General features: G+C 36.7%; 51 protein-coding genes, 1 tRNA gene and 1 pseudogene (1 of these 53 running past the window's edge). 42 read left to right on the top strand and 11 right to left on the bottom strand.

What is annotated here, in order from left to right:
- From BMW64_RS19675 to gldG, 11 genes are all read left to right on the top strand, one after another.
- Window positions 1-2,102 carry the 3' portion of a beta-mannosidase gene (locus tag BMW64_RS19675; protein ID WP_090002294.1) on the top strand. The gene continues 388 nt to the left of window position 1, outside the view, so 2,102 of the gene's 2,490 nt are visible here — the last part of the coding sequence; its start codon lies off the left edge, out of view; its stop codon occupies window positions 2,100-2,102.
- 22 nt (window positions 2,103-2,124) lie between these two features.
- Window positions 2,125-3,033, top strand: coding sequence for an AEC family transporter (locus BMW64_RS19670; RefSeq protein WP_090002292.1), 909 nt, complete (start codon window positions 2,125-2,127; stop codon window positions 3,031-3,033).
- Between the two features lie 446 nt (window positions 3,034-3,479).
- Window positions 3,480-5,927 (top strand): replication restart helicase PriA, encoded by a 2,448-nt coding sequence (priA, locus tag BMW64_RS19665; protein ID WP_090002290.1) that lies wholly within the window; start codon window positions 3,480-3,482, stop codon window positions 5,925-5,927.
- 159 nt (window positions 5,928-6,086) lie between these two features.
- Complete coding sequence (gene dacB, locus BMW64_RS19660) at window positions 6,087-7,559, top strand: D-alanyl-D-alanine carboxypeptidase/D-alanyl-D-alanine endopeptidase (protein WP_090002288.1); 1,473 nt, start codon at window positions 6,087-6,089, stop codon at window positions 7,557-7,559.
- 85 nt (window positions 7,560-7,644) lie between these two features.
- On the top strand, window positions 7,645-9,564 hold the full coding sequence (locus tag BMW64_RS19655) for a M1 family metallopeptidase (protein ID WP_090002286.1): 1,920 nt from the start codon (window positions 7,645-7,647) through the stop codon (window positions 9,562-9,564).
- A gap of 87 nt (window positions 9,565-9,651) precedes the next feature.
- Window positions 9,652-10,848, top strand: a complete 1,197-nt coding sequence (kbl, locus tag BMW64_RS19650) for a glycine C-acetyltransferase (protein ID WP_090002284.1) — start codon at window positions 9,652-9,654, stop codon at window positions 10,846-10,848.
- Between the two features lie 66 nt (window positions 10,849-10,914).
- On the top strand, window positions 10,915-11,349 hold the full coding sequence (locus BMW64_RS19645; RefSeq protein WP_090002282.1) for a toxin-antitoxin system YwqK family antitoxin: 435 nt from the start codon (window positions 10,915-10,917) through the stop codon (window positions 11,347-11,349).
- A 74-nt stretch (window positions 11,350-11,423) separates the two neighbouring features.
- Window positions 11,424-12,134, top strand: coding sequence for a hypothetical protein (locus BMW64_RS19640; protein WP_143052742.1), 711 nt, complete (start codon window positions 11,424-11,426; stop codon window positions 12,132-12,134).
- A gap of 117 nt (window positions 12,135-12,251) precedes the next feature.
- On the top strand, window positions 12,252-12,800 hold the full coding sequence (locus tag BMW64_RS19635) for a CopD family protein (protein WP_090002278.1): 549 nt from the start codon (window positions 12,252-12,254) through the stop codon (window positions 12,798-12,800).
- 84 nt (window positions 12,801-12,884) lie between these two features.
- Complete coding sequence (locus tag BMW64_RS19630; RefSeq protein ID WP_090002276.1) at window positions 12,885-13,613, top strand: ABC transporter permease; 729 nt, start codon at window positions 12,885-12,887, stop codon at window positions 13,611-13,613.
- 4 nt (window positions 13,614-13,617) lie between these two features.
- Window positions 13,618-15,288 (top strand): gliding motility-associated ABC transporter substrate-binding protein GldG, encoded by a 1,671-nt coding sequence (gldG, locus tag BMW64_RS19625; protein ID WP_090002274.1) that lies wholly within the window; start codon window positions 13,618-13,620, stop codon window positions 15,286-15,288.
- A gap of 46 nt (window positions 15,289-15,334) precedes the next feature.
- Here the strand turns inward: gldG and BMW64_RS19620 are convergent, their stop codons facing one another.
- From BMW64_RS19620 to BMW64_RS19610, 3 genes are all read right to left on the bottom strand, one after another.
- Window positions 15,335-15,652, bottom strand: coding sequence for a type II toxin-antitoxin system RelE/ParE family toxin (locus BMW64_RS19620; RefSeq protein ID WP_090002272.1), 318 nt, complete (start codon window positions 15,650-15,652; stop codon window positions 15,335-15,337).
- Window positions 15,643-15,879 (bottom strand): hypothetical protein, encoded by a 237-nt coding sequence (locus tag BMW64_RS19615; RefSeq protein WP_090002270.1) that lies wholly within the window; start codon window positions 15,877-15,879, stop codon window positions 15,643-15,645. The genes BMW64_RS19620 and BMW64_RS19615 overlap by 10 nt, the downstream gene beginning before the upstream one ends.
- 66 nt (window positions 15,880-15,945) lie before the next feature.
- Complete coding sequence (locus BMW64_RS19610; protein WP_090002268.1) at window positions 15,946-16,860, bottom strand: helix-turn-helix domain-containing protein; 915 nt, start codon at window positions 16,858-16,860, stop codon at window positions 15,946-15,948.
- Between the two features lie 224 nt (window positions 16,861-17,084).
- Between BMW64_RS19610 and BMW64_RS19605 the strand changes: the two genes are divergently transcribed.
- From BMW64_RS19605 to gcvP, 19 genes are all read left to right on the top strand, one after another.
- Window positions 17,085-17,675, top strand: a complete 591-nt coding sequence (locus tag BMW64_RS19605) for a Crp/Fnr family transcriptional regulator (RefSeq protein ID WP_090002266.1) — start codon at window positions 17,085-17,087, stop codon at window positions 17,673-17,675.
- A 77-nt stretch (window positions 17,676-17,752) separates the two neighbouring features.
- Window positions 17,753-18,157: a VOC family protein gene (locus BMW64_RS19600; protein WP_090002265.1), complete on the top strand. Its 405-nt coding sequence runs from the start codon at window positions 17,753-17,755 to the stop codon at window positions 18,155-18,157.
- A 29-nt stretch (window positions 18,158-18,186) separates the two neighbouring features.
- Window positions 18,187-18,711: a hypothetical protein gene (locus BMW64_RS19595; RefSeq protein ID WP_090002263.1), complete on the top strand. Its 525-nt coding sequence runs from the start codon at window positions 18,187-18,189 to the stop codon at window positions 18,709-18,711.
- Window position 18,712: 1 nt separating this feature from the next.
- On the top strand, window positions 18,713-19,495 hold the full coding sequence (locus tag BMW64_RS19590; RefSeq protein ID WP_090002261.1) for an alpha/beta fold hydrolase: 783 nt from the start codon (window positions 18,713-18,715) through the stop codon (window positions 19,493-19,495).
- A 222-nt stretch (window positions 19,496-19,717) separates the two neighbouring features.
- Window positions 19,718-20,149, top strand: coding sequence for a VOC family protein (locus tag BMW64_RS19585; protein ID WP_090002259.1), 432 nt, complete (start codon window positions 19,718-19,720; stop codon window positions 20,147-20,149).
- Window positions 20,150-20,212: 63 nt separating this feature from the next.
- Window positions 20,213-20,626 carry an SRPBCC family protein gene (locus BMW64_RS19580; protein WP_090002256.1) on the top strand — a complete coding sequence of 138 codons (414 nt, stop codon included), beginning with the start codon at window positions 20,213-20,215 and terminating at the stop codon, window positions 20,624-20,626.
- Between the two features lie 34 nt (window positions 20,627-20,660).
- Window positions 20,661-20,906 (top strand): helix-hairpin-helix domain-containing protein, encoded by a 246-nt coding sequence (locus BMW64_RS19575; RefSeq protein ID WP_228400979.1) that lies wholly within the window; start codon window positions 20,661-20,663, stop codon window positions 20,904-20,906.
- Between the two features lie 311 nt (window positions 20,907-21,217).
- Window positions 21,218-22,084: a VOC family protein gene (locus BMW64_RS19570; RefSeq protein WP_090002252.1), complete on the top strand. Its 867-nt coding sequence runs from the start codon at window positions 21,218-21,220 to the stop codon at window positions 22,082-22,084.
- A gap of 105 nt (window positions 22,085-22,189) precedes the next feature.
- Window positions 22,190-23,023 (top strand): SDR family oxidoreductase, encoded by an 834-nt coding sequence (locus BMW64_RS19565; RefSeq protein WP_090002296.1) that lies wholly within the window; start codon window positions 22,190-22,192, stop codon window positions 23,021-23,023.
- A 37-nt stretch (window positions 23,024-23,060) separates the two neighbouring features.
- Entirely contained in the window at window positions 23,061-23,489 is a 429-nt protein-coding gene (locus BMW64_RS19560; RefSeq protein WP_090002250.1) for an SRPBCC family protein, read from the top strand.
- A gap of 12 nt (window positions 23,490-23,501) precedes the next feature.
- The gene (locus BMW64_RS19555) at window positions 23,502-23,948 is read left to right on the top strand and encodes an SRPBCC family protein (RefSeq protein WP_090002248.1); all 447 of its coding nucleotides are present in this window, start codon (window positions 23,502-23,504) and stop codon (window positions 23,946-23,948) included.
- A gap of 259 nt (window positions 23,949-24,207) precedes the next feature.
- Complete coding sequence (locus tag BMW64_RS19550) at window positions 24,208-24,666, top strand: DoxX family protein (protein ID WP_090002246.1); 459 nt, start codon at window positions 24,208-24,210, stop codon at window positions 24,664-24,666.
- A 112-nt stretch (window positions 24,667-24,778) separates the two neighbouring features.
- Window positions 24,779-26,782, top strand: coding sequence for a S9 family peptidase (locus BMW64_RS19545; RefSeq protein WP_090002244.1), 2,004 nt, complete (start codon window positions 24,779-24,781; stop codon window positions 26,780-26,782).
- A gap of 490 nt (window positions 26,783-27,272) precedes the next feature.
- The gene (locus BMW64_RS19540) at window positions 27,273-27,827 is read left to right on the top strand and encodes an RNA polymerase sigma factor (protein ID WP_228400978.1); all 555 of its coding nucleotides are present in this window, start codon (window positions 27,273-27,275) and stop codon (window positions 27,825-27,827) included.
- Between the two features lie 14 nt (window positions 27,828-27,841).
- Window positions 27,842-28,183: a hypothetical protein gene (locus BMW64_RS19535; protein WP_090002241.1), complete on the top strand. Its 342-nt coding sequence runs from the start codon at window positions 27,842-27,844 to the stop codon at window positions 28,181-28,183.
- Between the two features lie 81 nt (window positions 28,184-28,264).
- Window positions 28,265-28,534, top strand: a complete 270-nt coding sequence (locus BMW64_RS19530; RefSeq protein WP_090002240.1) for a hypothetical protein — start codon at window positions 28,265-28,267, stop codon at window positions 28,532-28,534.
- A 15-nt stretch (window positions 28,535-28,549) separates the two neighbouring features.
- A complete protein-coding gene (locus tag BMW64_RS19525) occupies window positions 28,550-28,789 on the top strand; it encodes a hypothetical protein (protein ID WP_090002238.1) in 240 nt (79 codons plus the stop codon).
- A 515-nt stretch (window positions 28,790-29,304) separates the two neighbouring features.
- Window positions 29,305-29,955: a J domain-containing protein gene (locus BMW64_RS19520; RefSeq protein WP_090002236.1), complete on the top strand. Its 651-nt coding sequence runs from the start codon at window positions 29,305-29,307 to the stop codon at window positions 29,953-29,955.
- Between the two features lie 619 nt (window positions 29,956-30,574).
- Window positions 30,575-33,433 (top strand): aminomethyl-transferring glycine dehydrogenase, encoded by a 2,859-nt coding sequence (gene gcvP, locus BMW64_RS19515; protein ID WP_090002234.1) that lies wholly within the window; start codon window positions 30,575-30,577, stop codon window positions 33,431-33,433.
- A gap of 690 nt (window positions 33,434-34,123) precedes the next feature.
- On the opposite strand, the gene BMW64_RS19510 is transcribed toward gcvP, so the two are convergent.
- The 3 genes from BMW64_RS19510 to BMW64_RS19500 form a co-directional block, all read right to left on the bottom strand.
- Window positions 34,124-34,510: an MmcQ/YjbR family DNA-binding protein gene (locus BMW64_RS19510; protein ID WP_177175334.1), complete on the bottom strand. Its 387-nt coding sequence runs from the start codon at window positions 34,508-34,510 to the stop codon at window positions 34,124-34,126.
- 143 nt (window positions 34,511-34,653) lie between these two features.
- Entirely contained in the window at window positions 34,654-35,367 is a 714-nt protein-coding gene (locus BMW64_RS19505) for an AAA family ATPase (protein WP_090002230.1), read from the bottom strand.
- Between the two features lie 783 nt (window positions 35,368-36,150).
- A complete protein-coding gene (locus tag BMW64_RS19500; protein WP_317048330.1) occupies window positions 36,151-36,957 on the bottom strand; it encodes a DNA-formamidopyrimidine glycosylase family protein in 807 nt (268 codons plus the stop codon).
- Between the two features lie 67 nt (window positions 36,958-37,024).
- Between BMW64_RS19500 and BMW64_RS19495 the strand changes: the two genes are divergently transcribed.
- Both BMW64_RS19495 and BMW64_RS19490 read left to right on the top strand, forming a co-directional pair.
- Window positions 37,025-38,380: a deoxyguanosinetriphosphate triphosphohydrolase gene (locus BMW64_RS19495; RefSeq protein WP_090002225.1), complete on the top strand. Its 1,356-nt coding sequence runs from the start codon at window positions 37,025-37,027 to the stop codon at window positions 38,378-38,380.
- Window positions 38,381-38,478: 98 nt separating this feature from the next.
- Window positions 38,479-39,432 carry an SPFH domain-containing protein gene (locus BMW64_RS19490; RefSeq protein ID WP_090002223.1) on the top strand — a complete coding sequence of 318 codons (954 nt, stop codon included), beginning with the start codon at window positions 38,479-38,481 and terminating at the stop codon, window positions 39,430-39,432.
- A gap of 24 nt (window positions 39,433-39,456) precedes the next feature.
- Here BMW64_RS19490 and BMW64_RS19485 read toward each other — a convergent pair whose 3' ends face one another.
- Window positions 39,457-39,804, bottom strand: a complete 348-nt coding sequence (locus tag BMW64_RS19485) for a DUF4377 domain-containing protein (RefSeq protein WP_090002221.1) — start codon at window positions 39,802-39,804, stop codon at window positions 39,457-39,459.
- Window positions 39,805-39,947: 143 nt separating this feature from the next.
- Here BMW64_RS19485 and BMW64_RS19480 point away from each other — a divergent pair, with 143 nt between their 5' ends.
- Window positions 39,948-41,969: a DUF3857 domain-containing protein gene (locus BMW64_RS19480; RefSeq protein ID WP_090002218.1), complete on the top strand. Its 2,022-nt coding sequence runs from the start codon at window positions 39,948-39,950 to the stop codon at window positions 41,967-41,969.
- A gap of 75 nt (window positions 41,970-42,044) precedes the next feature.
- On the opposite strand, the gene BMW64_RS19475 is transcribed toward BMW64_RS19480, so the two are convergent.
- Together BMW64_RS19475 and BMW64_RS19470 are read right to left on the bottom strand one after the other, a co-directional pair.
- Complete coding sequence (locus BMW64_RS19475; RefSeq protein WP_090002216.1) at window positions 42,045-42,386, bottom strand: Mpo1-like protein; 342 nt, start codon at window positions 42,384-42,386, stop codon at window positions 42,045-42,047.
- Window positions 42,387-42,496: 110 nt separating this feature from the next.
- The gene (locus BMW64_RS19470) at window positions 42,497-44,167 is read right to left on the bottom strand and encodes an APC family permease (protein ID WP_090002214.1); all 1,671 of its coding nucleotides are present in this window, start codon (window positions 44,165-44,167) and stop codon (window positions 42,497-42,499) included.
- 252 nt (window positions 44,168-44,419) lie between these two features.
- On the opposite strand from BMW64_RS19470, the gene BMW64_RS19465 reads away from it, so the two are divergent.
- From BMW64_RS19465 to BMW64_RS19455, 3 genes are all read left to right on the top strand, one after another.
- Window positions 44,420-47,380: a tetratricopeptide repeat protein gene (locus BMW64_RS19465; protein WP_090002212.1), complete on the top strand. Its 2,961-nt coding sequence runs from the start codon at window positions 44,420-44,422 to the stop codon at window positions 47,378-47,380.
- A gap of 107 nt (window positions 47,381-47,487) precedes the next feature.
- Window positions 47,488-49,248 (top strand): porin family protein, encoded by a 1,761-nt coding sequence (locus BMW64_RS19460; RefSeq protein WP_090002211.1) that lies wholly within the window; start codon window positions 47,488-47,490, stop codon window positions 49,246-49,248.
- Window positions 49,249-49,319: 71 nt separating this feature from the next.
- Window positions 49,320-49,393 (top strand) — tRNA-Arg (locus BMW64_RS19455).
- Between the two features lie 544 nt (window positions 49,394-49,937).
- Here the strand turns inward: BMW64_RS19455 and BMW64_RS20995 are convergent.
- Both BMW64_RS20995 and BMW64_RS19445 read right to left on the bottom strand, forming a co-directional pair.
- Window positions 49,938-50,921, bottom strand: a pseudogene (locus BMW64_RS20995) (recombinase family protein); the annotation flags it as partial.
- Window positions 50,922-50,971: 50 nt separating this feature from the next.
- Window positions 50,972-51,190 carry a hypothetical protein gene (locus BMW64_RS19445; protein ID WP_143052741.1) on the bottom strand — a complete coding sequence of 73 codons (219 nt, stop codon included), beginning with the start codon at window positions 51,188-51,190 and terminating at the stop codon, window positions 50,972-50,974.
- Between the two features lie 406 nt (window positions 51,191-51,596).
- On the opposite strand from BMW64_RS19445, the gene BMW64_RS19440 reads away from it, so the two are divergent.
- The 6 genes from BMW64_RS19440 to mobC all read left to right on the top strand — a co-directional run bounded on the left by BMW64_RS19440 (window position 51,597) and on the right by mobC (window position 57,365).
- Window positions 51,597-53,114 carry a hypothetical protein gene (locus BMW64_RS19440; protein ID WP_090002206.1) on the top strand — a complete coding sequence of 506 codons (1,518 nt, stop codon included), beginning with the start codon at window positions 51,597-51,599 and terminating at the stop codon, window positions 53,112-53,114.
- 116 nt (window positions 53,115-53,230) lie between these two features.
- Window positions 53,231-53,860 (top strand): hypothetical protein, encoded by a 630-nt coding sequence (locus tag BMW64_RS19435; protein ID WP_228400977.1) that lies wholly within the window; start codon window positions 53,231-53,233, stop codon window positions 53,858-53,860.
- 128 nt (window positions 53,861-53,988) lie between these two features.
- The gene (locus tag BMW64_RS19430) at window positions 53,989-54,363 is read left to right on the top strand and encodes an ArsR/SmtB family transcription factor (RefSeq protein ID WP_002978466.1); all 375 of its coding nucleotides are present in this window, start codon (window positions 53,989-53,991) and stop codon (window positions 54,361-54,363) included.
- Window positions 54,360-54,959, top strand: a complete 600-nt coding sequence (gene merTP / locus BMW64_RS19425) for a mercuric transport protein MerTP (RefSeq protein WP_090002204.1) — start codon at window positions 54,360-54,362, stop codon at window positions 54,957-54,959. The genes BMW64_RS19430 and merTP overlap by 4 nt, the downstream gene beginning before the upstream one ends.
- A 1-nt stretch (window position 54,960) precedes the next feature.
- A complete protein-coding gene (locus BMW64_RS20990; protein ID WP_069796431.1) occupies window positions 54,961-55,167 on the top strand; it encodes a GDCCVxC domain-containing (seleno)protein in 207 nt (68 codons plus the stop codon).
- Between the two features lie 197 nt (window positions 55,168-55,364).
- Window positions 55,365-57,365, top strand: a complete 2,001-nt coding sequence (mobC, locus tag BMW64_RS19415; protein WP_090002202.1) for a conjugal transfer protein MobC — start codon at window positions 55,365-55,367, stop codon at window positions 57,363-57,365.
- Window positions 57,366-57,671 lie beyond the last annotated feature (306 nt).

Here is a 57,671-nt window from a genome sequence, read left to right as displayed (position 1 = left end):
CAGTTAAGCAATATGTAAAAACAGGTGAAAATCTTCTGCAAATTAAATTCAAATCTTCTATAAATGTAGGAAAAGAATTAGCACAAAAAGTTTCTTTTACCGTACCGGAATCACCAAGAAGTTTTGTGAGAAAAGCGCAATATCAGTTCGGTTGGGACTGGGGACCGCGGTTAGTAACAGCAGGAATCTGGAAAGATGTAAAACTGGAATATTGGAACCAGGCGAAACTTGAAAATATTAAAATTGAACAGAAAAAACTAACGTCAACAAGAGCAGATTTAAATATTTATGCGGAAATTTTTGTTGATGAAGAAGGTAAATATAAAGTTGCAGTCAATGGTAAATCTCAGGAATTTATTTTAAGAAAAGGATTAAATACTTTATCAATTCCTTATCAGATCGACAATCCGAAACTTTGGCAGCCGAATGGATGGGGAAAACAAAATTTATATGATGTTAAAATTTCTTTACAAAAAAATTCAAAAATCATCGATGAAAAGTCAGAACGAATCGGATTGAGAACGGTTGAATTGATTCAGGAAAAAGATGCAAAAGGAAAGTCTTTTTATTTCAAGGTAAATGGAAAACCAATGTACGCCAAAGGAACGAACTGGATTCCCGGGGACAGTTTTTCACCGAGAATGACAAGAGAAAAGTATCAAAAGCTCATTAAAGACTGTAAAGATGCCAACATGAATATGATCCGCGTTTGGGGCGGCGGAATTTATGAAGATGATGAATTCTACAAAGCCTGCGATGTAAATGGAATTCTGGTTTGGCAGGATTTTATGTTTGCAGGAAGCTTTTATCCGGCTGATGAAAATTTTCAGAAAAATGTTGAACTGGAAGTTAAAGATCAGGTGGAAAGACTCCAGAATCATGCGTCATTAGCTTTATGGTGCGGAAATAATGAAGTCGATGAAGCGATTGTCAACTGGGGATATCAAAAGCAATTTAAATATTCAAAAGAAGATTCGTTGCAGGTTTGGAAGGATTATAAGAAAATTTTTCATGAAGTCATTCCGAATGCCATTAAAAAATATGCTGTAAATGATAAAAATATTTACTGGCCAAGTTCACCATCCATCGGCTGGGGACATAAGGAAAGTTTAACCGAGGGAGATTCCCATTACTGGGGCGTTTGGTGGGGCGAACAGCCGTTTGAAATATATAACGAAAAAGTTCCGCGCTTTGCATCTGAATATGGTTTTCAGGGAATGCCAACCTTAGAAACTACAAAGTCGATGTTTTCAGGAAAACCGGATTTGAGTTTACAAAACGGAACTATCAAAGCACACGAAAAACATTCCAGAGGCTGGGAAATCATCGACAATTATATGAAACGGGATTATGTAATCCCGGCAGATTTTGTGAAATACAATTATGTTTCCCAACTCCTTCAGGCACGTGGAATGCAGATTGCGATTGAAGCTCACCGTCGTGCAAAACCTTACAATATGGGAACTCTGTATTGGCAGTTGAATGATTGCTGGCCGGTCGTTTCATGGTCGTCGATTGATTACCTGGGAAATTGGAAAGCGTTGCATTATCAGACAAAAAGAAGCTTTGAAAATCAGATAATTTTGCCGGAAGAGAAAGATGAGGTTTTAAATTTTTATGTCATTAATGACGAGCTGAAAACATTCGAGAACGTATCGTTAGATTTTGATATTCTAAAACTTAATGGTGAGAAAAAAGGTTCAGGAGGAACGGCAGAAATCAAAACCTTGGAATCCAATGGAATATTAAATTTTGATTCTTTTTCACTGGAAGAAATCATAGGAGATGAAGACAGGAATGAACTTTTTTTACATTTAATGTTGAGAGACGAAAAAGATAACATTCTTACGGAAAGCAATTATTTCTTTTCAAAACCGAAAGATTTAAAGCTTCCAAAACCAAATATTCAGATCAGGGAAATCTCTGCTACAGAAATTGAAGTTTCTACGGATGTGTTGGCGAAAGATGTTTATTTAATTGGCGACACCCATTTCAGTGACAATTTTTTCGATTTACTTCCCGGAACTTCAAAGAGAATTAAACTATCAAAACCACTGGAAAAAATTGAGATAATAAGTCTTTGGGATACAATGAATCCGTAAATTTGCACCATAATTTCGAAGTATGATAAATTTTGTTCTGATTGCGGTTTGTATTGTAGCGGGAATGGTTCTAAAAGCAACAAAATCTATCCATCCGGATGCCCATAAAGGAATCAATACCTGGATTCTGTATCTGGCACTTCCCGCGGTATCTTTCAAGTATCTTCCCTACATACACTGGACGGTCGAAATGCTTTTTCCGATCGTAGCGACTTTTATGATATCAGTTTTTGGGTTTTTATTTATCATGTTTTATAGTAAGGCAAAAGGTTATTCCAGAAGGTCAAGGAGTACGATGGAACTGATAAGCAGTTACAGCAATACTTCATTTATCGGTTTTCCGCTGGTTTCTGCTTTTTATGGGGAACGTTTATTGAGCATTGCCGTGATCTGCGATCAGACCATGTTTTTTGCTCTGTCAACATTAGGAATTATTGCAGCTGTAAAAGGCGGAAGCACGTCAGGAAAAGTAAGTGCAAAATTTATCCTGAAAAGACTGATCACTTTTCCTCCGCTCATAGGCTGCATTTCGGCTTTAGTGTTATCTCAGTTTATTGATTTCACTTGGGCAGAACCGGTTTTTGACAAACTTGCGGCTACCGTAAGTCCGTTGGCCTTGTTTTCAGTGGGATTACAATTGAAATTCAATGGGTGGAAAAAGCTGATTCCCCAAATGTCTGTTTCAATGCTGTACAAACTCATTCTGGCACCGGCCATTACGCTTGTTTTTGCACTTTTAATTGGCATAAAAGGAGATATTGCCAGAATCACCATTTTTGAAGCTGCCATGCCTACCGTTCTTACCTCCAGCATTATCGCCGAACAGTTCAGATTAAATACAAAACTCACCAACCTCACGATCGGTTTTAGTATCATTGTGGGACTTTTCACTTCTGCAATCTGGTACGAAATTATTGAATATTTTTTCTGATCGACTCATAAAAACTCTAAAGCTCTGATACTCTTAAACTCGTAAAACACTCCAGCCTGATCAGGAGCTTTTTCCGGCTTTCCACTATATCTTTTGGGTTACGGGCTCCGCTCCGCTCCGCCCGCAACCCAAAAGGATGTCGTTTCAATCCGGGCTAGGATAGTTGTCATTTGTATTTATTTTCGTATCAAGATCAGATATTGGTTTAATTAGTACAGAGAGATTTAATTTTAATCAGATTTAATACTCATTTGCTGAACATAAACTGAAGGTTTACGAACGAAGTTCAGCCTTTGCGAACGAAAAATATCCAGTAAAAAATAACAAAATCTTTGCGTTTCTCTGCGTTAAAAACTTTGCTTAATCACATCATTCATCACAATGACCTGATAAAAAAATTGCAGTTCACAAAAGAAAAAATTAATTTTACATTTTAAATATTTCCCTTGAATTACGCCCAAATTGTTTTACCATTAAATTTAAAAGGATCTTTTACATATAAAGTTCCTGAAGATCTCATTCCTCAGATCGAAGTTGGAATGCGGGTGCTGGTTCCGTTTGGAGGAAAGAAAATTTATACGGGAATTGTTTTCGAGCTTCATGACCTGGCTCCTGAAAATTTTGTGGCAAAAGAAGTCATCAGTATTCTGGATGATAAGCCGATCGTTCCGGAAGGACAGATCAGATTCTGGAACTGGCTTTCAGAATATTATTTGTGCGGGCTTGGAGAGATTTACCGTTTTGCGTTTCCGTCTTCCTTAAAGCTGGAAAGTGAAACTTATCTAAAGCTGAAACCCAATATTACGGTTGATTTTGAAATTCTTGACGTCAATGAAATGTATCTTATCCAGGCGCTGGAAGTGCGACAGCTGATCAATTTAACAGATATTGAAGCTTTCATCCCGAAAAAAGATATCATCAAAACGATAAATTCACTGATTGATCTTCAATACATCGAGATTGATGAAAAAATTGCAGAAAAATATAAGGCAAAAGAAGTAGCCTACGTTAAAATTAATGATGAGGTTTTGAAGAATCAGCATTTAACTGAAATTCTTCTACAACTAAGCAGAGCTAAAAAACAGAAAGAACTCTTCCTTCATATTCTTGAATTACAAACCGAAAATCCAGATGTTCTTATAAAAAAATCAGAACTTTTTGAAGATGGTTATTTTGGAAGTTCTCATTTTAAAGCCTTGGCGGATAAGAATCTTGTTGAAGAATATTATGTTCAAAAAGACCGGCTTGAAAGCTATGAAGGGGAAATTGAAGAAATCGAAGAACTTTCCGAAGCCCAGAAAGCGGCAAAACAGGAGATCGATGAAGCCTTTGAAGAAGGGAGAAATGTACTGCTTCACGGTGTGACTTCTTCAGGTAAGACTCACCTTTATTTAGATAAAATAGAAGAATGCATTAACGAAGGAAAAAATGTATTGTTTTTGCTTCCTGAAATTTCTCTGACAAAGCAGATTACCCAACGATTAGAAAAGAAATACGGACGGAAACTTGGTTTTTATCATCAGAAACTGACTGATTTTGAAAGGGTTGAGGTTTGGAGAAGAATTAGACAAAACGATATCAGTATCCTTGTTGGAACCAGAAACGCTTTATTTTTACCGTTTCAGAATCTGGGACTGATTGTGGTGGATGAAGAACACGATTCAGCGTACAGGCCGCGTGAAGTTTCACCTTATTTTAATGCTAAAGATGCGGCTTTGGTGTTGGGAAATTTCTATGGTGCGAACGTCATTCTAGGCTCTGCAACTCCTTCCGTTGAAAGCTACTACAATGCGAGGAAAGATAAAATGGCTTATGTTTTTCTTGAAGAACGCTTCGGGAATGTCAATCTTCCTGAATATGAACTGATCAATTTTAAGGAAGCCCAGGATTCCAAGAAAGTTTCCGGGAATTTTTCTTTACAGGTAATTGATGAAATTAAGAAAGTTTTAGAAGAGAAAAATCAGGTAATTGTCCTTCACAACCGCCGTGGTTATGCCAATGTAGTGGAATGTGAAACCTGCGGATATGTGAATTATTGCTCCAATTGTGATGTCGTGATGACGTATCATAAAGCTGCTAATGAAATGAAATGCCATTATTGCGGCCAGAGAGCTTCCAAACCGAAAACCTGCCCGAAATGTTATTCGGAAAATCTGAATGAGCGTGGCGTAGGTGTAGAACAGATCCATGAAGAGGTTTCAAAATTATTTCCGGATCATGAAGTCGACCGGATGGATGTCGATTCGATGAGGAAGAAATTTGCGTACGAAAGACTGTATGAAAAAATAGAAGACCGTGAAACGGATATTATTGTCGGAACCCAGATGATTTCCAAGGGCCTGGATTTTAATCATATTGAGCTGGTAGCCATTCCCAAGGCAGATTCTTTATTGTATGTTCAGGATTTCAGGGCGGAGGAGCGTGCTTATCAACTCATTACACAGGTTTCCGGTAGAGCAGGAAGAGTCTCGGGGAAAGGAAAAATTGTTATTCAGACCTTTAATCCTGATCATTCTGTTTTTCAATTAATTAAAATAAATAATCCGGCAAAAATTTATAAATATATTTTAACGGAACGTCAGAAATTTCACTATCCTCCGTTTACAAAGCTTATTATGATTGAGCTGAAGCATAGAAAAGAGGATAAAGCGAACAGAGCTTCGCAGTTTTTGGGTTCTATCCTGAGAAAATATCTTCCTGAAGACTGCGTTTTGGGTCCTGAAAAAGCACAGATCGCAAGGCTTAACAATTTGTATCAGTTTCAGATCATGCTTAAGCTTCCACGTGGAAAAAAGTATGATGAGTATAAAAAACTGGTTTTAACAAGTTTGAAAGAATTTGATGAAATTACTGCATACCAAAGCATTAAAAAAGAAGTTTTTGTTGATTTTTAACATATTTTAACAAATTTTATAGGGTTTTATAAGAGGGCACGGCACCTACTTTTAGCAATATTTTCTACATTTGGTCGTTGATTATATGTTTGGAGTTTCATTTTCAATTTAACCAATTGACTGGCAAGTGATCCAAACTATAGCAAAATGAAAAAATAGATGGTAAATTTCAGAAAGTATATTTCAGGTGTTGCGGTGCTGGCCTCAGGATTTTTTCTTGCCCAGTCTACCGTTTCTACAGTTCTATATTCTCAGGCTTACGACAATCAGAGCAGCAGCTTAAACTTACCTTCTCCCATTACTTCAATGGTAGAAAAAACAGTTTTGTCAGCCAAAGAACTTGTAGACATTAATGTAAACACAATGATGACCGATCCGGTGCTGAAAAATGCAACCTGGGGATTCGTAGTGTACGACCCGAAAACGAAGAAAGTAATCTCTTCGTATAATGAAAATACTCCTTTAGTTCCTGCTTCCACAACAAAATTATTAACCACAGAAACGGCAATGAACATGCTGGGTGAAAATTACCGTTGGAATACGCAGCTGGAATACTCAGGAAGTATTGATGAAAATGGAGTTCTGAACGGAAATCTCTATATCGTAGGAAGTGGCGACCCATCTTTAGGGACCAATAAAGGAGGCGCTTGGGCATACAGAGATATTGTTTCAGATTTTAAAGAAGGTCTTTCTCGTGAAGGAATTAAAAAGGTAAATGGTGATATTATCATCCAGACAGCGCTTTTCAAAGGCAATATTTCGAAGCTTCCGGAAAATGTTGTTTGGCTGGAAAACAATAATTACTATCTTCCTGTTGGTACAACGCGCGAGATCAACCCTGCAAACGAAAAGCTGATCGTTAAAAAATCAACCAATTTCTCTACAGAAAAGAAATTTTTCTACGTTTCTCCTTACAACCATCAGATGGTATATGCTGATAAATACGATGGAGATGCTATTTTAACTACAAAGTTACCCGACGCTCCGGCTTATCTTGCCAATACCTTTAGAACAACTTTGGTGAAAAGCGGAATTGCCGTTACCGGAAAAGTGACCCCTAAAATGACAGATGCTAATCCTGAAAGCAGAAAGTTGATTTCAACCTATAAATCTCCTACTTTAAGCGATATTATTTATTATACCAATCAACACAGTGACAATGGTCTGGCTGAAGCACTTTTAAAAACAGTAGGATTTCAGAGTTTAGGCGATCAGACAACTGAATCTGGGCGAAAAGTCGTAACAGAACACCTTAAGAATGAAGGTTTTGATATGATCGGGCTAAATTATATCGACGGAAGCGGACTTTCAAGAAGTAATAATGTAACGCCGATTGCTCAGGCTAAATTTTTAACATCATTAATGGATGAAAAGTATTATAAGACCTATCTGAATTCTTTACCGGTTGGAGGTCAGTCTGGAACCCTGAAAAGAATGTTCAACGGTCTTGGAAACGGACAGGTTTTTGCTAAAACAGGAACTTTAAACAAGGTTAAAACTTTAGCCGGATACATGAAAACAAATACGGGAAAAACACTGGTTTTCTCTTTAATGGTCAACAATTACGCAGGATCGGTAGATATGGTTAAGAAGAGAATGGAGAAAATTCTTGAACCTGCATTAGATTTATAGAATTATTAAAATTTAATTAAGATAGAAACCTTTTGATCAATGATTGAAAGGTTTTTTTATATCTTTGATACAATTTCTGTAACATATGAAAAAAAATTATTTTTTGTTATTGAGCTTGTTTGCTGCACATCATGCGTATGCTCAAAACAATATTGAAAGAAAAGGTTTGATCGCAAAAGAAATGAAGTCTTTTGCTAATAAAATGGCCGTCGGAAATACCAACCCGAACACGCTTAACTACGATCTGCAATATCAGAGGATGGATGTTTCCATAGATCCTGCTGTTTACAATATTTCCGGATCTGTAACTTCACATTTTAAGCCTACTCAGAGCATGAACAGCATCTATTTCGATTTGGATGATGAGATGACGGTTTCGCAGGTCGTTTATCATGGTAATAATCTTAATTTTCAGCAGCTGAGTACCAAAGAAGTTAAGATTGATTTTGCATCTGCTATTCCTGCTAATGTCTTAGATTCTCTTACCATCAATTATTCAGGGCAGCCTACTTCAGCAAATAATGCATTTTTTAATGGAACCCAAAGCGGAACAGCTGTTTTATCAACGTTGAGCGAACCTTATGGAGCGCAGGACTGGTTTCCGACCAAGCAAAGTTTAAATGATAAAATTGAAAAATTTGATATAAAAGTTACGACACCATCTCAGTATAATGTGGCTTCTAACGGAAAGCTAATGTCTGAAACAATGCTTGGTAACGGACAGAAACGTACATTCTGGAGAACACAATATCCCACGGCTGCATATCTCATTGCTCTTTCAGTAACCAATTTTGTAAAGCTGAACGATACCATGGGAAATCCACCTTTTCCTTTTGTGAATTATGTCTTTCCTTCAACCGCTTCGAATACAACCAGTATGAGTAATATCAACTGGACAAAAACAGTGATGGATACCTTCGAAACTTATTTTGGACCTTATCCTTTCCGGAATGAAAAATACGGTCATATGGAATTTCAGGCCGGTGGTGGAATGGAGCACCAGACGATGTCATCATTGGGTTCCTGGGGTAGGGGACTAATCGCACACGAACTTGCTCATCAGTGGTTTGGTGATAAAGTAACCTGCGGTGCATGGAATGATATCTGGCTCAATGAAGGTTTTGCTACTTTCGGAGAACATGTTGCCAATGAAAAACTTTTAATGACGAATAGTGAGTTCAGAAATTATCTTTTAGGGCAGAAAGATTTCATTACCAGTTCACCAGGCGGAAGTGTATATGTAGATGATGCCAACTTAGAAAATGTCGGGATCATATTTAGTGGAAGACTTTCTTACTCAAAAGGAGCATATGTATTGCGAATGCTGAAGTGGATTTTAGGAGATACCGCTTTTTATCAGGCTATTAAAGAATATCACTCAAGGCCTGCGCTGGCATATAATTATGTGAGAACCCAGGATTTTAATGCTTCTTTATTGACTTCTACAGGACAGGATTTTACAGGGTTTTTCAACGACTGGATTTATGGACAGGGATATCCGACCTATAATATTCGCTGGAAACAGACCGGAAATACATTGACTTTTAAAGCTTCTCAGACTCAAAGCAGTCCAACGGTAAGTTTTTTTGAATTGCCTTTACCGATAAAAGTAAACGGAACTGCAGGTCAGGTTGCTTATTTTGCATTAAATAATACTTCGAACAATCAGTATTTTACCCAAACCGTAAGTTTTCCGGTAGCAAGTGTTGAGTTTAATTACGATTATCAGATCGTTGAAAAAAGTTCTACAGTTACTCAGGATAATACATTGGGAACGACTGATTTTAATAAAGAAGAATTTGCTTTGTACCCGAATCCTGCCAAAAATGAAATCAATATCAAAGGATTAGATAAGCCGACAGATTTCACAATTTATTTTACAGATGGAAAGTTGGTGAGAAAAGGAATTTATCAGCCTGAGAAACCTATTAATATTTCCGAACTTGTTCCCGGAGCATATATTTTTAAAATTAATGATAAAAATGTGAAGTTTTTAAAAAAATAAAAATAGTACGTTTTAAATAAGAAAGCCGTTTCATCATTGCGAAACGGCTTTTTTTATTAAATTAGCGAATCTTAAAAATAATTAGAAATGATCTCTAAAAAGTATCTTGAAAATCTACAGAACGAACTGCAAAATATTGAAAACGACGGCCTTTACAAAAGAGAAAGAATTATTACTTCTCAGCAAAGCGCAGAAATAGAAGCAAATGGAAAAAAGTTGCTGAACTTCTGTGCCAACAATTATCTGGGATTATCTAACAATCCGGAAGTGATGAAAGCTTCTCAGGATATGATAGAATCCCACGGATACGGTATGTCTTCAGTTCGTTTTATTTGCGGAACTCAGGATATTCACAAGCAATTGGAACAGAAAATTGCTGACTTTTTAGGTCTTGAAGATACAATCTTGTATGCTGCCTGTTTCGATGCCAATGGTGGTGTTTTCGAACCGTTATTTACGGAAGAGGACGCCATTATCTCTGATGAACTGAACCATGCTTCAATCATCGACGGAGTACGTCTTTGTAAGGCAGCAAGATACCGCTATAAAAATAACAATATGGAAGATCTGGAAGCGCAGTTAATTGCAGCTTCTGAAAAAAATCACCGTTTCAAAATCATTGTAACGGATGGTGTATTCTCTATGGACGGAATTGTTGCAGACCTGAAAGGTGTTTGCGATCTGGCGGATAAATATGATGCGCTGGTAATGGTTGACGATTCTCACGCAACCGGTTTCATCGGAAAAACGGGCCGGGGAACGCATGAAGCCAATGAAGTGATGGGCAGAGTTGATATTATTACTTCTACGCTTGGAAAGGCGTTGGGTGGTGCTTTAGGAGGATTTACTTCCGGGAAAAAAGAGATCATCGATATGTTGAGACAGCGTTCAAGACCTTATTTATTTTCAAATTCTTTGGCACCTGGAATTGTTGGGGCAGCTTTGAAAGTTTTGGATATGATCTCTGAAGATACTTCTCTTCGAGATAAAGTCATGGAAAATGCAGAATATTTCAGAACGGAAATGAAAGCTAAAGGTTTTGATATTCCTGATGGTGATGCTGCGATTGTTCCGGTAATGCTTTATGATGCGCCTTTAGCTCAGAAAATGGCAGAAAAATTAATGGATGAAGGAATATACGTGATCGGTTTCTTTTATCCGGTTGTACCGAAAGGAAAAGCAAGAATCAGAGTACAGCTTTCTGCAGCGCATACAAGAGAACATTTAGATAAAGCCATTGCAGCATTTGAAAAAGTAGGAAAAGAATTAAATGTAATTTCTTAAAAACAAGCTCTACATTTGTAGAATTTAAAACAGGATTTCTTATCTTTACAGAAATTCTGTTTTTTTATGCAAAAATTATCCTTTTTACTGATCTTTTTAGTGTTGGTTTCCTGCAAAACAAAGATCAATCAGTATGTTAAAGATGAAAAGAAAGTGAGCAAGAGAGACGGCAAATGGAAAGAAGAATATTCCGCTGATGAAGGAATATTGCACGCTACCGGAAAATATAGAATGGGAGAAAAAGTGGGCGTATGGAAAATGAATTTAAATGGTCGAAAATATCAGAAAGATGTTATCCGAAAAGGAATTACGAGAACCAAAAGATATTTTCCGAATGGAAAAATTATGGAAAAAGGCCAGTCTAAAATAGATATTTCTGAAAATGAACGTCATTGGTTTTATTACGGACCGTGGGAATATTATAATGATACGGGAAAACTTCTTTATATAAAGATTTATAATCAGGGACAGAAAACGGACAGTATTTCCAAGGACCATTAAATTTGATTACGAAAAAATATTCTTGCGATATGGTTAAATGATTATTTTAGCAATCTAAAACTGTTAAAATATTCATGAAACTACAAATTTTACTTTGTACCACATTGGTTTTGGCCATACGGATTACTGCCCAGGAACAACCGAAAAACGAACAGCAACAGGATCACCTGCAATCGTCACCATCATACGGACAAAAGCAGGAAAGGGATCACTCAATCATTACCATAAGTGGTTTAGCTCCGCTGCGTGATCAACGGTGGAACATCGGATACCTGCATAAGCTGAACAAAAGATGGTGGATCGGGGCAGAAGTAGCCTACGGACAGAAAGGCATGACTCCCTACAATCTCGGATTTGAAGGAGATTTCAAAGTCTTTGAAGTAAAGCCCGAGCTGTATTATAGCCTGAATCCCAAATCCAGGCTAAAACATTTTATTTCTGCGGAATTTTCTTACCTGAATCATAGTTCACAAAGAGTGAATGACGGATATTATGACACTACCGGACAATATTATAATTATACATCAGCTGATTTTAAGCGAATCAGGAAAGGATTAAGCATCAACTATAGCATCTTATTAGGCCGTCGTTCGTCTTGGTTTGGTTTTATGCCTAAAGTAGGATTGGGAATTGCACACAGAAACATTTCATATCAACATGTTGAAGGAAAAACACTTTCTTATGAGCCGATCGATGTATTACCTTTTCTGCCGGATATGGATAGAGAACAGAGCGGGTTGCGGTTTTTAGTGAATGCAGATGTAAAGTTTATTTTTAAATTTTAGAAGCCCGAAACTTCTTCATTTTTAGTATCCCTTTAATTATCTTATTTCATCGTCATTTTTTTATAATAAACCTTCTTTTTTTGTGAAATAACTTATCTTTGCAAACAAATTTTTCAAATGCTTTACACCATAATAAAAGCGCTTCATATTATCTTCATGGTAAGTTATTTTGCAGGGATTTTTTATCTGGTAAGAATTTTTGTGTACTATAAAGATACCGACGAATTTCCCGAGGATAAAAAGAAAATATTAAGGGAGCAATATACTTTCATGGCAAGAAGACTTTGGAATATCATTACCGTTCCTGCCGGTGTAATCATGACGATTTGCGGATTAATCATGATTTTCCTGAACATGGGATTAATGAAAACTCCTTGGTTTCATTTAAAATTAACTTTCTTGGTAGGATTAGCGATTTACCATTACTGGTGCTGGAAGAAAGTTTTAAAGTTAAAAGAATTAAACGGAAATACACTTGAAACGGCCAATATCAAATTAAGGCAGGCGAACGAAATCGCAACGTTTATCCTGTTCCTCGTGGTATTCACCGTAATTTTGAAATCCCAGGTCATTGAATACTGGTGGCAATTAATTTCCGGATTTTTCGTTCTGGTATTTCTGATTATGATGACCGTGAAATTGGTTAATAAAAAAAAGAAAAAATGAGATAATGGTGAATTGTGAATGATCAGTTGTGAATTTTTCCACACCTAATTCCTAACACCTATTATTTAAACCCTAAATAAAACTATGATTGCAATTTTAAAAAAAGAACTTTGGAGTTACTTCGGAAACTGGAGCGCATGGGTGATCATTGCGGCTTTCAGTCTGATCGCGACGCTGTTTCTGTTTTTTTTCGACAACGATTCCAATATTTTTGAGATCGGGATGGCTTCTTTACAGAGCTATTTCGTTTTGGTGCCCTGGCTGTTGATGTTCATTATTCCGGCGCTTTCTATGAAGACTTTTGCGGAAGAGCAGCAGACGGGAACGTTGAACTGGCTGTTTTCCCAACCTTTGAAAGTTTCGGATCTGGTATTTGGGAAATTCCTTTCGGTATGGATTGTCGGGATATTATGTTTAATTCCGTCATTAATTTATCTCTATACCGTCTATGTTTTAGGAGTGCCTGAAGGAAATATTGATCTGGGAATGACCTTCGGAAGTTACATCGGATTAATTATTTTAATTGCAGCATTTTCAGGGGTGGGAATTTTAGCTTCCTCGCTTTCACAAAACCAGATTATGGCTTATCTGTTGGGCGTTTTCATGTGTTTCATCATGTATTTCGGAATTGAGCAGCTGGCAAGCTATAAACTGTTGGGAGGTGCAGATTTCATCCTGCAGAATATAGGTTTTTATCAGCATTTTTTAGGCTTTACAAGAGGGCTTATCGATTTTAAAGATGTTGCCTATTTTGTTTTGATTATAGGAGTTACATTAGTTTTGTCTAATCATTTTATAAATAAAAAAAAGTAGAATTATGAAGAAGATATCAATTAAGTCTCCGTTAGGAATTTTACTTTTTATCATATTGCCTTTGGTCATCATTCTTGCCATTTCAGGAATCAGATTGGATTTAACCAAAGAAAAAAGATATACCCTTTCTGAAAATACAGTTAAAGTTTTGGAATCTGTCCATAAACCTTTAACCGTAGACGTTTATCTGGAAGGTGATTTCCCTGCAAGCTTCAAGCAGCTTCAGAGCGAAACGAAATTCATGCTCGAGGAATTCAGGAAAATAAATCCAAAGATTGATTTTAAATTCATCGACCCTATCAAAACCAAAATGTCTAAAGATACATTGATGGCGATGGGAATGCAGCCTTCCGTGCTTCCGGATATCAAAGATGGAAAAGTTTCGCAGATTTATCTGTTTCCTTACGCCGTGGTGAAGTACGATAAAAGAGGAGTTTCGATTCCTTTGGTGGTACAGCAGACAGGAATTGATGCCGATCAGCAGTTAACGAAATCAATTGAAAATTTAGAATACAATCTTGTTTCAAACATTAAAAATATTGCGGCAAGCAAAAGAAAGAAAATCGGAATTCTGGTCAATCAGGATGAATTGAATCCAAGAGAATTTGAGGGATTTATGCAGCTGGCAACCGAAAGTTATGATGCCGGACCTATTATTCCTAAAAATCAGACTGAACTTAGCCTGGCTGATGTGCCGATGCTGAAGCAGATGAGTGCTTTGGTGATCGCCAAACCAAGAAAAGCCTTCACTGACGGAGAGAAAGTGATTCTTGACCAATACATCATGAATGGCGGAAAAACATTGTGGATGATCGACGCCGTAAACGCAGAAATGGATACGCTGATGAGGTCGCAGAAAGTAATGCCTTTCCCTGTAGATATCAATATGACTGATTTTTTCTTCAATTATGGAATCAGGATCAATCCGGCTCTGGTAAAGGATGTAAAGAAATTTGCCTTGTTGAGATTAGTTACCGGAGAAGTAAGCGGAAATCCTCAGTACACCAGCCTTCCGTGGCCATATTTTCCATTAGGAATTGCTGAAAACAACAATCCGATTACCAAAAATATCAATCCGGTGAAATTTGAATTCCCAACTTCCATTGATACGTTGGGCGGAAGAAAAAATATTAAAACCAATGTCCTTTTTGAATCGAGTGATAGAACGTTGCTGAAGCAGGTTCCGAATTATGTTGATCTAAAGGAGATTTCCAGTGTCGACAGTCTTGGACAGATGGAAAAGCCAAGCACTCCGAAAATTTATGCCGTGGCTTTGGAAGGGAAATTTAATTCTGCGTATGCCTCAAGAATTGAAAGAAAATCGTACCCGAATTTTAAAACTTCAAGTCCTGAAAATAAAATGATCGTGATCGCCGACGGAGACGTAGGAAGAAACAAAGTGCTGAAAGGTGAGCCGCTTCCTTTAGGGGTAGATATGCTAACCAACGAACAGTTTGGTAACGAACAGTTCCTGAGAAACGCACTCGATTATCTTCTGGACGACAGCAATCTGATGGAGCTTAGAAACCGAAACATCGAAGAAAGACTTCTCGACCGTCAAAGAATTACCGAAGAGAAAAGCAACTGGCAATGGTTCAATTTGCTGCTGCCATTAGCCATTATCGGACTTTTAGGAGGATTGTTCTTCTGGTTGAGGAAGAAGAAGTTTGGATAAAGGATATAGAAAAAGAGAAGTTTTTTAGCTTCTCTTTTTTTGTTGTCTATTGTCTTTCTTCTATTTTAATAGGATTTTGTCTTGCGTCAAAAACATCAGTAATTTCAATTCGGTTTTTTCCTTGATTAAACCAATAAATGATTTTATAATTTTTATAAACCAAATATCTGAAGTTTTCTTTTCTGGTTAAGAGCAACTCTTCTTTTTGTCCTATTTCTTTTTGAAAATCAAGAGTATTTGCTTTATTTACAATTCCAACAATAAGCTTGTTTGCAACTTTCATGTTGGCTTTTAGTTTATAATAGTCAAAAATATTTCTAAGCTGTTTCTTTGCAAAATTTGTCCAGAATATTTTTATTGCCATTGCTTTATTTCTGAAAGTAAGTCATTAGACTCAATAATTCTGTCATTTTTAGAATCTTCTAATGATTGATCAATTCGCTTATTTAGTTCTTCAATTGAAAAAGGTCTGGTATGATCTTCCTTTTCCACTTTAGATAAGATATATTCTTCAATTTCATTAAAAAATCTCTCGTCCTGCAATTGAGCAAGATAAGTGATGAGGTTTAATTTTCTCGTTTGAATATCCATGACTGATATATTTAAATCAAAAGTACAAATTAATTATTAAAGCTTTAAATAAGATGCTTACATATCTCAATTAAACGCCCTCCTAAACTCCCCCGGCGACTGCTTCACCTTCTGCTTAAACAACTTACTGAAAGACTGCGGATGCTCAAAACCAAGCTCATAAGCAATTTCACTCACCGAAAGATTGGTTGTACTCAGACGTTCTTTTGCGAGATCGATCAGCTTATTCTGAATGTGCTGCTGCGTGTTTTGTTGCGTGTGAATGCGAAGTAGACTGCTTAGATAATTGGGTGAAATATTCAGTTGCTCGGCGATGGATTTTACGGAAGGAATCCCTTTTTCCAGCAGGTTTCCGTTATTGAAGTGCTGTGAAAGAACATCCTCAAACTTCTCCAGCAATTCGTGGCTGGATTTTTTGCGGGTGAAGAACTGCCGCTCATAAAAACGCTCAGCGTAAATCAGGAAAAGCTCGAGCTGGGCAACAATCAGTTCCTGAGTGAATTTATCCGTATTATTCTGGTACTCTTTTTCAATATTTTTAAAAAGATCAACGATAATTTTCTCTTCCTTATCCGAGAGAAAAAGCGCTTCATTGATCTGGTAGCTGAAAAATTCGTACGACTTTATTTTCTTGATCAGTGAAGTTCCCCAAAGAAAATCCGGGTGAATGAGCAACAGATACCCCGTCGGTTCCACTTCCACATCAGGTTTCATTTCAAGGCTCAGAAACTGAAGCGGCGAAACAAAGCATAAAACACCGGAATCAAAATCATATTCCTGCTGGCCATAATTGAATTTGGCATTGACATTCCGTTTCAGTCCGACCGAATAGAAATTCTGGATCCACTTGAGCTCTGTGTCATTGACAGGATACTTTACCTTGCTGTAATCAATAAGGCTGATCAAGGGATGTTCCGGGTTGGGAAGGTTACAGAACGCATGAAATTCTGAAAGTGAATTAAATCTAAATGTCTGTTTCATAACGCTAAATTATAAATTATTTTCCATCGTTGTTATATTAAACCAGTTGAAAAAAAGTTCCAATCTTCGGTTAGTATGAGCGGTGTCATCCTGAGCCTGCCAAAAGATCTCATTAAAATACCATTATTAAAAGGAGCTCTATAACTGTTTCAACAAAATATAAAAATTCTCTTCACCAGTTCCCATAAAAATTCTATTTTTAAAACCAATAAAAACATTGTCTGATGATCAGTAAAGCCCTGGAAATTTGCTATGAATTCCCGTTTTTCTTACCTGAAGAGCTTCAGGAAATTTTTAATGCTCATGAGAAGATTACTTTTCATAAAGGTGATTTTATTCTCAAAGAAGAAAAAACGGCCAATGAATATTATATTCTTGAAAAAGGTCTTGCCCGGTCATTTGTCAATGACTTTAACGGAAATGAGGTGACCACCAATTTTTTCGTAGACAATGAAATCATCATTGAAGTGTCATCCCTGTTTCAGCGAATTCCTTCACAGGAAAATATTGTCTGCATTACCGACTGCGAATGCTGGAAGATGGATTTCGACACTTTCCAGGAACTTTTTCACAAGATCCCGAATCTCAGGGAATGGGGAAGGGCATGGATGTCTCAGCAGCTTTTTATCGGAAAACAGCGTTCAGTAGAAATGTTTACCCTTTCTGCTACCAAACGTTATCTTAATCTTTTGGAGCAGAAACCTTACGTCATTCAATTTGCACCCCTGAAGCAGATCGCCTCCTATCTCGGGGTCACAGATACTTCATTAAGCCGCATCCGTAAAGAGCTTGTCTCGCATCCCAGGAAAATTTAAATCTTGCCTTATGGCAAGTTGACTTTCATTGTAACTCGGTAATTTTGGTTAACAGCTTAACATTAAAAATTACAAAAATGAAAGTCAATCAAATCTACGTCAACCTTCCGGTAAAAGATATTCAGAAGACAAAAGAGTTCTGGACGAATCTGGGATTTTCCATCAATGAGCAGATTTCTGATGAAAGAGCAGTTTGCATTATCCTGAGCGACAATATTTCTGTCATGTTTCTCACTGAAGAATTTTTCGAAACCTTTTCTGAAAGGCCGGTCCCGAAAGGCGATACAACGCAGGTTTTGGTGGCTATCGGTTTAAACAGCCGCGAAGAAGTCGACGAGGTAGTAAACGCCGCGGTAGCCAACGGGGCGACACAGCACGAAGAGCCTCAGGATCACGGATGGATGTATCAGAATTCCTTCTGGGATATCAATGGTCATGGCTGGAATGTCATCTTTGCAGATCCTTCTCAGATCCCTTCATAATTTTAAATTCAACTTAACTTCTAAAAATTATGGACACACCAACATCAAATAAGCTGGACATTATTATTCCTGCATTTCGTAGTCACAGCCAAAATTTCCTGATGGTTCTTGATGGAATTTCAGAGGAAGATGCTTTAAAAAGAATTGAAGGCAGAACCAATCATATCATCTGGATGGCCGGAAATTTTCTCGATATGCGATATGCTTTAAGCTATATTCTCGGACTTAAGGAAGAATTCGAATTCAAAGATTTTTTCTTTCAGGGAAAAGCGTTGAATGAAAATTTTAAATATCCCTCTTTACAACAGCTGAAAGATGCGTTCCACAAGATTTCACCACTTGTTTATCATAAACTTTTACAAGTATCGGATGAAGATTTAGACAAAGCTTTTCCGATGGGAATGAACATCGATTTCTTTCCGGAAACTGTTCTGAACTTTGTCGGAATGTGCATTGGCCGCGAAGATTACCTGTGCGGACAAATCGGATTAATGCGCAGAATACTCGGCTATGAAGGAATGAAATACAATTTTGATAAAGATCTGAAATACTGATATGGATCCGATTGAAAAAGGACACAAATACAGTAACGGAATCGAAATGTATTATGAAATTTATGGTTCCGGAAAACCTTTGGTACTGATTCATGGCGGAGGCGGTTCCATTCTATTCGATTATAAAGAAGTAATTGAAAGGCTGGAAAATAAATTTCAGTTAATCGGGATCGACTTACAGAATCACGGATTATCCGGCCATCGCGATATTCCGGAAACATTTGAACAGGATGCTCACGATATTGCTGTTTTGTTGGAAGAAATTAATATCAAAAAAGCTTCATTCTGGGGATTCAGTAATGGCGGGAATACCGTCATGCAGGTGGCGCATCTTTATCCCGGAATGGTAGAAAAACTCGTCGTCGCTTCAGCGTTCTACAAAAAAAGCGGAATGATAGACGGATTCTTTGAAAGTATGAAAGAAGCTAGTCTTGATTCAATGCCGGAAGCTTTGAAGAATAATTTTTTAAGCTTAAATCCAGACGTTGCAGCCTTTGAAAATATGTTTGATAAAGACAGCAAAAGAATGCAGGTTTTCGAAGACTGGAGTGAAGAGGTCTTGAAAAGCATACAGTCACCGACTTTATTTATTTCAGGTGACAAGGATATTATAAAACCAGAACATACAGTCGAAATGTGGCGTCTGGTAAAAGATTCACAGTTAATGATTATTCCAGCAACTCACGGATCTTATATGATGGCAGATCTTGGAGGGAATATAGACGGAAAATCAATTGATTTCACCGTAACTGAAGTTGAAAAGTTTTTAAGTAATAAACAATAATGAATAAGGTGCCGACGACGTCGCCCGTAAGTGACCTCATCACTCGCCCGAAAGGTGGTGTGTCCTCCGCCCGAGTGTCATGGTGTCCTTCGCTCGAGTGTGGGTGTCGATACCGCACGATAGTCGAGGTGTTGACCGTACGATGGTGGGTAAGTTGACAGGCAACCTTCTACATATTAAATAAAATCTTGGATCATACAATAATAATTAAAAATAAAAATCATGGCTAAATTAAATTCTTATTTAAATTTTGACGGAAAAGCGGAAGAAGCTTTCAATTTTTACAAATCTGTTTTCGGCGGCGAGTTTGTCGGGGAAATCTACAGAATGGGAAATGCTCCCGGCACCGAAAACTTATCGGAAGATGAGAAAAACAGGGTAATGCATATAGCGCTCCCTATTGGCAACGATCTTCTGATGGCTTCCGATATCGTTCCGAGTTTTGGGCAGACCCTTACGGTGGGAAATAATAATTATGTTTCCATTTTTCCGGATTCCAGAGAGGAAGCAGACCGGCTTTTTAAGGGACTTTCTGAAGGTGGAAATATAGAAATGCCGATCGAAGATCAGTTTTGGGGCGATTATTTCGGAAGTTTTCAGGATAAATATGGTATCCATTGGATGGTGAATTATAATGAAGAATACACAAAATAGTTTATCTTTAAGAAGTAAAAGATGGCAGAACGCTGTCCTTTTGTAACACCAAATAACATTTATATGGAACCTATCAGCATTGATATTACAATATTGGCACCCGTTCAAAAGGTGTGGGACTATTTCAACGGTCCCGAACATATTACCCAATGGAATTTTGCCAGTGATACCTGGGAATGCCCGTCTGCTGAAGTAGATTTAAAGCCAGGCGGTAAATTTAAAACGAGAATGCAGGCGAAAGACGGCAGTTTCGGATTTGATTTTGTTGGAATTTATGATGAAATAATTCCCGAAAGAAATATCACGTATCATACGGAAGACCATAGAAAAGTGCAGGTCATCTTTGAGAAAATAGACGAAAACACCACAAAAGTGACAGAGATTTTCGATCCTGAAAAGCAAAATCCTGTGGAAATGCAACGGGATGGCTGGTACGCGATTCTCAATAATTTCCATAAATATGTCGAGAACCATTAAATAACATCTTTCCGTCATGATCAATCTGGTAATAATGGCAAAATGTCTCTATTCCGTTTGTGCGGTGAGTCATGCTGCGAAAGGAAGCTTTCTGCAGGGTATCATTCCTCTGCCGGCCAGAAGAGCTCTTGAAAAAGAAAAAATTGATTCCCTGGAAAAGCTGTCAGATTACTCTGAAGAGGAAATCAAGCAGATGTGCGGCTTCAATAAAAGTACAATGCAGAAGCTGAAAGTTTACATGATGGAAAACGGTATTTATTTTAAAAATAATGAAAGTTAGCTTGCTGTTAGCCAAAATGCGTAATTCAATATCAAAGCATCTATCATTTGCTGAGTGAAACGCCTTTGCGAACAAAAAATAAGCGGCTTAAACATCAAATAAAATCCTTGCGCCTTTGCGTTAAATTAAATGCATAATTTACTATTAAGAACGCTATCTTTTGCTGAATATAAACCGTAGGTTTACGAACGGAGTTCAGCCTTTGCGCCCGGAAATCAACATGATGATTTAAAAAAAATTCTTTGCGCCATTGCGTTAAAAGAAATGCACAACAATTAGAACTATAATTATTATCATTTAAATTTAAAACAATGAACAACAATATTTTTCCATGCTTCTGGTATGATGAAAATGCTAAAGAATCTGCAGAATTTTACTGTAAAGTATTTAACGGAAAAATCACGGCAGATACCCCTGTTGTGATGAATATAGAACTTTTCGGACAGAAAATGATGCTGCTGAATGGCGGACCTCAATTCAAAAAAAACGCTTCCGTTTCTTTTATGGTCATTTGCGAAACGGAAGATGAAGTCGATAAATACTGGAATGAACTCATGGACGGCGGAATGGCTCTAATGCCGTTGGATTCTTATTCCTGGAGCAAAAAATACGGTTGGCTTAAGGACAAATATGATGTCACGTGGCAGATATTTCTGGGAGAAAACCAGACAGGACAGAAAATTATTCCCACGCTCATGTTTATTCATGAGAACAACGGAAAAGCAATGCAGGCAATGAAATTATATACCAACACCTTCCCGAATTCCAGGATCGGGAATATCCTGAAATACGGAGACGGAAGCGAAGGACATCCTGCCACAGAAGATCCTGACCACATCCAGCACGCACATTTTGTTATTGATAACTACAGTTTCTTCTGCATGGATAATTCTTATGACCACCAGTTTGATTTTAATGAAGCCATATCGATGGTTGTTATGACCGATGATCAGGAACAGACCGATCATTATTGGAATACTTTAACTTCCAATGGAGGGAGAGAAAGCATGTGCGGCTGGCTGAAAGATCAGTTCGGATTCAGCTGGCAGATTGTTCCTAAAAGATTAATCCAGCTGATGAGCGATCCCGATCCAATGAAAGCACAGAAAGTTGTTCAGGCGATGATGAGGATGCAGAAAATTGTCATAAAAGATCTGGAAAAAGCTTACAATTCTTAATAGGTGTTAAAAGTTTTTTAAATATAATTCGTCCTTTTATCGGATTACCATATTTTTTCAGCTTCGGCTTGCTGTTTGATGATAATTAGAGAAAAAGATTTGCTTATGAAAACACAGAACAAGTCAGATTCTAAATCTAAAGTTCCTCAGGAAGGACTGTATCCCGAAATTATTCGTGAAAATTACAAAGGCAGTGAAAAGCTTTCAGGTAAAAAGGCATTGATCTCAGGAGGTGACAGCGGTATAGGTCAGGCAGTGGCGGTACATTACGCCCGTGAAGGTGCTGAGGTTGCCATCATTTACGAAGAAAGTGATGACGATGCTAAAGAAACCCAACGACTGGTAGAAAAAGAAGGTCAGAAATGTCTTTTACTGAAAGGAGATATCTCAAAGAAAGATTTCCGGAAAAAATGCCTTCAGCGGATCAAAAAAGAATGGAAATCCCTGGATATCTTGGTTAATAACGCAGGAATACAATTCCCAAAAGATGATATTGAAAATATTTCCGATGAACAGATTCAGGAGACTTTTAATACCAATATCATCTCGATGATCTCCTTCACCAGGGATGCTTTGCAATTGATGGACAGCGGTTCCCGTATTATATGTACAACCTCTGTTACAGCTTATCGCGGCAGTGATCATTTGATCGATTATTCATCCACAAAAGGAGCCATTGCTACATTTATACGCTCTCTGGCCACGAACATCGCTGAAAAGAATATTTTGGTTAATGGAGTAGCTCCGGGCCCGATCTGGACGCCTTTGGTGAAAGAAACCTTTGATGATGTTTCAGATTTCGGAAAAGATAATCCGATGAAAAGAGCAGGACAGCCTTCTGAAGTGGCTCCGGCGTATGTTTTTTTGGCGTCGCAGGATTCCAGTTTTATTACCGGAGAAATTATACATATCAATGGAGGAGACTTTGTAGGCGGATAATATTTTACACAGATTAACAGCTAGTTTTATATAAATTATGGAAAAATTAAATTTTGATATAGAGATCAATGCAGAAGCAATAAAGGTTTGGAGTGTCCTCTGGGACGATTTTTCTTTCAGACAGTGGACTTCAGCTTTTACGGAAGGATCTTTCTATCAGGGAAATTTAGAAGAAGGAAGCATTATAAAATTTCTTGATGCCAAGAATAACGGAATGTACAGTGAGATTAAAACACTTATTCCTAATGAAGAAATAACATTTCTCCATTTAGGAGAGATTTATGAAGGAATTGAGACACCTCGCGACTGGGGCGATGCTACAGAGAAATATGTGCTTACTGAAAATGAAAATATCACCCATTTGCATGTAGAAATTAATACATCAGAAGAGTTCAGGTCGTTCTTTGAAGAAAAATTTCCGAATGCTCTGACAAACGTAAAACATCTTTCTGAAAATCAACTTTAAAGCAATTTAACAATGGAAACTTTATCGTACGAAATGATCATTAATGCTCCCAAACAAAAAGTTTGGGACGTTTTGTGGAATGAAAATACCTACAGCGAATGGACACAGTTTTTCAGTCCGGGATCTGTCATGAAATCCGACTGGAAAGTGGGAGGGAAAACATATTTTGTAAATGCCGAAGGAGAAGGAATGGTCTCTACCATTGATAGTATGGAGGAACCTGATCAGATTATATTCAAGCACTTGGGAATGGTGGACAAAGAAGGAAATGAAGATACTGAAAGCATGCAGGTAAAACAGTGGAGCGGCTGTTTTGAAAAATATATTCTAATCGATTTCGGTGGAAAAACCAAGCTGCATGTTGAGGTGCAGACAGAGAAAGAATGGCAGGACCACATCAATACAGGCTTTACACAGGGATTAGAAGTCATTAAAAATCTTGCTGAAGGAAAGGTGTAGAAATTGAACTTAGATTTTATTTTCATCTTCATCTTCATCTGCGTGATCAGCACAATCTGCGGGATTTTTTTCGATCGCAGATTTAGCGGATTGAGTAGATGTTTTTGTCATCTTAATCTGTGCAAATCTGTGCAAATCTGTGGTTAAATTAAACACGCTAGGAAGCTCTGAAAGCTATGACGCAAATATATTATGTCTGATTATTTGTGAAAACAATTGATCAATTTGCGTAATTTCCGACATCATAATAAAAACAAACATGAAATTATTAACAATTCTTTTCGCCGGCTTTATTGTAGGATTACTGGCAACAAAAATTATCCAGGGCGACTGGAATTTAGTATTTTCCGGAAACCTCGGAATGGCTGTTTTCATCATATTCACCGGTCTTTCGCATTTTAAATTTCAGAAAGGAATGGCGATGATGATTCCCGAGTTTATTCCCGGAAAAATGTTTTGGGTATACGCTACCGGAATTATAGAAATCGCGGCAGGAATTGGTTTGATGATGCCTTCAATTCGTGAATTAACAGCAAGTCTGCTGATTATTTTCTATGTTTTGGTTTTTATTGCCAACATCAATTCATCAAAGAAAAAGATCAACATTTTTAAAGCAGATCTTACCGGCCCGGGAATGGATTATCTTTATAGAGAAAGAATCCCGATGCAGATTATTTTAATTGCCTGGACCTGGTACTTCGGGATCTATTTGAATTAATAGTGGAAAGTTTAGCTTTCCATTTTTTATTTATACCATTGTGCTCTTGAATGTAACAATTCTTATGACTAAAGCGTCTTATTCTATAGACATTTAATCCAAACCATGAAATATGAATATTAATGCTAAAATTTTCGGGATAACACAAATTGTAATATCCGCTGTAATGATGAATGCACAGACCAACACCACCAAATTGCCGGGAGATCCGACGCTGGTTTCCACAAAAGCAACCTTCGACCAATTAATTTCTTACGATAAAGGAAACTTCAAATATAAAGTGGAGGATTACTTTGCAAGACCAAAAGCTTCGCAATTCAAAATTTCCCCGGACGGGCAGTATCTTTCTTATAAGGAAAAAGACAAAGACAGTAAAAACCATGTCTATGTAAAAAACCTTAAAACGGGAGTAATCACCAAAGCGCTGGAAGAAAAGGACGATCTGATCAGAAGTTACGGATGGCTGGATAAAAAAAGACTGTATTATACACAGGATCGCGGAGGCAATGAAAATACACATTTGTACGCCGCGGATGTAGATGGTAAAAATCTGAAGGATCTCACCCCTTTTGAAGGCATTACGTTAGGAAGCGTAAGGATTATCAAAGATACTCCGTTTGTTGTGGTAACGATGAACAAAAATAACAAGCAGATTTTTGAACCCTATAAAATCAACTTTAATACGGGAGAGACTACTCAGCTGTACGAAAACAAGGATGTCAACAGTCCGATTGATGATTATATATTTGATAAAGATGGAAACCTGCGCGGATATGTTGTTCTTGAAAACGGACTGACTTCAAAACTCTATTATAAAGATCTGGAATCCGGAAAGTTCAACCTTCTGAAATCTACCGACTGGAAAGACAGCTTTTACATTATCAGCTTTAATGAAAATTCAAAAAATAAGAATGAAGCCTATGTTGTAACCAATCTTGACGGTGACAAATCAAGAATTGTTCTGTATGATTTAAAAAAAGATGCGGTCATTAAAGAAGTATATTCCAATCCGACATATGATGTGAGCTCCATTAGTCTCGCAGGGAAAAACAGGAATTACGAACTGGATTACATCAGCTACAACGGGATCAAAAATGAAACGATTCCTATAAGCAAATTTTATAAAGAAGTCCATGATAAACTGGCTTCAGAATTCGGCGACAAACAATTCTATGTTGTTTCTTCGGATGATAAAGAAGACAAGCTTCTCGTGGTGGTAGACAGTGATAAACTGTACGGAAAGTATTATGAATACGATACCAAATCCAAAACGACCAAACTTCTCTTTGATCTTATGCCACAGCTTAAGGAAGAAGATATGGCTGAGATGCGTCCTATAGAGTTCAAAAGCAGGGACGGACTTACCATCCGAGGATATATCACTTTGCCTAAAGAAGCATTGCAGGGCAAAAAAGTTCCTTTAATCGTAAATCCTCACGGCGGGCCACAGGGAATCCGTGATGACTGGGGCTTCAACCCGGAATCGCAGTTGTTTGCAAGCAGAGGTTATGCCACTTTACAGGTGAATTTCAGAATTTCCGGAGGTTATGGTAAAGAATTCCAGAAATCGGGTTATAAGCAAATTGGTAGAAAAGCGATGGATGATGTGGAAGACGGCGTAAAATACGCCATCGAGCAAGGCTGGATCGACAAAAATAAAGTGGCTATCTACGGTGGAAGCCACGGAGGCTACGCTACTTTGATGGGGCTGATCAAAACGCCGGATCTTTATTCCTGCGGGGTAGATTATGTCGGGGTGTCCAATATTTTCACCTTTTTCGATTCCTTCCCGGAATACTGGAAGCCGTATAAAGAAATGGTAAAACAAATCTGGTATGATCTGGACAATCCTGAGGAAGCCAAAATTGCCAAAGAAGTTTCGCCTGTTTTCCAGATTGATAAAATTAAAAAGCCTTTATTTGTGGTTCAGGGAGCAAATGATCCGAGAGTAAATATCAACGAATCTGATCAGATCGTAAAAGCGCTAAGAGCAAAAGGTTTTGAAGTTCCTTATATGGTAAAATATGACGAAGGGCATGGATTTGGGAAAGAACCGAACAGAATAGAATTTTACAAAACGATGATGGGCTTCTTTGCTAAAAATTTCAATCAGTAAATCCAACTAATTTTTATAATTAATCCAACGGAAAGTCAGTCTGGTTTTCCGTTTTTTAGTTTAACGTGAATTCGACCGTATTTAATTTATAGATTCCAATTTATATAAAAAGAAACGATTTGCTCATTAAGACCTTTGAAAGTAATGTTGACAAAAAAATTCAAGCCTCCAGCCTCCCTCTTCCAGCCTATTAATCCGATTTCTACTTCGAGCTCACGTTGTTTTATGTCTGAAATTTCTTATTACAGGGGTCTATCTTAGCCCCGATAGAAACGGCATCCTTTTTTGTTTTGTAAGAAACAAAAAAGATATAGTGGATAGCGGGAAACAGCTTATAAAAAAATACACCAGATTTGCAAACATAAATTACATCTGAAAAACACGATTAATAAAAGAAAATCCTGATTTCCCGAAAAATATTTTAAATTTATTAAAGTAAAACAGAAATTTCAATCGTCATAGCAATATGGAGATTGTCGAAAAAATAACAATGCCACAGAAGGAGAAGGAAAATATCATCTCGCAAACCGTTTCAAAGTACGGAGGAAAGTTGATGTCATACATTCGCCCCAAAGTGAAAAATACGGAAGATGCGGAAGATATTCTGCAGGAAGTGTGGTATCAGTTCAGCAGCCTTACCAACCTCTCGGAGATTGTGAATGTAGGCGGATGGCTGTACAGAGTAACGGCCAATAAAATCACCGACAAATACCGCAAAAAGAAAATCGAAAACCTGGAAGATTTTGTCTATGAAGATGAAGACGGAGATTTTTCCATAAAAGATATCCTGTTGATGGACGAAAGTGCAGGTCCTGAAGTGAAAATGTTTCAGGATGAAATCTGGAAAAAGTTATTTGAAGCACTGGAAGAATTGCCTGAAAAACAAAGGCTTGTCTATGTCGAAAATGAACTCAATAACAAAACGCTTCAGGAAATTGCCGATGAACACGGTGAAAATATAAAGACCATTATCAGCCGTAAAAATTATGCGGTGAAGCATTTAAGAAACAGGTTGAGAAAATTATACGAAGATCTAAATAGTTAGTAAAAAAGAAAGATATGAATCATAAACATAAAAAAGGCTGGATTTTTTTAATACTCTGTCCGCCGTTAATTATTTTAGGAATCACATGGATTGTGATGGCCCTTTGGAACTGCCTTTTGCCGGAAATTTTAGGTGTAAAATCCATTTCTTACTGGCAGGCCATGGGAATTCTGATATTATGTAAAATCCTTTTTGGAGGATTCCATTTCGGAAAAGGAATGAAAGACTTCAAAGAAAGAAAAATGAGAGAAAAAATGATGCACCTTTCTCCGGAAGAAAGAGAGAAATTTAAAGAAGTTTGGAAAAGCAGATGCGAAAACAGTTTTTTCAACAGAAACAGAAAAACAAACGAATAACAAACATTTTAGAAGTAGTAAAGTAAAATTAAAAAGTTATTCGTCTATATAAAAAAGTAGTAAAATTTAAAATTTTGAAAAATGAAAAATTCAGTATTAAAAGGAGCTCTTGGAGCACTTGCCGTGGCCGGAATTGTCATGATCGCTAAAAAAGCAATTGAAAGAAAAAGATTTGTAAAAGGTATTTTCGAAGAATACGGAATCAAGGAAAAATCACCTTTCGGACTGGCTGATAAAATCAGAGAAATGAACGATGAACAATATCAGGAGTTGAAAGGAAAATTTAAAAAAGAATTCGCTTCGAGATGTCACAGAAGAGATTTCAGAAAAGAGAATATTGCAGAAGCATAATAGAAAGTAACTAAATTGAAATTGTTAATTCCGGTTCGGGAAGCTTTGCTTCCCGAACCGGAATTTTTTATAAGTCATTGCGATGAGCGAAGCGAAGATGCAATCTCAAAACTACATTTTCCAATTCTGATGAATTTAAGGAGCTATTTCCAGCTTTCCGCACTCGCTATTTTCCATAATTTCGGTTCGGCGGCGAAGCCGCCGAACCGAAATTATGGAAAAATGAGCTCAGACAAATGCTCCAATCTGGGCTAGGGTTGCAGTCGTTCATTCAATAGTAAAAGTATCATTTAATGCATTCAATCTTTGCTGAGTGATAGTTTATACCGAGCTTGTCGAAGTACCTTTCGAACAAAAAATATTCTCAAACATATTAAAAATTTTCACGGACTCTGCGTAAAATGCATTGCTTTGCTGAGATGCTTCCAGCATGACAAACTTAGGGCAAAATTTTTACGCATAAGTAACTAATGCGCTTAGCCTTTGCTGAGTGAAACGCCTTTGCGAACAAAAAATATTCTCAATCATTACAAAATCTTCGCGTCCGCTGCGTTAAAATACATTGTTTTGTTGAGATGCTTCCAGCATGACAAACTTAGGGCAAAATTTTTGACTCATAATGCATATAATACGCTCTGTCTTTGCTGAGTGAAACGCCTTAGCGAACGAAAAAAATATTCTCAACATTTCAAAAAATCTTCGCGGACTTCGCGTTAAAAAAATCCCTCGTTTTGCTCACAATCACAAAATCCTTATTTTTGTACAGTTCAATGAAAGATTACTATTATTTTCTCGGGATTTCTCATGATGCTTCGGAAGAAGACATCAAAAAAGCGTACAGAAAACTATCCTTAAAATATCATCCTGATAAAAACGAAAATGATGATTTCTTTGCCGACCGTTTCCGGGAAATTCAGGAGGCTTATGAAACATTGAGCGATAAAAGCAGAAGATATTCTTACGATCAGAATCTTGAAAGTCATCAGAAAAGCTTCAGATACAATGTTCCGCCTTCGATAAAGACTTTTACGGCAAACAAGATCCATGCAAAAAAAGGAGAGGAGATCATCATCAATTGGCAGACGCAAAATGCTGATGTGGTGAAAGTTTTACCTTTCGGGTTAGAAAAACCGTATGGAGAGAGAATTTTCAAAATAACAGAATTCAAGGACGGGAAATTTCAGATTTTGCTGCATGCGACGAATTCTTTGTTGCATAAAACAGCAGTTCAGGGGATTACCATTACAGAAGTTTTTGAAAACAATACGGAAAAATTCAAAGATAAAGCAGAAGAATTATTCAAATCGCAACCGAGAACCGTTGCAAATCCGCATGGACAGCCGAAAATAGCGAGACTTATAGTGGGAATTATGTTGCTGATCGTGGCCGTTTATTTTCTTATTAAAAGCTTTGTCCATTAAATTCATTAAATTTCTGTTTAAATAATTTAATGCAACCTGAAAAGCTTCCAGCCTCCAGCTTCCCTCTTCAAGCTTACAATCAAGCTATTTTTTTTCTTCCCGGGCATTTTTTACATCTTTTTCCTTTCTTGAACTTCTTACAGCAGGATTTCTTTTCACCACAATAGATTTCTTCTGTATTCATTGAAAAAGCAGGCGCCAAGGGCGGAACTTTGAAAGGGATGATCATATTCATGTTGCAAATATATTAATTTAGAATAAATACAGATAGTAAAAGTTCATGAATTTCATGAGTTTGAATGTTAAATAATTAGAATTCAAAAAATAATAGTAGGATAAACCACGTTTTTCATTAAAAGTATATTTTACAAAATTGATCGCTCAGGAGACTTATTTAAGTTGATTTTTGAAGAATTTTAAAAATAATGATATTATAATAATTTATCTTAAAACACAATTTTACCTGTTTTTATATCTAAAATGATAATAAAAATCCATTAATTATGAACAAGATAGCGTTGATTAGTGGATTTTGGTGCGATTTCAATTTACTTGTACAATTTTCTAAAAATCCGTAATTTTACGAATCTTTTTTACAAACAAAATCTAATAAATAAAAATGAATACAGAACAGTTTGTGAGCCGCCACATTTCCATGAATGAAGCCGATAAACAGGCAATGCTAGAAAAAATTGGCGTTTCAAGTGTTGAAGAGCTCATCTCTCAAACCATTCCTTCTTCTATCCGCTTAGAAAAAGATCTTGAAATCTCAGAATCGCTTTCAGAATACGAAATGCTGAACCATTCGAAAGAGCTGGCAGCAAAGAATACTGATTATACAAGCTACATCGGTTTTGGATATCACAATACCTTGTTGCCGTCGGCTATTCAGAGAAATATCTTTGAAAATCCGAGCTGGTACACCGCTTACACGCCTTACCAGGCGGAAATAGCGCAGGGAAGACTTGAGGCTCTTCTTAATTTCCAGACTGTTGTATGCGATCTTACAGGTTTTGCTTTAGCCAATGCTTCTTTATTGGATGAATCTACAGCGGCTGCTGAAGCAATGCACATGTTCTTCAACAACAGAACAAAAGATCAGAAAAAAGCAGGAGCCAATAAATTCTTCGTTTCCGATCTTGTTTTGCCTCAGACCGTTTCTGTGTTAAAAACGAAAGCTGAAGGTCTTGAAATTGAAATCGTAGAAGGAGATCATATTTCACATGAATTTGATGGTTCTTACTTCGGCGTTTTATTGCAGTATCCGGGTAAAAACGGAATCGTTTTAGATTATACAGAAAATATTGTTGACTATAAAAAATTAGATCTTCAGGTGGTTGTTGCCTGCGATCCGATGGCTTTGGTTAAATTAAAATCTCCTGCATCCATGGGTGCTGACTGTGCCGTAGGTACAACGCAGAGATTCGGTATTCCATTAGGATATGGTGGTCCTCACGCAGCATTTTTCTCTTGTAAGGAAGATTATAAGAGAGATATTCCGGGAAGAATCATTGGGGTTTCCCAGGATGCTTACGGAAAGCGTGCTTTAAGAATGGCTTTGCAGACCAGAGAACAGCACATTAAAAGAGAAAGAGCAACTTCCAACATCTGTACGGCTCAGGTTCTTTTGGCTGTAATGGCAGGAATGTACGCCGTTTACCACGGACCAAAAGGATTAAATTATATTGCTGATCAGATTCACTTTAAAGCAAATGCGTTGAAAGGCGGATTAAAAGCTTTAGGATATGACATCGTAGAAGAACCAATCTTTGACACGGTAAAAATCAATCTTAATGAAGATGAAAAAGGAAGATTGATGAGAATGATGCTTGATCATAAACTGAACCTGAACTATTTCACAGAAGGGGTGGTAAGTATTGCTATCAACGAAAGTACAACATTAGATAAACTGAATTATTTAATGGCTTCTTTCGCTCAGTTTAAAGATAAGCAGACTTTCAAATTAGAAATTAAAGAAGGATACAGCATCCCGGAAGAAAACTTAAGAAAAGACGAAATTCTTACGGAAGAAGTATTCAACAAATACCATACGGAAACAGAATTGATGCGTTACATCAAGCGTCTTGAAAGAAAAGATTTATCATTAACGCATTCGATGATTTCTTTGGGTTCTTGTACAATGAAGCTGAATGCAGCTACTCAAATGCTTCCTCTTTCATGGGAGAATTGGGGAGCTATTCACCCATTTGTACCGGTAAATCAGGCAGAAGGTTATCAGGAAATGATTCGCGAGCTTGAGAAAGATTTAGCAGAAATCACTGGTTTTGCAGGAACTTCTCTTCAGCCGAACTCAGGAGCTCAAGGAGAATATGCTGGATTAATGGTGATCAGAGAATATCATATTTCAAGAGGTGAAGGTCACAGAAACGTTGTTTTGATTCCTCAGTCTGCGCACGGAACAAACCCTGCTTCTGCAGCGATGGCCGGAATGAAGATCGTTGTCGTGAAAAACCTTGAAAACGGAGAAATCGACTTCGAAGATCTTAAAGCTAAAACAGAACAGCATTCTGAAAATCTTTCTTGCGTGATGATCACTTATCCGTCAACTTACGGATTCTTCGATGCCAATATTAAAGAAATTACAGCTTTAATCCACGAACATGGCGGGCAGGTTTATATGGACGGTGCCAATATGAACGCTCAGGTGGGATATACAAGTCCTGGAAATATCGGGGCAGATGTTTGTCACCTAAATCTTCACAAAACGTTCGCGATTCCTCACGGAGGTGGAGGTCCTGGTGTTGGTCCGATCTGTGTGGCTAAACATTTGGTTCCATTCTTACCTTCAAACGCCAATATTAAAATTGGATCTAAGGATTCTATCGAAGGTATCTCTGCAGCGCCTTATGGTTCTGGATTGATCCTGAATATTTCTTATGCTTACATTAAAATGCTGGGAACTTCAGGATTGAAAAAAGCAACTGAACACGCTATCTTAAATGCTAACTATTTAAAAGAAATCTTAGCTGAGCATTTCCCTATTTTATATTCAAACGAAAACGGAAAGGTAGCGCACGAATGTATCGTAGATTTCAGACAGTTCAAATCATTAGGAATTGAAGTGGCTGACGTAGCAAAAAGATTAATGGACTACGGATTCCATGCGCCGACGGTTTCTTTCCCTGTGGCAGGAACATTGATGATTGAGCCAACAGAATCTGAAAGCAAAGCAGAAATCGACCGTTTTGCAGAAGCTCTGATTTCCATTAAACAAGAAATCGACGAAATCGCCAACGGTGAAGCTGATGCAACAAACAACGTATTGAAAAATGCTCCTCATACAGAGCAGGTTGTTATCTCAGATTCTTGGGATAAGCCATACAGCAGAGAGAAAGCAGCTTATCCATTGGAGTGGGTGAGAGATCATAAATTCTTTGCTTCTGTTTCAAGAGTTGATGAAGCGTACGGAGACAGAAACTTAGTATGTACTTGTGAGCCGATAGAAGCTTATATGTAATTAAAGTTTTAAAATAAATCATGAATCCCTTTCAGCAATGAGAGGGATTTTTTTGCATTAAATCATAAACTTTAAAAGAATTTCCTGCATTAAAAAATTCCCGCAGATTTCCAGATTGAGCGGACTTTTTTTGAAATGTTTAAATGCAAAGTGTAATTTGTTATACCTCTAACTTTAGAAGACAATAAATTCCTGGACAAAGCGAAACGCCAGCTTCATCAGATCAGCTTGCTGATTCACTCTTTGCTCACTTAAAATCATACAGTCTAAAGGAATTTCTTTGCGTTGAAAAATTTAAGCAGGTTACACTTATTTTTTTTAAGGCTGTAAAGTGTTGAAAAGTAATAAATTGTACTTGATTGCCTCTTCTGACTGGTTGATCGGCTCTTCTGACTGGTTGATTATTACTTCGGAGTGGTTGATCGTCTCTTCGGAGAACTTGATTGCCTCTTCGGAGGAGTTGATTGCTTGTTCGGACCGGTTGATTTTCCCTTCGGACCGGTTGACCGCCCATTTTAAGTGATTGATTGCTTATTCGAAACGGTTGATCGTTTCATCGAAGTAGTTGATGGTCTTATCGAAACGCTTGAACGTCATAACAAACTGACTGATGATCTCCTGGACGATGTCCTGATAAGTTGGAATAGCTATTATATAATTGACGATCTGTCTTGTTGTCTTATCGGTTGCTCAAAGATCATTATTTTTTTTCTCTGCCTCGTATTCGCTGATTTGTTTTTTCGTAGCAAGGCTTTTCCAACTCAATTCTAAGATTTCTTGCAACAATCTTTTATCATAATGATGTATCCACATGCAGAGATAAGGATAGGGTTTAAAATGATCCGGCAAGTGAAAGATTTCGGGGTAATGTTCCAAATAATGATCACGGATTTCAAAATTCAGACGGATCGGGATAAATTCTCCGCTGTCATGAAGCCTGCACATTAGTTTTCCACGGACTTTTACAGAAGGCGTTCCTTCGTGCGAAATACTCTCTTCTGCTCCCGGAAAACTCAGGGCTATATTTTTCACCGCTTCAAAATCATTAGGGTCAAAGTGTTGTGTTTTATTTTTCATTTCCATACTGTGATTTCAGCTAAATTAGCAAAAAATAGTATGAATAATGGTGGTTTTTTATGGATAAAAAACATGAACTAATACTGCCTCTATTTAATAAGCTGACTGTATGGCATCTTTCAGTGTTGTAAGGCTCTGGTAACTTATAACGAATTAGTATTTTCCAATTTTTTTATCAAATTGTTTTTCACCACTGTAAAAGCATAATCCTTTGCTTCCGCAAAAGAAACCGCATATTTCCGTTCAATAATCCTTAGGTCATCCGGAAATTTAGCTAGCAATTGATCATAAAATGAGTCCAGAAACTCTTTAGATGGCATTTCGTAATTGATTTTAAGCTGAAAACGTCTGATAAGAGCAGTATCAATAATTTCAGGATGATTGGTGGCGCAAAGCAACAACGCATTTTCAGGATAATAATCGATTAGCTGAATCAGGGTATTCACCAGCCTCCTCATTTCGCCCACATCTTTATCGTCACTTCCTCTTGCTTTCCCGATCTGGTCGAGCTCATCCAGAAAAAGAACGGATCTTTCTCTTGCTGCTTTATCGAAAATCATTTTAATGTTTTGGGAAGTCTCACCGATCCGCGACGAAACGATATTGCTGAGGTTAAGAATAATAATATTTTTTCCTAATGCATTGGCAATGGCCTTTGCAGTCATCGTTTTTCCACAGCCTGAACTGCCTTGCAAAAGCACTTTATTGTTTACCGGAAGTCCATATTTCTGCAATTCTGCAGCGTAAGTATTTTCTTTGATAAGCTGGATCAGCTGTTCCTTATTATAGTCTTCCAGGAATACATCATTGAGGGTTATTTCTTCTTTGTCCTGGATAATAAGGTTATAGAGATTCATGTGCTGGAAAATTTATTGACAAAGATAAAGCTATTCAACAAAAAAGCCGAACAAAAAGCTGTTCGACTCTATCGGCTATTATAAAAATTAAAAATTGTCCTTAGTGTAATTTGTTATGTTTTTGGTGCCCTTTTACCCGCATTGAGTAAAAGAGCAGTCAATCATTGAAGATTGAAAACATAAACAATATCATTCATTTGTGTATTCTCAGGCTAAAAATTAAGCCGCAGAATTGAGATTAATCTCTCTGTTCTCTCTTAACTGTTGCAAAATAAGAAGCAAAAACTACTAAACATGTTGCGATTCCGATGTAAGCGATCATTTTATTGTATTTTTAATTATTTGATTAATTATTGTTAATTTGATATTGCAATATTACAACAATAAATTAATCCCTGCAAATAAAAACCATGATGTATATCAGTGTTTTAAGTGTGTTAAATTAACTTTTGGGCTAAAATGAGTTTACAAAAAATTAATATTAGTGTGGAAATTTATTTGTGAATTTATTAATTTTTATTGAAATTTTTAATGATTATGTAATGGATGGTATTTTGTGTTTAAGACTTAATAATCAAAATGTGTTGCATAACATTCAAGTAATACTGATTTATATCACCTTATTTTGACTAAAATGATCCAATATTAACAAAATTTAATTATTAATCTTTCGATAGTGAAAAGAATATTGATTTATAGTAATTCAATCTATTTGTAAATGTGTTGATTATAGAAAATAATATAGGATGTTATAAAAGCTGATTAAAATAATAGTAATTGTTACTACTGGTATAATTTCTGATCGTTTTCGCAAAAAAAACTTCTTCTTTTACCTTTACCCGTTTGCTTTTTGATGAGTTTTTGACCACATTTAGGGCAGATTTTCTTGGTGTGGGCCAACCAATGTTTCTTCAAAGTGAAATCACGCTTCCATTCCAGAAAATCGAAACTGTAATTTCTGGCTTCTTTGATCAGCTCTTTTATCTTTTTAGTAGGCATTTTACCCAAAAGACTTTCCGGTTGTACGCCTATTCTGAAAAGAACTTCATTTTTAATGATATTTCCCACTCCTGAAAAAATATCCTGATCCATCAACGCATCACAGACCATCATATCCGGATTTGCCTTTATTTTTTTCTCAGCTTTTGAAGGATTCCAATCATCGCTCATAACATCGGCTTCCCAGTCGATCGTAGCTAAAAAATCTTTATCTACCATTTTGACATTACAGGTATAAAAGTACATTCCGCTGTTTGAAAATAATAAAGCTAATCTGAGCTGCCGGTCAGGCTTTGTTTGTTCATCCACACTGTGCGAACCGAACATCAGCAGGTGAATTCGTATGGCTACGTCGTCGAATATCAGATAGGTCTGCTTTCCGAAAGTCTTTATTTGCTGCAAAGTCTTCCCAACCAGAATATCCTTATCTATTTTAGCATTTCCAGAAGCTTCAGTAACTTTTTGGCCTTCAAATTTTTGAATGCTTTCTTTCATTAATAGGATGGAAGGACCTTCAGGCATATTCTTTATTTTATATTCGAGATAACAATAATTCTGCCATAACAGCGTAGTAACATAATGATGAAACATGAGTTTCTGAGAAAAAAAGATTCGATTTGTTTAAAAAAAATAAAATTTGAACTAATTTTGAAAAATGATGAACTTAAACCAGATTTTCACGAATCAGCGTACGGGAAACAATCCGAATACAAAAGCCTCAAGAACGGATTTTCAGAGAGATTTTGACAGAATTATTTTTTCATCAGCCTTCAGAAGGCTTCAGAATAAAACTCAGGTTTTTCCGTTGCCGGGAAGTGTTTTTGTGCATAACCGTCTTACGCATTCTCTGGAAGTTTCATCAGTTGGACGAAGCCTTGGAAGTGTGATGGGTGAGTTCATCCATGATCAGTTTAAAAATGACCTTACGGAAGATTCGAAAAATTTCTACCTTCATAACTTAGGAAATGTAATTGCTGCAGCCTGCTTATGTCATGATGTGGGAAATCCTGCTTTCGGACATTCAGGGGAAGATGCAATTGCCAGTTATTTCGAAAGAAATGAATCTGATCTCAAGCCTAAATTCAATGAAAAAGAATGGGCAGATCTGATGAACTTTGAAGGAAATGCCAATGCTATCAGAGTGCTGGCACAACAACAGCAGGGAAAAGATGGCGGCGGAATACAGCTGACGTTTTCTACATTGGCCAGCATTGCCAAATATCCGTGTGAAGCAATTGCTAAAAAGAAAGGGATTATTCACAGAAAGAAATTTGGCTTCTTTCAGAACGAAAAAGATATTTTCCTCGAAATTGCAAAAGAGACAAACCTGATTTCAGAAAGCGAGGAACCGCATATTTTTAAACGACATCCTTTTGTATGGCTGGTAGAAGCAGCTGACGATATTTGCTATAATATTATTGATATGGAAGATGCTCACCGTTTAGGGATTGTATCGACCGCAGATTGTAAGAATTTATTTTTTGAACTCGTAAAATCTGAAACAGATGATGTACAAAGAATAGAAACCAAACTGAACTCTATTTCCAACGAAAACGAACAGATCTCTTACCTTCGTGCAAAAGTAATCAATGCCCTCATCAACAAATCGCTGGAAATGTATAAGCAGAACTTTGATAAAATTCTGGAAGGTGATCTTGATAAAGCGCTTTTAGACATTTATAAAGCTGAGAACAAAACCTTGCAGGACATTGAGAGTTTCTCCATTGAGAAAATTTATAACCATAAAGCAGTGGTCGAAATTGAAAATGCCGGTTATAATGTAATGTATGAATTGCTGGATCATTTCATTCCTTCTATATTAAAAAGTGAAGATGAAAGAAAATCCTATGACAAAAAAGCCTTAAAGCTTCTCCCGCAGCAATTCGTATATAAAGAGGGTAGCGATTATCAAAAGGTTTTGGGTGTGATTGATTTTGTTTCCGGAATGACGGATAATTATGCCACGGATCTTTACCGTAAAATAAAAGGGATTGATATTGGAATGACCATGTAAAGTTTTAATTAAATGCTGAATTTTCCGGCAAGCTTTCTTCTTAAAACTAAAAACCATATCTTTATGAAGAATACAAATTCATATTAAAAATTAAAACTATGAGTCTTTTTTTAGCACCTATCATTTTTTTTGGATTAATCATTTTATTTGCGTCATTCTTTGTCGTAAAGCAGGAAACTGCAGCCATCATCGAACGTTTCGGGAAATTTCAGGCTGTAAAACATTCAGGGCTTCATCTTAAATGGCCCATCATCGATCAGATTGCCAAAAGGCTGAATCTGAGAATCCAGCAGCTGGACGTAATGATCGATACCAAAACCTTGGATAATGTTTTTATTAAAATGAAAATCTCGGTTCAGTATCAGGTGATCAGAACGCAAGTGGGGGATGCTTATTATCGTCTTGAAAATCCGGAAAACCAGATAACATCCTACGTTTTTGATGTGGTAAGAGCGGAAGTTCCCAAACTGAAACTGGATGATGTTTTCGTGAAGAAAGATGATATTGCAATTGCTGTAAAAGGCGAACTTCAGGAAGCTATGCAGAGCTATGGATATGATATTATTAAAGCTTTGGTAACAGATATTGATCCGGATGAACAGGTAAAACATGCCATGAACAGAATTAACGCAGCTGAAAGAGAAAAAACGGCCGCAGAATACGAATCTGAAGCGCAGAGAATTAGAATTGTCGCAGTAGCCAGGGCCGAAGCGGAATCTAAAAAACTTCAGGGACAGGGGATTGCCGACCAGAGAAGAGAAATTGCAAAAGGTCTGGAGGAATCCGTAAGAATGCTGAATAACGTTGAAATCAATTCTCATGAAGCTTCTGCTTTGATTGTCGTTACACAACATTATGATACGTTACATTCCGTAGGATCAAGCAACAGAAGTAATCTGGTGTTGTTGCCTAATTCGCCAACTGCCGCAAGCAATATGCTGAATGATCTTGTTGTAGCTATGACTGCCGCCAACACGGTAGGAGAGGTTTCCAAAGGAAATTATCCAAAACCGCCAAAGGATCATAATCACGATACCAACAACAATCTTTAAAATAAAGCCTCAGAATTTCTGAGGTTATTTTTTTGTCCTGGAAATTTCTTTGATTAGAATATATTTTATAGAAGAACCGTCAGCAGGTGGATTTTCAGCTTTTTCTTCTTTTATTTTTAAAACATATTCATAACCTGGCTCATAAGTGAAACCTTCAATATTGGTGTATAAATTGGTCCATTTTCCATCAGCGCTTTCTTTTACCTGCAGGCATTTCATCGGTACAACACCTGTACAGTCAGCTGTCTCGGCACCAATAATGATTGTTTTTTCATCTCTTTCAGAAATTCCGCTCGCAGCGGTACATTGGGATAAAATAAATAAACAACTTGCTGAGAATAAGGTTACTCCTTTTAATTTAATATTTTCCATGCTGAAAATTTAGAAAAACAGGTCAATTTTTATGCCGCAGTTTTAAGGGATCTTAACATGTTACACTCTTGTTTTTTAGTTTTGAAATACCTAATTTAACTTTTCTTTTTATACCAAAAGCAACACAAAATAGTAAACAATATATGGACAATCAGATTGAAATTGAAAATTACAGAATCCGAAAGTCGGAAGAATGGGCAGGAAATATTGATGATCAGGAGCTGATAAACAGAATACAGGATTCTGATTTTGCGAGGCAGCAAAACAACGACGGAAAAGATTTTTGTTATTTTCTGGATAAAAAATACCACACCAGCAACACCGAAAACAGTGAATATGTATGTATGGCTTATACTTTAAATGAGCCTGCCAATTTAGAAAGAGCTTCTGTTTCTGATATTGTTGTTGAAGAAAATGAAGTCTATAATATCCATCGGATCAGTGTTCTGAGAGATGGTGTACTGATTGATAAGATCCCTGACACCAAAATCAAAGTTTTAGACAGCGAAAATCACAGCAGCGGAGGAATTTTAAGCAGCAATAAAAAAATAAATATCACCATAAAGGATCTTCGTCTGTATGATATTCTGATCCTTGAAGATTCAAGGGTAAAGCCATTTACGGACCGTGATTTCTTGAGAAAGGAATTTTCTAAATATGTTTGGGTAAGCCCGGATAATTATTGGGCATACGGCAGTTATAAATTTACTTTTATTAATGAAAGAAATGAGAAAATTGCTTACAAAAAAACTTTTTTCAGGGATGAGAACGGTAATGTTTTGGAACCTGAAGTACACTATCTGGAAAAGGGTGAGAAATTTGTTTTTGAAGAAACCAATTATATTAATCCGGTGGATGCGAACCGTGAAATTTTTCCTTTTATTGATTTTGCGACTGACAACAACTGGATTGAACTTTCCAATTATATCGCGCCGATTTACCAGGAAATTTTTAACAAATCTTCTTTAAAGGATTTTGCTCCGAATCTCGTAGATAAGCTTGATTCAATGCAGGATCTGGAAGAAAAGATTCAGTTTGCCATCGAGTATGTTCAGAATAACATCTATTATATTTTTAATGCAGATGAAATGAACGGCCATAAGCCACAGGAACCTGCTGTAACTTACGAAAACAAGCAGGGCGACTGTAAAGCAAAATCGGTTCTTTTGAAGGTAATTCTGGATTATATAGGCGTAGAAGCTTCTATTGTGCTGGTGAATTTCCACACTGATTTTTACATTAAATATTATCTGCCGTCTTTGCTGACGTTCAATCATGCAATTGTGAAGATTAATCATAAAGGTGAAGAATATTTCATAGATGCTACAATCCGGGACGAATTCGGAACGCTGGAAAACCGTGGGTTTATTTACTTTATGCACTATCTTGAAGTAAAATCTGATCAGGAACTAAAGGAAAGAAAGCCCCACCGATATCCTTATTTCTGTGTGGATGAAAAAGTAGATTTTAATGTAAAGGATGCGACAGGAAAACTTGTGCTTACGACCACCTATAAAGGTAATCGTGCCAATGCCATGAGGAGATATTTTAAAAATACCAACAAAAGGGAAGTGATCGACAGCTGGAATAATTTCCTTTTTTACAGTCTGAATTATTCTAATGACAGAAACGGAACCGATATCAGAAATATTTTTAAAGATGCTTCAATCGATATTATCAGCGATGATAAAAAATTGAACGAGTTCAGAATTCAGTACAACGCTACGATTGAAAATCCGTATTTTGTTGATCCTAAAAATAACCGTTTTCTGATGTATTTCGATCGTAATTTGGTGAAAACCAGTGCGCGGGATTATATGCATAAGGATCTTCCATTCTGGCACAATTTCGACAGTGAAAAATATGAAATTAATTTATATACCGATCAGAAGATTGATACGGAAGAAAGATATACGGCTCAGGAAAGCACAATCAACAATCCTTATTTCGATTTTAAAAGCCGTAAAAAAGTAAGTAAAAACGGGGCAACGGTTTATATTGAATACAATCCGCTTGTCAATCTCGAGATTCCGCAAAATGAATTTGAAAAATTCCGTACAGACCATCATACGGTTGCTGACAGTAATTTCGGATTGGGAATTGATGTTATTGAACCGGGACTAATGAATATGCTGAAGTTTAATTTTAAAAAAAGGTTTAAATAAATGAAAATTAGAGATGAAAAACTACGGCGGGTTTGCTTTGCAAACCCGCCGTAGTTTTAAAAATATGTATAAAATCTAAACCTCTTCTGTCGTTTTACGGGAAGGAATTCCAGTAAATTTCTGTTTCCCGATGAGCAGTTCAAAAAAGAGCCTGAAATCTGAAATCAGAGACCAGAGCGGATACCTGAATGTTGCAGGTTTATTCTTTTCGATTACCGCATGGCTGAACCAGGCAAAACCGTATCCGAATATCGGAACATACCATAAAAATCTTTCTTTTCCGGAACTTATAACATATCCGATTACAAAGAATACCAGAAGTGTTCCAATGAAATGAAAAATCCGGGTTCCCATTTTACTGTGTTCAGTGAGATAAAACTGATAAAATTCTTTAAATGTTTTTATTCTTTCAGACATGGCATGGATAGTTTAAATTATAAAAACCTAAGCAATAAGTTCGCCAATTGTAAAATAGATAAATAAAAAAGCCGGATTCAATATTGAGATCCGGCTTTATATTTTTTAAATTAAGCTTTTCTGAGCTTACTGTTTCTGTATCCGTAGCAGAAATAAATGATCAGTCCTATCGCAAACCACAATCCGAACCAGAACCAGTTGTCATGGCTCATTCCTGTTAATAGATAGAGGCATGAGCTTAGGCCGACCAGTGGAATTAATGAAAAGTTTTTAATGAAAGTAAAGATGCAAAGCACCAGATTAATCAATATAAAGAAAAATATGGAAGCTCTGAATTCTCCTTCTTTCGGATCATTCCAGTCCATCAGGGTGTGGAAAAATTCAGGTTGCCAGAAATAGAAACCAATGAGACCGCCGATAAAAATAACCGGAAAAATGATTTTACCATTAATGTAAGGAAGGTGAAATCTGCCTTTTAATTTTTCTTTTGCAGGAAGCATTAAAACACCGGCACATACCAATACGAAAGCGAAGATTGTTCCTATACTTGTAAAATCGAGAATGAAGCTTTTATCCGTAAATAATATAGGAACACCTACTACAATTCCTGTGATAACCGTTGCAAAAGATGGCGTTTTGTATTTTGGGTGTACCGTCTGGAATTTCGGAGACATCAGCCCGTCCCGGCTCATTGCGTACCAGATTCTTGGTTGTCCCATCTGGAATACCAATAAAACCGTCGTAATCGCAACAATAGCAACAAAAGAAACGACAAGTTCCATCCATGCTACGTTGGCATTAGACTTTTCAAAGATGAAAGAAAGCGGATCACCGACGCCGTCAAACTTTCTGTAGTCGACCATTCCTGTCAATACTAATGTTAAAGCGATATAAATAACAGTACACAGTACCAGGGAAATAATCATTCCTTTCGGTAATGTTCGCTGCGGGTCTTTAGTTTCTTCTGAAAGTACACTTAACGCATCAAAACCGATATACGCAAAAAATACTCCTGAAACGGCGCTCATCACCCCTGCAAAACCGTTTGGCATAAAAGACGACACTTGTGTTTCAGTATTTACCGGAGTCCAGTTATCTGTATTGATGTAAGCAAAGCCAACTAATATCACCAAAACAATAACAGCCAATTTTAGAATTACCAAGACGTTATTAAAGTTTTTACTTTCTTTAACACCAACATAGCACAACCAGGTAATTAGTCCGTTGATAACCAAAGCAGGAACGTCAACGATAAACTTTAAACTTCCTATTAATGGCGCATTTTTCCATGCATTGAGGAGTTCTTTATTTTCGGAACCATTCATGAAAGCTTTCTTGGCTTCTGTATAGCTACAGGTAAGATAATCAGGAATATGCATTCCCATCCTTTCCAGGAAACTGGTAAAATAATCTGACCAGGAAAAAGCCACATAAATATTACCAAAAGAATATTCCATAATTAATGCCCAGCCGATAATCCAGGCGATAAGCTCTCCGAAACTGGCATAAGCATATGTATAAGCAGAACCTGCAGTAGGAATTCTACTGGCAAATTCGGCATAACACAGTGCTGTAAATCCGCAGGCAAAGCCACAAATCAAATATAACAGAATAACTCCGGGACCTCCTCGGAAAACGGCTTCACCCAAACTGCTGAAACTTCCTGCACCAATAATCGCCGCAATACCAAAAAACACAATGTCCCAAACACCCAAAACTCTGTGTAAGCTTGTGGATGTATCTGAATCTGAATAGATTTTTCTTCTAAAAAGCTGACTCATTCAATTCTTTTATTTGATTTGAAAAAAGCAAATGTAATTATTTATCTGAAATAATTCGGATTTTCTTAAGGTTTCTTACCGAAAAGTTAAGAAGTCTTAAAAAATTATCCACTTATTAACAATGTGTTAAAACGCTTGTATATACAATATCTTTTCAATATTTTCGTTGATGGATTGTGGATAATTTTTCCGCAGAATTTTAAATATCTTAGACCTGATTTTCAGTCTTAAACATTTTAAAATTTAAAATTAATGAAATCAAAAAAAATACTCTTAGCAGCTGCGGTGTTCTATTTCGGGATCTCCGATGCACAGCAGTCTCAGTACTTTGCACAAAAAGAAAACTACAGATTCAACCTCGCGGAAAATCTTTATCAGACCAAAATATACAACGCTTCCCAACACGAATATGCCCGACAATATTTCTATAATCAGAATCTGTCGAAGTCAAGGCAGGAAGCAGCGCAATTTTTTGATAATGTAATTGGGGTAATCCTTCAGAAAAATCATGCGGAAGAAGGTTTAACGGCTTTTATCAAGGAATATCCGAATTCGGCATACTTTGCGCAGGCAAATTTACCACTGGCTGATTATTATCTTGCAAAAAAGGATTTCCCGAAAGCCTTGGAAACGCTTAAAAAAGTTAATCAGTATCAGCTTTCCAAAGAAGAAAATACACAGTATGTCTTGAAGTTGGGTTATGCTAAATTTATGATGGGAGATTCCAAAGGAGCAACGGATGCTCTGGAAGAAGCTTATAAAACGGCTGATGAATCCCAGAAAGGCGATATTGCATACATGCTGGGACATTTATATTATTCCGACAGACAGAATGACAAAGCATTTCAGTATTTTGATTCTGTGAAAGATCAGCCGAAATATTCAAAACTGGTCCGTCCGTATTATGTACAGATGTATTATAATGATAAGGATTATGACAAAGCAATTTCTGAAGGTACGGCTTTATTGAATGAAGATATTTCAGATTCATACAAGGCGGAAGTTCACAAAATCATCGGGGAAAGTTACTTTATGAAAGGTGATTACACGTCAGCGTACCCCCACCTTAAAGATTATCTGAGCGTTCAGCAGAATCCTTCGGAAAATGATCTGTATGAAATGGGATTTGTGGCGGCTCAGCTTAAAAAGTATGATGAGGCCGTTTCCTATTACAATCAGTTATTGAACAGCAATTCTGCATTAGCTCAGAACGCTTATTATCAACTTGGAAATGCATACCTCGCTGTTGATAAAAAACAGGAGGCTCTTTCTGCATTCCGTTCGTCGTATCAGATGAATTATGATCTGAAAGTAAAAAAGCTGGCTCACGAGCAATATGCCAAATTAAGCTACGACATTGGAAACCCATTCGAGAGCTCTTCAACGGTGATTCAGAATTATATTAACGAAAACCCGAATACCAATGCTTCAGAGATGAGGTCGCTTCTGGTGAAATCATATCTGTATTCCGGAAATTATAAAGAAACGCTGAATGCCATCGACAGGCTTCAGAATTCATCTCCTGAAATCGATAAAATTGATCAGGAAGTTTCTTATTTATTGGGAACGGAAGAATTCAACAAAGGAAATTATGATGAAGCAGAACAGTATTTCCTGAGAAGTTTAGGATTTAATATCAATAAAGAATTTAATAACAGAGCATTATACTGGCTGGGACAGGTGTATTATCAGAAAGGAAATTATCCTTCGGCTATTGTACGCTATGAAAAACTTTTAAATGAAAATTTCCCGGAGAAGCAGCAACTGCCTTATGACCTGGGGTATGCTTATTTTAAATCTAAGAAATTTGATCAGGCAGAACAGTATTTCACACAGTACCTGAAAAATCCGAAGCCGGAATTCAAAAATGATGCGGAACTGCGTTTGGCAGATATTAATTATGCCAATAATAATCTGAATGAAGCCATTGCCATCTACGACAAAAATGAAGATGCAACGGATTATACCTTATATCAGAAAGCGATGGCATTAGGATTTAAAGGCGATACACAGGCAAAGATCACCAACCTGAAAAGCCTTTTATCCAAATACCCGGATTCAGATTATTATGATGATGCACAGTACGAAATCGGAACAGCCTATGCGGCGCAGGATGATTTTGCCAACTCGAATGATTTCTTTGCCAAAGTGATCAAAACTTCATCCGACAAAGATCTTGTGGCCAATGCATCTATTTACAGAGCTCAGAATTACATCGACCAAAACCAGAGCGATAAAGCTTTATCTGAATTAAAATCTCTCGGCGAGCAGTACAGAAATACAGCCTACGCTGAAAAAATTGTACAGGCAGCCAAACCGATCTTTACCAAAAACGGAGATGTTGCAGGCTATCAGAATTTCGCTAAAAACATCGGAGTAAATGTTGATGCTGCTGAAATTGACGAAATTAATCTTTCGACAGCAAAACAGTATTTTGCCAAAAAAGATTATAAAAATGCTATTTCTTATTACGAAAAATATTTAACCCAAAATCCTACGGGCGAAGGTCTTTATCAGGCTAAATATGAGCTTGGGGAAAGTTATTACCAGACAAAAAATACAACAAAAGCATTACTCGTTTTACAAGAAATAGCAAATGTTCAGAATGATTATCAGGATGATGCACAAACGCGTCTTGCACAAATTTATATTGCACAGGGCGATTCGGCAGAAGCCAGAAAATATCTTGAAAACATCAGAAATTCTTCAAACGTTAATGTTAAAAACTATGCGAATGTTGAATTGATGAAATTGTATGCTGAAGAAAAGAATTTTGCAGAAGCTGAAAAGCTTGCGGATGCGGTTATTGCTAATAATAAAAACTCAGCAGCTGTTATTGAAACTGCTAAAGTAATCAAAGCAAGAAGCCTCATGAATTCAGGAAAAGATAAAGATGCACAGGCTGCTTATGCTGCTCTTGAAAAATCTTCAAATACAGAAGTTGCCGCAGAATCGCTTTATGCAAAAGCATTTTATCAGAATAAAGCAAAGGCCTTTAAATCTTCTAATGAAACGATTTTTAAACTGGCCAATAATTATTCTTCGGAAGAATATTGGGGTGCAAAAGCTCTTGTATTAATGGCTAAGAATTATGTTGGCTTAAAAGACAATTACCAGGCGAGCTATACATGCGATCAGATCATTGAAAATTATAAAGATTTTCCGGAGATCGTAGCAGAAGCGAAAGAGGTTAAAAAGCAGATTAAAAAGTAAAATATTATAAGTTTACCAATTTATCAATGTACTAGTTTACCAGTTCGAATTGCATTACATTGTTAGATTGCTACATTATTACATTGTTACATTAATACAGAAAAATAATGAATAAAAGAATTCAATTATTATCCATCATATTTTTAGGGATCTCATCAGTGGCGTTTTCCCAGATCAAAGAAGAGAAACTGATTCTTAATAAAAAAAGAGAACCTGAAGTAAAGAAGATCGAAAAAAAGAAAACTTCGGTAGAAACAATTAAAAATTATCCGCCGGAAGAAAAGTCACAGAATCCTGTACAGTACAAAATTACGGATGTTCCTGCTGTTTCAGATTTTAAAACATCTACCATCCAGGGACAGGATGTAACTCCGAAATTTGAAGGTTCGGCACAAAATAACTACATCCAGTTTGGAATGGGAAACTACGGAAAAATTCTCGGTGATGCCAATATTTCCAAAACGCTGGAAAATAAAATTGAAGTGGGTGTTGATGCGCATTTTCTATCAACACAAGGGCTTAAAAAAGAATATGACTGGGATTCCAAGCAGAGCTCCACAACATTAGGCGCTTTTCTGAATTCCTATGGAGATAAAGGAAAATTTAATCTGAATGCCGAATATGGCTTAAACAGTTATAATTATTACGGAATTTATGCTCTTCAACCAGGAGATGTCGATTTGGATCAAAGAGTAAATCAGTTTAAGGTAAACGGTTATTATGATTTTTATTCCAATGAAATCCTTAATGATGTACGCGTGAAGTCATCTTTTCTAAAAGACCATTTTGATGCTCAGGAGAATCAGGTTTCCATATTAGCCAATTTGTCTAAACATGCGGTAGAATTAGGAAAATCAGACATTACCCTGAATGCTGATCTTGGTGTCGGTCTTGAAGCAGTAAAAAGTGAATTTGCTATTCTTGATAAAAATTCTTCCAATTTTGTTAATCTGAATCTTGCTCCGAAAGTAACTTTCAGAAAGGGAGAATCTTATTTAACGTTAGGATCTTCATTTGCGTTTCTGAATTCAAAAAATCAGAACGATATAATGCCTGAGCAAATGAAAAACAATAAAACGTATTGGTTTCCACAAGCTGAATTTCAGTACGCAGCCGCTGATGAATTTAAATTCTACGGAGGGGTAGACGGGGGACTAAAACTGAATACTTACGCCGATTTATTACAGCAAAATCCATTCATCGTTTCAGATCAGTATCTGAGACCTACAGAAACCAAATATCATTTTTATGTAGGTTTGAGAGGTGATATTGATGAAATGTTTAAATATGATGTTTCTGCAGGGTACGGAAAATTAAGGGATATGATGTTCTTTAAAGCCAATGATTTGTTTGATTATACTTCAGTTAACCGTTCGGCTTACAACTATGCCAATACTTTTTCAGCAGTTTATGATAATGGAAATGTTGGGGATATCAAAGGAAGCCTGCAATATTTCCCATTGGCAAATCTTGTGCTGGATACGGAAGTGAAATTCACCAAATTTGACTTAGATAATTACTCAGATATTTATAATGTACCGCTTGTTACTGCATCAATCGGTGCAAAATATACCATGCTAGACCAAAAATTAATGCTTGGTTTTAAAGGGATTTTTGCCAGCGACAGAACGACCAATTCATTTGTGCTTGAGGGAGTTGGAAGTCCTATGGTATATCAGTCTACTGAAGATACCAATGACAAAGTTGGAGGGTATGCTGATTTAAACTTATCTGCAGAGTATAAAATTCACAAAAATTTCAGTATTTTCGCACTCGGAAATAATCTTCTGAACTCAAAATACCAGACGTACAAAGGATATAAAGTCCTTGGCGCACAGATTTTGGGAGGAGTGAAAATTACGTTCTAAAATATAATTGATAAATGATGATTGATGAGTGATTACATCGTTTATAATTCATTAATTTTCATTTATATAATGGCTCCGTAGTTCAACTGGATAGAATAACGGATTTCGGCTCCGTCGGTTGGGGGTTCGAATCCCTCCGGGGTCACTTGACGGGAAAAATCACTTTTAGTAGTGATTTTTCCTTTTTTTTTACTTCGTAATTGATTGTTAATTAATAAGATAGAAGAAAGAGCGGAATTGATCTGGGGTGTTCGAAAAGTTGTTTCGTCAAATTCGAGTTTTTCAGCAAAAACCGAACACACTATTATTCTTTTAGTATCTAAATCTCCTGTAGCATAGAGTTGAGAGAGATTTGGCAATATTTTTAACACCTGATCGAGTTTTGTTTTAATATCCATACTTTTACCAGTCAGCTTTTGACCCTGGAGATCCATTTCCAATGCATCAATTTTCTTTTTACTTTCATTTTTAATCAACTGATAATCTTCAAAATCCAATTTATCCTCTAAATATTTTTCTCTTGCGCTATTAAGACGATGGTTTAAGTTAATAATTTTTGAAGAAATTTCTTTTTTCTTTATGTCGAGACTTCGATGTATGTTTTTAAAATTGATCAAAAGTATTTCTTTAAGAAGTTGAACAAACCCGGTATGACACTCATATTTTTTTAACTCTCTGGTAAATGCATTATTAACGATATCTGAGCTATATCTGTACCCGCATTTGGAATTGCAGTGATAATAATAATAAATATTCTTTTTACCTTTTGATCCGCTACCGGTAATGTGACCTCCGCATCTTGGACATTTTAAAAAACCTCTTAGAGGAAATTGGTCATGTGCAATTATTTTTCCTTTTGGCCTTTCTTCCCAAGTTTTGCCACTTAGTACCTTTTGTACTTTATTAAATAATGCCTCTGAAATCAAACTTTCATGTGTAGCTTCTACGAGACAGGCTTCTTCATCTTTGTAAGCTTTAATAAATATTTTACCACAGTACATAGGATTTTTTATTGCCCTGTAGAATGATGTACTGCTAATATTTGCCCCTTCCATAGCATTCATCTTTAGCCTTATTTGATTGATGGAGTAAGTGCCCTTAGCGATCTCATTAAATGCCCAAAGCATATTCGAAGCTTCCGGCTCCTTAAGGCCGACATATTTTCTACCATCTTCAGTACACTTATTGACATAGCCGTAAGATGCTGTTCCCATGAGTCTGCCTTCTTTCTGAGCTCTTCTCATCCCATAAAAAGTATTCAAGGCCCTGCGATCATTTTCAACTTCCGGAGCTGCCAGATAGATCGCCAGCATCATCTTATTTTCAGGAATAGACATATCAAGAGGCTGTTCTATTGCTTGGGGCGAAATGTTGTTGCCTAGCAGCAATTTGATCATCTGATAAGCATCGCCAGCATTTCTGCTAAAGCGATCCCACTTAGTAAACAAAACTAAATTTGATTTTAGACTTCTTTTTTTAATGTGATTGATATATTTTGTCCACTCCGGTCTATTAAAATTTTTAGCAGAGTGGTCTTCAAATATCACCTGACCGATCGTAATCTGGTTTTGATTGCAATATCGTTCTAATCTTTCATGCTGATCTCTCTGAGAATAACCTTTATCAGCTTGTTCATCTGTAGAAACTCTAATATATAAATCTGCTATCAGCATAGTAGTAAGTTTGGTGTTAATATTATGGCTATCAAGCTAATGTAGTAAAATTATTTTAAAATATAATTTTTAATAATTTGATTTGCCAACTGATGAGCAAAATCCATTAAACTTCTGACTTCATCATCTGTTGGATTTAACCCAGAATCCATCAGAATTTTTTTTGATCTATCTAAAGATACTTTTTTCAAGGTGTTTTGCGTAAAATCTATAATTGTATCCTCCGATCTTTTTTTCTGAATGTTTTTTTGTGAAGAAACCTTTTTCATAAGCACTCATCATATTTAATTTATTATATGAGACGATCTCAAACCACAGATCAAATTATAGTGCTACGTTATACAATATCGAAATATGCCAATTCTAAGTGTTCTTTGTCTTAGAATGTCTTTTTGATATAGATAAATTGCTTAATTTCAGTTTATAATTAAGAGAGTTATTCTATTAGGACAGGATGATTTTAAGTTAGAATTATCAACTATTAACCAGATCCAAAGAAAATCAAATATATCTATATATCAAAATAATAAGGTCTTATAGGATTTATGATTTAATGTGAATAGTAGATGCTTAGTCGGTCTAATCAGAATTGTGCTAAAGTTTTCAATGATCTGCAGTGTTTTTAAACTAATTTATTTTATAATTGCTTATAAGAAAATTTAATCTCTACATTTTATGAAGAAAAATTATAAAATAAAGTTGTCAGCACTACTTCTTTTTATTTTGTTAAGCATTTCACTTATGTATTTTGCCAACCTAGAGGATCTTGCAGTATATAACATAGCCTTTATAAGTACAGGAATAGGTATTGCAACTTTTTCAATCAGTTTTTCCTTCTTGCAATATCAATTCTCACCCTACAAAGCACTTTTACAATATGTTTCAAACCGTCATCTGATCTATTGTTATGCAGTCGTATTTATTGCAATAATTCCACTGATCAATTTGATCATCAATAAAACTTATGTACCAGCAGCAGGTATATTTTGCATACCCTTGCTAATCTACGGAGCTATTCTCCTTCCAATTATCTCAATTGAAGAATGTAATCCACGTCTTCTAATGGAAAAGAATTTAGGTATGAATAATATTTCCCGTTATTTGAATGAATTTAAATCTGTAGATAAAGCAGCAAAAGAGAAAAGTGAAAAACTGGAATTTGAATGGCCAAATGAAACGCCTCTACATAGTGTAACATCAAAATACAACACCAATGTTATTGCTAACGATCCATTTGCATTACTTTGTAACGTTATTGAACTTGCGTTAAAGAATGGTGATAAAATAACCTATGAGCGGGCTATCAACAATTATTTTTTATTAACTGACCTTTGTGTCGATCATGAAATTGTAGATTACAGAAGTGGGAGCAGATTTGCAATCAATAAACTGGTGACAGATACATTTGAAATAATTTTAACACAGGTTGTTACGGCAAAAAACATTCCTCTACTTTCAATCATAATCTATAAAACTGGAGATTTTGTAAAAGAGAAAGCTTTAAGACAACTGCAAGCCACAGCACCCTATGATGACCTCATAGACATCCTGGTTAAATATGCTAAAAGTGCTTTGGATAATAATCAAGAATTTGTTATATATATAAGTTCTCTATGCCGTGAACTATCGCAAAAGGGAATTCATGATCCTGAAATAGGTGAAAGAAAAATGTTCTTTAGTGTTCATTTGGCATCCTTTGCTAAATATATTACTATCATTGGGCAAGAAGCAGTTTCGAAGAAAAATTCAGATGTGTTGTTCAGGTGCCTTGAAGATCTCGGTTTTCTAGGTTGTACAGCTGTTAAAAAAAATCATTTCAATGTCATAATTGAATGTTTACAGGGGCTTGTCCAGCTCGGTAGAGAAGCACGTGCTGCAGATGTAAAATGCTTTTGGAGGCATTGCTCTCTTGAAATGACAGATCACGCTGACCAGAGAATAGAATGGATGGTGACTTGGCTTCCACAAGTTCCCGAAGAAGATCGCAACATTCTTGCCGAATCTTTTGGTACAGCCTATTCCAGACTGTACGGGAAAAAGCTTACTGTTTCCATTGAAGAAATAGAAGGCGAGCTAGGAGTTAAATTTACAAAAAGTGAAGAAAAGCATATAGAAAGCTACGCCGATGGCAAATATCGTAAAACTATAGATTATTCTGATTTTAAAGAAATAAAGGAATTTAAACTTTATTAGGATAATTATCTTCGTAGTGCAGATTGTAAAGTTTGAAAAAGTCATAAAGCTGCTGTAAGCAAGTGTATTGTAAAAGACTGAGTAAATTTTTATGAAATAGAATCACTGACCGATCCATGTGGGACCACTATAAAACCCTTCAATATATTCCGCTAAATGAAAAAGGCGAAAGAGCCGGGCATCCGTTCAAGGCTTCGCTGTTCGGAAAGAGCGCAGGGCTTCCGGCTTTGGAATTGCATTTTGCGAAATGCAAAACAGCTTTGAAAGACAGCCCAACCAAACAGACCCTAAAATCTGCCGTTACTATTGCCTTGAAAAATACGAGCGACGAACAGGCATTTAAAAAGCAATCGATGGAACAGGGTATTAACGTAGTGGTGCGCCGGAATGATGCAGGGCGTATTTATGGTATCACTTTCATAGACCACAATTCAAAGGCGGTTTGGAACGGTTCACGCTTAGCAAAGGAACTTTCTGCCAATACCTTTAATGATTATTGGAACAATAATATCAAACCGGAGATTAAAGAACCTGTCGTACAACTTCCAAAAACATCCACATCAAATGATGCAGATCTTCCTGCGGAAGAACCTCATCACTTGTTCGACTTCCTGAATACTACTGAAAAACACGAAGACGGTTTGATTGAGGCATTTGGCGGTTTGTTACCCGAAGCACAGGGCGATGATTACGAGGAACAGGATTTTGCTAACAAAATGAAGAAGAAAAAAAAAAGAAGACTGTAAGAGGTCAGATTTTGGAATTAAAAATCTGTTTTTAAAAAGATTTATTGAGCTGTCACTTTATAATTCTGAAAGAATTTGAGTTGTATTTAAGTAATTGCTTAAATAAACAAATTGACTATCTTTGTGCTATGGACAATAATTCTTGCATACGACAACAAGCAGACATTAAACAAATAAACCGCTGTAAAGACCGAGTTTCAGAACTCAACGGTTCTTTTGACTATTTATCGAACGGACTTGAATTAGCGGGAAACAATGTAAGACTGAAAATACTCTTTCTACTTTATGAAGAAAAACGACTTTGTGTTTGTGATATAAGTGATATTCTTGGTATGACAATTTCAGCGGTTTCACAACACTTGCGGAAACTCAAAGACAGAAAACTTATTGAAACCGAACGAGAAGCTCAAACTATTTTTCACTCACTGACTAAAGAGTATGAAAAAATGCTGAAACCATTTTTCAAAATACTTGACGAAAACAAAATATTAGAAACAATATGAAAACTGACAAAAAATTAATTGGTGCAGGACTTTTGACTACAATTGCAGCTTCTCTTTGTTGCATCACACCAGTATTGGCTCTTATTGCAGGAACAAGCGGTCTTGCTTCCACTTTTTCTTGGCTTGAACCTTTTCGACCCTATTTTATCGGGTTGACAATTTTGGTTCTTGGTTTTGCTTGGTATCAAAAGTTGAAACCCAAAAAGCAGATAGATTGCAATTGTGAAACAGAAGAAAAACCAAAATTCATTCAGTCAAAAATGTTTTTAGGAATGGTAACAGCATTTGCAATCGTAATGCTTGCCTTTCCATACTACTCAAGCATTTTCTACCCAAAGACAGAAAAGCAAATCATAGTAGTGGACAAATCCAATATTCAAAAAGTAGAATTTACGATTAGCGGAATGACTTGTGCAAGTTGTGGCGAACACGTAAATCACGAAGTAAATAAATTGACAGGAATAATAAGTTCAAACGCTTCTTATGAAAATGGAAATGCAATCGTAGAATTTGACAACTCAAAAACAAATATTTCTGAAATCGAAAAAGCAATAAACTCAACAGGATATTCTGTAACCGACAAAAAAGAAAATTAAAATGGAAATCAAATTACAATCAACAATCACTTGTCCCAACTGCGGACACAAGAAAGAAGAAACAATGCCGACAGACGCTTGTCAATATTTTTACGAATGTGAAAAATGCAAACAAGTTCTAAAACCAAAACAAGGCGACTGCTGTGTTTATTGTAGTTACGGAAGTGTTGCTTGTCCACCAATTCAGCAGGACAAAAAATGTTGCTGACGGACAGAAAACAGAAGAGCAACTAAAAGTATTTTTTATTTGGATGCTTCATAAATGTTACGATACAAAAGGATCATAGAAGCTACAACTCTTATCACTTCGCCAAACACTGCCACGCACCGCCATTGACTGCCACATTCTTATAGCCGCTGTGTAGAGCCTTTAAATTCACGCCCGAACATTAAAACTAAAAAAGAATGCAGGGAGAAGACGATTTAAGAGGTTTAGCCAAAATAATGGCTTTTATGCGGGCAGTCAGTATTCTTTTGGTGCTGATGCACCTTTATTGGTTCTGCTACGGGTTCTTTTTAGAACGTGGTTGGACGTTGGAAATAATCAACAAGATATTAGGCAATTTCGACCGGACGGCGGGCTTGTTTTCACATACCCTTTATACCAAGGCGTTCGCTTTGGTTTTGCTTGCTTTGAGTTGTTTGGGAACGAAAGGCGTAAAGAATGAGAAGATAACCTGGGCTAAAATCTACGTGGCTTTGGGCGTTGGTTTTGTGCTGTTCTTTCTGAACACGCCGTTGTTAAAGCTATCTCCGGTAATAGGCACATTTCTGTATATCCTTACTATCTCGTTAGGTTATATTGCTTTGCTGATGGCGGGCGTATGGATGAGCCGCTTGCTTCGTACCAACTTAATGGACGATGTTTTCAACAACGAGAACGAGAGCTTTCAACAGGAAACAAAGCTGATGGAAAATGAATATTCCGTTAACCTGCCCACCAAATTTTACTACAAAGGCAAATGGAACAACGGTTGGATAAATATTGTAAATCCTTTCAGGGCATCAATCGTGTTGGGTACTCCGGGTTCCGGTAAATCTTATGCCATCGTAAACAACTACATCAAGCAGCAGATTGAGAAAGGCTTTAGTATGTATATATATGATTTTAAATTTGACGACCTTTCCACCATTGCCTACAATCATTTATTGAAGCATCGGGATAAGTACAAAGTTCAACCAAAATTCTATGTGATAAATTTCGATGACCCACGCAAGAGCCATAGGTGCAATCCACTCAATCCCGATTTTATGACAGACATTTCCGACGCTTACGAAGCGGCTTACACCATAATGCTGAACCTCAACCGTAGCTGGATACAGAAGCAAGGGGATTTTTTCGTGGAAAGCCCAATTATCCTATTGGCTGCCATTATTTGGTATCTGAAAATCTATGAGGATGGTAAGTATTGTACATTCCCGCACGCCATTGAATTGCTGAATAAAAAGTATTCGGACGTATTTACCATTCTGACCTCATATTCCGATTTGGAAAACTATCTTTCTCCGTTTATGGATGCCTGGCAAGGTGGCGCACAAGACCAATTGCAGGGACAGATTGCATCGGCAAAAATCCCTTTGTCAAGAATGATTAGCCCGCAGTTGTATTGGGTTATGACTGGCGATGACTTTACGCTCGACATCAATAACCCAAAAGAGCCTAAAATTTTGTGCGTGGGTAATAATCCCGACCGCCAAAATATCTACTCCGCAGCATTGGGTTTGTACAATTCCCGTATTGTTAAGCTCATCAACAAAAAAGGGCAATTAAAGAGTTCAGTAATCATAGATGAGCTGCCCACAATTTATTTTAGGGGACTGGATAATCTTATCGCAACAGCGAGAAGTAATAAGGTGGCTGTATGTTTGGGCTTTCAGGATTTTTCGCAATTAACAAGGGATTACGGCGACAAGGAAAGCAAGGTAATACAGAATACTGTCGGTAATATATTCAGTGGTCAGGTGGTTGGCGAAACGGCAAAAAGCCTTTCGGAACGTTTCGGAAAAGTATTGCAGAAACGCCAAAGTATGACGATTAACAGGAATGATAAATCTACCTCTATCTCCACACAGTTAGACAGCCTTATTCCGGCTTCCAAAATTTCAACACTTACACAAGGTATGTTTGTCGGAGCCGTTTCGGATAACTTTGATGAACGTATCGAGCAAAAAATATTTCACGCTGAAATTGTGGTGGATAATGAAAAGGTAGCGGCAGAAAGCAAAGCCTATCAGCAAATACCGCAAATCCTTTCTTTTGTGAATGAGGAGGGCGAGGATAAGATGAAGCAGGAAATTGAAAGCAATTACAAGCAGATAAAATCAGACATCCTGAATATTGTTGAAAGCGAAATGGAGCGTATCAAGAACGACCCGAACTTGCAGCATTTGGTACAACAAGAGTAATTCTAATCATTAGTATTTGTCATAAATAATCAATCATTGTAAATGAATTAAACGATGAGCAAAGCGTAGTTCAACTTAAATTGTAAATTTGTTTATTGCTTATGTATTAAATACTAAACGTAGTCAGTAAATAAATATGAATACAATCTTTATTAAAAATATGGTTTGCGACCGTTGCATTATGGTGGTACAAAACGAATTGGAAAAACTGGGATTAGATGCTAAAAATATAAAACTGGGCGAAGTTATTCTTTCCAAAGAAATAACATCTCTGGAAAAAGAGAATTTGTCCAAAACTTTAGAGCC

The organism is Chryseobacterium taichungense (assembly GCF_900109935.1).
GTDB lineage: Bacteria > Bacteroidota > Bacteroidia > Flavobacteriales > Weeksellaceae > Chryseobacterium > Chryseobacterium taichungense.
Note: the sequence above shows the minus strand (reverse complement) of the source record. Positions and strands in the feature narration are given on the sequence as shown.

Bases quoted from the DNA above. Each gene is read 5' to 3' on its own strand.
- BMW64_RS19670 (WP_090002292.1), top strand. From the start codon at position 2,125: ATGATAAATTTTGTTCTGATTGCGGTTTGTATTGTAGCGGGAATGGTT.
- dacB (WP_090002288.1), top strand. From the start codon at position 6,087: ATGGTAAATTTCAGAAAGTATATTTCAGGTGTTGCGGTGCTGGCCTCA.
- BMW64_RS19655 (WP_090002286.1), top strand. From the start codon at position 7,645: ATGAAAAAAAATTATTTTTTGTTATTGAGCTTGTTTGCTGCACATCAT.
- kbl (WP_090002284.1), top strand. From the start codon at position 9,652: ATGATCTCTAAAAAGTATCTTGAAAATCTACAGAACGAACTGCAAAAT.
- BMW64_RS19645 (WP_090002282.1), top strand. From the start codon at position 10,915: ATGCAAAAATTATCCTTTTTACTGATCTTTTTAGTGTTGGTTTCCTGC.
- BMW64_RS19640 (WP_143052742.1), top strand. From the start codon at position 11,424: ATGAAACTACAAATTTTACTTTGTACCACATTGGTTTTGGCCATACGG.
- BMW64_RS19635 (WP_090002278.1), top strand. From the start codon at position 12,252: ATGCTTTACACCATAATAAAAGCGCTTCATATTATCTTCATGGTAAGT.
- BMW64_RS19630 (WP_090002276.1), top strand. From the start codon at position 12,885: ATGATTGCAATTTTAAAAAAAGAACTTTGGAGTTACTTCGGAAACTGG.
- gldG (WP_090002274.1), top strand. From the start codon at position 13,618: ATGAAGAAGATATCAATTAAGTCTCCGTTAGGAATTTTACTTTTTATC.
- BMW64_RS19620 (WP_090002272.1), bottom strand. From the start codon at position 15,652: ATGGCAATAAAAATATTCTGGACAAATTTTGCAAAGAAACAGCTTAGA.
- BMW64_RS19615 (WP_090002270.1), bottom strand. From the start codon at position 15,879: ATGGATATTCAAACGAGAAAATTAAACCTCATCACTTATCTTGCTCAA.
- BMW64_RS19610 (WP_090002268.1), bottom strand. From the start codon at position 16,860: ATGAAACAGACATTTAGATTTAATTCACTTTCAGAATTTCATGCGTTC.
- BMW64_RS19605 (WP_090002266.1), top strand. From the start codon at position 17,085: ATGATCAGTAAAGCCCTGGAAATTTGCTATGAATTCCCGTTTTTCTTA.
- BMW64_RS19600 (WP_090002265.1), top strand. From the start codon at position 17,753: ATGAAAGTCAATCAAATCTACGTCAACCTTCCGGTAAAAGATATTCAG.
- BMW64_RS19595 (WP_090002263.1), top strand. From the start codon at position 18,187: ATGGACACACCAACATCAAATAAGCTGGACATTATTATTCCTGCATTT.
- BMW64_RS19590 (WP_090002261.1), top strand. From the start codon at position 18,713: ATGGATCCGATTGAAAAAGGACACAAATACAGTAACGGAATCGAAATG.
- BMW64_RS19585 (WP_090002259.1), top strand. From the start codon at position 19,718: ATGGCTAAATTAAATTCTTATTTAAATTTTGACGGAAAAGCGGAAGAA.
- BMW64_RS19580 (WP_090002256.1), top strand. From the start codon at position 20,213: ATGGAACCTATCAGCATTGATATTACAATATTGGCACCCGTTCAAAAG.
- BMW64_RS19575 (WP_228400979.1), top strand. From the start codon at position 20,661: ATGGCAAAATGTCTCTATTCCGTTTGTGCGGTGAGTCATGCTGCGAAA.
- BMW64_RS19570 (WP_090002252.1), top strand. From the start codon at position 21,218: ATGAACAACAATATTTTTCCATGCTTCTGGTATGATGAAAATGCTAAA.
- BMW64_RS19565 (WP_090002296.1), top strand. From the start codon at position 22,190: ATGAAAACACAGAACAAGTCAGATTCTAAATCTAAAGTTCCTCAGGAA.
- BMW64_RS19560 (WP_090002250.1), top strand. From the start codon at position 23,061: ATGGAAAAATTAAATTTTGATATAGAGATCAATGCAGAAGCAATAAAG.
- BMW64_RS19555 (WP_090002248.1), top strand. From the start codon at position 23,502: ATGGAAACTTTATCGTACGAAATGATCATTAATGCTCCCAAACAAAAA.
- BMW64_RS19550 (WP_090002246.1), top strand. From the start codon at position 24,208: ATGAAATTATTAACAATTCTTTTCGCCGGCTTTATTGTAGGATTACTG.
- BMW64_RS19545 (WP_090002244.1), top strand. From the start codon at position 24,779: ATGAATATTAATGCTAAAATTTTCGGGATAACACAAATTGTAATATCC.
- BMW64_RS19540 (WP_228400978.1), top strand. From the start codon at position 27,273: ATGCCACAGAAGGAGAAGGAAAATATCATCTCGCAAACCGTTTCAAAG.
- BMW64_RS19535 (WP_090002241.1), top strand. From the start codon at position 27,842: ATGAATCATAAACATAAAAAAGGCTGGATTTTTTTAATACTCTGTCCG.
- BMW64_RS19530 (WP_090002240.1), top strand. From the start codon at position 28,265: ATGAAAAATTCAGTATTAAAAGGAGCTCTTGGAGCACTTGCCGTGGCC.
- BMW64_RS19520 (WP_090002236.1), top strand. From the start codon at position 29,305: ATGAAAGATTACTATTATTTTCTCGGGATTTCTCATGATGCTTCGGAA.
- gcvP (WP_090002234.1), top strand. From the start codon at position 30,575: ATGAATACAGAACAGTTTGTGAGCCGCCACATTTCCATGAATGAAGCC.
- BMW64_RS19510 (WP_177175334.1), bottom strand. From the start codon at position 34,510: ATGAAAAATAAAACACAACACTTTGACCCTAATGATTTTGAAGCGGTG.
- BMW64_RS19505 (WP_090002230.1), bottom strand. From the start codon at position 35,367: ATGAATCTCTATAACCTTATTATCCAGGACAAAGAAGAAATAACCCTC.
- BMW64_RS19500 (WP_317048330.1), bottom strand. From the start codon at position 36,957: ATGTTTCATCATTATGTTACTACGCTGTTATGGCAGAATTATTGTTAT.
- BMW64_RS19495 (WP_090002225.1), top strand. From the start codon at position 37,025: ATGAACTTAAACCAGATTTTCACGAATCAGCGTACGGGAAACAATCCG.
- BMW64_RS19490 (WP_090002223.1), top strand. From the start codon at position 38,479: ATGAGTCTTTTTTTAGCACCTATCATTTTTTTTGGATTAATCATTTTA.
- BMW64_RS19485 (WP_090002221.1), bottom strand. From the start codon at position 39,804: ATGGAAAATATTAAATTAAAAGGAGTAACCTTATTCTCAGCAAGTTGT.
- BMW64_RS19480 (WP_090002218.1), top strand. From the start codon at position 39,948: ATGGACAATCAGATTGAAATTGAAAATTACAGAATCCGAAAGTCGGAA.
- BMW64_RS19475 (WP_090002216.1), bottom strand. From the start codon at position 42,386: ATGTCTGAAAGAATAAAAACATTTAAAGAATTTTATCAGTTTTATCTC.
- BMW64_RS19470 (WP_090002214.1), bottom strand. From the start codon at position 44,167: ATGAGTCAGCTTTTTAGAAGAAAAATCTATTCAGATTCAGATACATCC.
- BMW64_RS19465 (WP_090002212.1), top strand. From the start codon at position 44,420: ATGAAATCAAAAAAAATACTCTTAGCAGCTGCGGTGTTCTATTTCGGG.
- BMW64_RS19460 (WP_090002211.1), top strand. From the start codon at position 47,488: ATGAATAAAAGAATTCAATTATTATCCATCATATTTTTAGGGATCTCA.
- BMW64_RS19445 (WP_143052741.1), bottom strand. From the start codon at position 51,190: ATGAAAAAGGTTTCTTCACAAAAAAACATTCAGAAAAAAAGATCGGAG.
- BMW64_RS19440 (WP_090002206.1), top strand. From the start codon at position 51,597: ATGAAGAAAAATTATAAAATAAAGTTGTCAGCACTACTTCTTTTTATT.
- BMW64_RS19435 (WP_228400977.1), top strand. From the start codon at position 53,231: ATGTGGGACCACTATAAAACCCTTCAATATATTCCGCTAAATGAAAAA.
- BMW64_RS19430 (WP_002978466.1), top strand. From the start codon at position 53,989: ATGGACAATAATTCTTGCATACGACAACAAGCAGACATTAAACAAATA.
- merTP (WP_090002204.1), top strand. From the start codon at position 54,360: ATGAAAACTGACAAAAAATTAATTGGTGCAGGACTTTTGACTACAATT.
- BMW64_RS20990 (WP_069796431.1), top strand. From the start codon at position 54,961: ATGGAAATCAAATTACAATCAACAATCACTTGTCCCAACTGCGGACAC.
- mobC (WP_090002202.1), top strand. From the start codon at position 55,365: ATGCAGGGAGAAGACGATTTAAGAGGTTTAGCCAAAATAATGGCTTTT.